The 56,030-nt window shown below is 66.7% G+C and carries 52 protein-coding genes and 2 tRNA genes (2 of these 54 running past the window's edge); 14 read left to right on the forward strand and 40 right to left on the reverse strand.

Annotation, left to right across the window (positions count from 1 at the left end; all coding sequences use genetic code 11):
* On the reverse strand, positions 1-371 hold the 5' portion of the coding sequence (locus tag AUL36_RS14475; protein WP_062221897.1) for a complex I NDUFA9 subunit family protein. Its footprint begins 655 nt before the window's first position; the window shows 371 of its 1,026 coding nt (coding positions 1-371); the start codon lies at positions 369-371; the stop codon falls past the left edge of the window.
* 224 nt (positions 372-595) lie between these two features.
* Here AUL36_RS14475 and AUL36_RS14480 point away from each other — a divergent pair.
* Together AUL36_RS14480 and AUL36_RS14485 are read left to right on the forward strand one after the other, a co-directional pair.
* Positions 596-680 (forward strand) — tRNA-Leu (locus AUL36_RS14480).
* A 201-nt stretch (positions 681-881) separates the two neighbouring features.
* A tRNA-Leu gene (locus AUL36_RS14485) sits at positions 882-966 on the forward strand.
* 184 nt (positions 967-1,150) lie between these two features.
* On the opposite strand, the gene AUL36_RS14490 is transcribed toward AUL36_RS14485, so the two are convergent.
* Both AUL36_RS14490 and AUL36_RS14495 read right to left on the reverse strand, forming a co-directional pair.
* Positions 1,151-1,522: a hypothetical protein gene (locus AUL36_RS14490; protein ID WP_062221898.1), complete on the reverse strand. Its 372-nt coding sequence runs from the start codon at positions 1,520-1,522 to the stop codon at positions 1,151-1,153.
* Between the two features lie 3 nt (positions 1,523-1,525).
* Entirely contained in the window at positions 1,526-4,762 is a 3,237-nt protein-coding gene (locus tag AUL36_RS14495; RefSeq protein ID WP_062221899.1) for a GAF domain-containing protein, read from the reverse strand.
* Between the two features lie 320 nt (positions 4,763-5,082).
* Between AUL36_RS14495 and AUL36_RS14500 the strand changes: the two genes are divergently transcribed.
* Complete coding sequence (locus AUL36_RS14500; protein ID WP_058602016.1) at positions 5,083-5,757, forward strand: HAD family hydrolase; 675 nt, start codon at positions 5,083-5,085, stop codon at positions 5,755-5,757.
* A gap of 151 nt (positions 5,758-5,908) precedes the next feature.
* Here AUL36_RS14500 and AUL36_RS14505 read toward each other — a convergent pair whose 3' ends face one another.
* The 7 genes from AUL36_RS14505 to rimP all read right to left on the reverse strand — a co-directional run bounded on the left by AUL36_RS14505 (position 5,909) and on the right by rimP (position 15,067).
* Entirely contained in the window at positions 5,909-6,841 is a 933-nt protein-coding gene (locus AUL36_RS14505; protein ID WP_062221900.1) for an alpha/beta hydrolase, read from the reverse strand.
* A 96-nt stretch (positions 6,842-6,937) separates the two neighbouring features.
* Complete coding sequence (gene truB / locus AUL36_RS14510) at positions 6,938-7,921, reverse strand: tRNA pseudouridine(55) synthase TruB (RefSeq protein ID WP_058633309.1); 984 nt, start codon at positions 7,919-7,921, stop codon at positions 6,938-6,940.
* Positions 7,921-8,349, reverse strand: coding sequence for a 30S ribosome-binding factor RbfA (rbfA, locus tag AUL36_RS14515; RefSeq protein ID WP_058633310.1), 429 nt, complete (start codon positions 8,347-8,349; stop codon positions 7,921-7,923). Before rbfA ends, truB begins: the two co-directional genes overlap by 1 nt.
* Positions 8,350-8,654: 305 nt before the next feature.
* Positions 8,655-11,951, reverse strand: coding sequence for a translation initiation factor IF-2 (gene infB, locus AUL36_RS14520; protein WP_062221903.1), 3,297 nt, complete (start codon positions 11,949-11,951; stop codon positions 8,655-8,657).
* Between the two features lie 99 nt (positions 11,952-12,050).
* On the reverse strand, positions 12,051-12,713 hold the full coding sequence (locus AUL36_RS14525; protein WP_082655857.1) for an RNA-binding protein: 663 nt from the start codon (positions 12,711-12,713) through the stop codon (positions 12,051-12,053).
* A gap of 40 nt (positions 12,714-12,753) precedes the next feature.
* Complete coding sequence (nusA, locus tag AUL36_RS14530) at positions 12,754-14,340, reverse strand: transcription termination factor NusA (RefSeq protein ID WP_062221904.1); 1,587 nt, start codon at positions 14,338-14,340, stop codon at positions 12,754-12,756.
* Between the two features lie 133 nt (positions 14,341-14,473).
* A complete protein-coding gene (gene rimP, locus AUL36_RS14535; protein ID WP_058602022.1) occupies positions 14,474-15,067 on the reverse strand; it encodes a ribosome maturation factor RimP in 594 nt (197 codons plus the stop codon).
* 303 nt (positions 15,068-15,370) lie between these two features.
* Between rimP and AUL36_RS14540 the strand changes: the two genes are divergently transcribed.
* On the forward strand, positions 15,371-15,721 hold the full coding sequence (locus tag AUL36_RS14540) for a DUF2147 domain-containing protein (RefSeq protein WP_082655858.1): 351 nt from the start codon (positions 15,371-15,373) through the stop codon (positions 15,719-15,721).
* A gap of 54 nt (positions 15,722-15,775) precedes the next feature.
* Here the strand turns inward: AUL36_RS14540 and trmB are convergent, their stop codons facing one another.
* The 12 genes from trmB to AUL36_RS14600 form a co-directional block, all read right to left on the reverse strand.
* Positions 15,776-16,489 (reverse strand): tRNA (guanine(46)-N(7))-methyltransferase TrmB, encoded by a 714-nt coding sequence (gene trmB, locus AUL36_RS14545; protein ID WP_374700776.1) that lies wholly within the window; start codon positions 16,487-16,489, stop codon positions 15,776-15,778.
* Positions 16,479-17,690, reverse strand: coding sequence for a methionine adenosyltransferase (metK, locus tag AUL36_RS14550; RefSeq protein WP_058602024.1), 1,212 nt, complete (start codon positions 17,688-17,690; stop codon positions 16,479-16,481). The genes trmB and metK overlap by 11 nt, the downstream gene beginning before the upstream one ends.
* Positions 17,691-17,843: 153 nt before the next feature.
* Positions 17,844-18,266: a helix-turn-helix domain-containing protein gene (locus tag AUL36_RS14555; RefSeq protein WP_062221908.1), complete on the reverse strand. Its 423-nt coding sequence runs from the start codon at positions 18,264-18,266 to the stop codon at positions 17,844-17,846.
* Positions 18,267-18,386: 120 nt separating this feature from the next.
* Positions 18,387-20,030: an apolipoprotein N-acyltransferase gene (lnt, locus tag AUL36_RS14560; protein ID WP_062221910.1), complete on the reverse strand. Its 1,644-nt coding sequence runs from the start codon at positions 20,028-20,030 to the stop codon at positions 18,387-18,389.
* Between the two features lie 229 nt (positions 20,031-20,259).
* Entirely contained in the window at positions 20,260-21,285 is a 1,026-nt protein-coding gene (locus AUL36_RS14565; protein WP_062221912.1) for a hemolysin family protein, read from the reverse strand.
* 21 nt (positions 21,286-21,306) lie between these two features.
* Positions 21,307-21,849, reverse strand: coding sequence for an rRNA maturation RNase YbeY (ybeY, locus tag AUL36_RS14570; RefSeq protein ID WP_082655859.1), 543 nt, complete (start codon positions 21,847-21,849; stop codon positions 21,307-21,309).
* Positions 21,846-22,886, reverse strand: coding sequence for a PhoH family protein (locus AUL36_RS14575; RefSeq protein WP_062221914.1), 1,041 nt, complete (start codon positions 22,884-22,886; stop codon positions 21,846-21,848). Before AUL36_RS14575 ends, ybeY begins: the two co-directional genes overlap by 4 nt.
* Positions 22,883-24,313 (reverse strand): tRNA (N6-isopentenyl adenosine(37)-C2)-methylthiotransferase MiaB, encoded by a 1,431-nt coding sequence (gene miaB / locus AUL36_RS14580; RefSeq protein ID WP_062221916.1) that lies wholly within the window; start codon positions 24,311-24,313, stop codon positions 22,883-22,885. The genes AUL36_RS14575 and miaB overlap by 4 nt, the downstream gene beginning before the upstream one ends.
* A gap of 283 nt (positions 24,314-24,596) precedes the next feature.
* A complete protein-coding gene (locus AUL36_RS14585; RefSeq protein ID WP_062221918.1) occupies positions 24,597-25,382 on the reverse strand; it encodes a lysophospholipid acyltransferase family protein in 786 nt (261 codons plus the stop codon).
* A 61-nt stretch (positions 25,383-25,443) separates the two neighbouring features.
* Positions 25,444-25,965, reverse strand: a complete 522-nt coding sequence (gene rimI / locus AUL36_RS14590; protein ID WP_062221920.1) for a ribosomal protein S18-alanine N-acetyltransferase — start codon at positions 25,963-25,965, stop codon at positions 25,444-25,446.
* Positions 25,966-26,123: 158 nt separating this feature from the next.
* Positions 26,124-26,816: a tRNA (adenosine(37)-N6)-threonylcarbamoyltransferase complex dimerization subunit type 1 TsaB gene (gene tsaB, locus AUL36_RS14595; protein ID WP_062221922.1), complete on the reverse strand. Its 693-nt coding sequence runs from the start codon at positions 26,814-26,816 to the stop codon at positions 26,124-26,126.
* A 14-nt stretch (positions 26,817-26,830) separates the two neighbouring features.
* Positions 26,831-27,409 carry a NifU family protein gene (locus AUL36_RS14600; RefSeq protein ID WP_058633318.1) on the reverse strand — a complete coding sequence of 193 codons (579 nt, stop codon included), beginning with the start codon at positions 27,407-27,409 and terminating at the stop codon, positions 26,831-26,833.
* Positions 27,410-27,609: 200 nt separating this feature from the next.
* Here AUL36_RS14600 and AUL36_RS14605 point away from each other — a divergent pair, with 200 nt between their 5' ends.
* Positions 27,610-28,578: a cation diffusion facilitator family transporter gene (locus AUL36_RS14605; RefSeq protein WP_062221924.1), complete on the forward strand. Its 969-nt coding sequence runs from the start codon at positions 27,610-27,612 to the stop codon at positions 28,576-28,578.
* Between the two features lie 45 nt (positions 28,579-28,623).
* Here the strand turns inward: AUL36_RS14605 and AUL36_RS14610 are convergent, their stop codons facing one another.
* Positions 28,624-29,115, reverse strand: coding sequence for a universal stress protein (locus AUL36_RS14610; protein WP_058602034.1), 492 nt, complete (start codon positions 29,113-29,115; stop codon positions 28,624-28,626).
* A gap of 244 nt (positions 29,116-29,359) precedes the next feature.
* The gene (gene trpS, locus AUL36_RS14615) at positions 29,360-30,424 is read right to left on the reverse strand and encodes a tryptophan--tRNA ligase (RefSeq protein ID WP_062221971.1); all 1,065 of its coding nucleotides are present in this window, start codon (positions 30,422-30,424) and stop codon (positions 29,360-29,362) included.
* A 195-nt stretch (positions 30,425-30,619) separates the two neighbouring features.
* Between trpS and AUL36_RS14620 the strand changes: the two genes are divergently transcribed.
* Entirely contained in the window at positions 30,620-31,111 is a 492-nt protein-coding gene (locus AUL36_RS14620; protein ID WP_062221926.1) for a DUF3597 domain-containing protein, read from the forward strand.
* Positions 31,112-31,132: 21 nt separating this feature from the next.
* On the opposite strand, the gene murJ is transcribed toward AUL36_RS14620, so the two are convergent.
* From murJ to mutS, 4 genes are all read right to left on the reverse strand, one after another.
* Entirely contained in the window at positions 31,133-32,746 is a 1,614-nt protein-coding gene (gene murJ, locus AUL36_RS14625) for a murein biosynthesis integral membrane protein MurJ (RefSeq protein WP_062221928.1), read from the reverse strand.
* Positions 32,743-35,628 (reverse strand): [protein-PII] uridylyltransferase, encoded by a 2,886-nt coding sequence (locus AUL36_RS14630; RefSeq protein ID WP_156418404.1) that lies wholly within the window; start codon positions 35,626-35,628, stop codon positions 32,743-32,745. Before AUL36_RS14630 ends, murJ begins: the two co-directional genes overlap by 4 nt.
* A gap of 96 nt (positions 35,629-35,724) precedes the next feature.
* Positions 35,725-36,570 (reverse strand): SDR family oxidoreductase, encoded by an 846-nt coding sequence (locus tag AUL36_RS14635; RefSeq protein ID WP_058635810.1) that lies wholly within the window; start codon positions 36,568-36,570, stop codon positions 35,725-35,727.
* A 305-nt stretch (positions 36,571-36,875) separates the two neighbouring features.
* Complete coding sequence (mutS, locus tag AUL36_RS14640) at positions 36,876-39,584, reverse strand: DNA mismatch repair protein MutS (protein ID WP_082655860.1); 2,709 nt, start codon at positions 39,582-39,584, stop codon at positions 36,876-36,878.
* Positions 39,585-40,081: 497 nt separating this feature from the next.
* Here mutS and AUL36_RS14645 point away from each other — a divergent pair, with 497 nt between their 5' ends.
* Positions 40,082-40,372, forward strand: coding sequence for a DUF1236 domain-containing protein (locus AUL36_RS14645; protein WP_193752868.1), 291 nt, complete (start codon positions 40,082-40,084; stop codon positions 40,370-40,372).
* Positions 40,373-40,632: 260 nt separating this feature from the next.
* On the opposite strand, the gene AUL36_RS14650 is transcribed toward AUL36_RS14645, so the two are convergent.
* From AUL36_RS14650 to AUL36_RS14675, 6 genes are all read right to left on the reverse strand, one after another.
* Positions 40,633-41,295 (reverse strand): outer membrane protein, encoded by a 663-nt coding sequence (locus AUL36_RS14650; protein WP_062221930.1) that lies wholly within the window; start codon positions 41,293-41,295, stop codon positions 40,633-40,635.
* A gap of 154 nt (positions 41,296-41,449) precedes the next feature.
* Complete coding sequence (locus tag AUL36_RS14655; RefSeq protein WP_062221932.1) at positions 41,450-42,349, reverse strand: GNAT family N-acetyltransferase; 900 nt, start codon at positions 42,347-42,349, stop codon at positions 41,450-41,452.
* A gap of 93 nt (positions 42,350-42,442) precedes the next feature.
* Positions 42,443-43,456 (reverse strand): acrylyl-CoA reductase (NADPH), encoded by a 1,014-nt coding sequence (gene acuI, locus AUL36_RS14660; RefSeq protein ID WP_062221937.1) that lies wholly within the window; start codon positions 43,454-43,456, stop codon positions 42,443-42,445.
* 23 nt (positions 43,457-43,479) lie between these two features.
* Positions 43,480-43,980: a signal peptidase II gene (gene lspA / locus AUL36_RS14665; protein WP_058602043.1), complete on the reverse strand. Its 501-nt coding sequence runs from the start codon at positions 43,978-43,980 to the stop codon at positions 43,480-43,482.
* A complete protein-coding gene (locus AUL36_RS14670) occupies positions 43,977-44,852 on the reverse strand; it encodes a TrmH family RNA methyltransferase (protein WP_062221976.1) in 876 nt (291 codons plus the stop codon). Before AUL36_RS14670 ends, lspA begins: the two co-directional genes overlap by 4 nt.
* Positions 44,849-46,027: a class I SAM-dependent methyltransferase gene (locus tag AUL36_RS14675; protein ID WP_244497134.1), complete on the reverse strand. Its 1,179-nt coding sequence runs from the start codon at positions 46,025-46,027 to the stop codon at positions 44,849-44,851. The genes AUL36_RS14670 and AUL36_RS14675 overlap by 4 nt, the downstream gene beginning before the upstream one ends.
* 151 nt (positions 46,028-46,178) lie before the next feature.
* Between AUL36_RS14675 and AUL36_RS14680 the strand changes: the two genes are divergently transcribed.
* Entirely contained in the window at positions 46,179-46,655 is a 477-nt protein-coding gene (locus tag AUL36_RS14680) for a CoxG family protein (protein WP_062221941.1), read from the forward strand.
* 71 nt (positions 46,656-46,726) lie between these two features.
* Here the strand turns inward: AUL36_RS14680 and AUL36_RS14685 are convergent, their stop codons facing one another.
* The 3 genes from AUL36_RS14685 to sppA form a co-directional block, all read right to left on the reverse strand.
* Positions 46,727-47,140: a LapA family protein gene (locus tag AUL36_RS14685; RefSeq protein ID WP_058602046.1), complete on the reverse strand. Its 414-nt coding sequence runs from the start codon at positions 47,138-47,140 to the stop codon at positions 46,727-46,729.
* Positions 47,141-47,408: 268 nt separating this feature from the next.
* Positions 47,409-47,690 (reverse strand): integration host factor subunit beta, encoded by a 282-nt coding sequence (locus AUL36_RS14690; protein ID WP_062221943.1) that lies wholly within the window; start codon positions 47,688-47,690, stop codon positions 47,409-47,411.
* A 110-nt stretch (positions 47,691-47,800) separates the two neighbouring features.
* On the reverse strand, positions 47,801-48,856 hold the full coding sequence (sppA, locus tag AUL36_RS14695; RefSeq protein WP_082655862.1) for a signal peptide peptidase SppA: 1,056 nt from the start codon (positions 48,854-48,856) through the stop codon (positions 47,801-47,803).
* 177 nt (positions 48,857-49,033) lie between these two features.
* On the opposite strand from sppA, the gene lptC reads away from it, so the two are divergent.
* The 6 genes from lptC to ptsN all read left to right on the forward strand — a co-directional run bounded on the left by lptC (position 49,034) and on the right by ptsN (position 54,619).
* Positions 49,034-49,759, forward strand: a complete 726-nt coding sequence (gene lptC, locus AUL36_RS14700) for an LPS export ABC transporter periplasmic protein LptC (protein WP_058635802.1) — start codon at positions 49,034-49,036, stop codon at positions 49,757-49,759.
* Positions 49,756-50,397: an LptA/OstA family protein gene (locus AUL36_RS14705; protein ID WP_058602049.1), complete on the forward strand. Its 642-nt coding sequence runs from the start codon at positions 49,756-49,758 to the stop codon at positions 50,395-50,397. The genes lptC and AUL36_RS14705 overlap by 4 nt, the downstream gene beginning before the upstream one ends.
* Positions 50,398-50,535: 138 nt before the next feature.
* Positions 50,536-51,309, forward strand: coding sequence for an LPS export ABC transporter ATP-binding protein (gene lptB, locus AUL36_RS14710; RefSeq protein ID WP_062221945.1), 774 nt, complete (start codon positions 50,536-50,538; stop codon positions 51,307-51,309).
* 353 nt (positions 51,310-51,662) lie between these two features.
* Entirely contained in the window at positions 51,663-53,162 is a 1,500-nt protein-coding gene (gene rpoN, locus AUL36_RS14715; RefSeq protein ID WP_062221947.1) for an RNA polymerase factor sigma-54, read from the forward strand.
* 287 nt (positions 53,163-53,449) lie between these two features.
* Complete coding sequence (gene hpf, locus AUL36_RS14720; RefSeq protein ID WP_058599512.1) at positions 53,450-54,025, forward strand: ribosome hibernation-promoting factor, HPF/YfiA family; 576 nt, start codon at positions 53,450-53,452, stop codon at positions 54,023-54,025.
* A 135-nt stretch (positions 54,026-54,160) separates the two neighbouring features.
* Complete coding sequence (gene ptsN / locus AUL36_RS14725; protein ID WP_058635799.1) at positions 54,161-54,619, forward strand: PTS IIA-like nitrogen regulatory protein PtsN; 459 nt, start codon at positions 54,161-54,163, stop codon at positions 54,617-54,619.
* Between the two features lie 96 nt (positions 54,620-54,715).
* Here ptsN and AUL36_RS14730 read toward each other — a convergent pair whose 3' ends face one another.
* From AUL36_RS14730 to msrB, 3 genes are all read right to left on the reverse strand, one after another.
* The gene (locus AUL36_RS14730; protein ID WP_244493382.1) at positions 54,716-54,973 is read right to left on the reverse strand and encodes a DUF1150 family protein; all 258 of its coding nucleotides are present in this window, start codon (positions 54,971-54,973) and stop codon (positions 54,716-54,718) included.
* A 44-nt stretch (positions 54,974-55,017) separates the two neighbouring features.
* Complete coding sequence (locus tag AUL36_RS14735) at positions 55,018-55,455, reverse strand: Hsp20 family protein (RefSeq protein ID WP_058599510.1); 438 nt, start codon at positions 55,453-55,455, stop codon at positions 55,018-55,020.
* A 175-nt stretch (positions 55,456-55,630) separates the two neighbouring features.
* Positions 55,631-56,030, reverse strand: the 3' portion of a protein-coding gene (gene msrB, locus AUL36_RS14740) for a peptide-methionine (R)-S-oxide reductase MsrB (RefSeq protein WP_058599509.1). 95 nt of this gene lie beyond the right edge of the window; 400 of the gene's 495 nt are visible here — the last part of the coding sequence; its start codon lies off the right edge, out of view; its stop codon occupies positions 55,631-55,633.

The following is a 56,030-nucleotide window of genomic DNA, read 5'->3' on the forward strand; positions in this document are numbered from 1 at the left end:
TCCGCGCCGATCGCCGACATCTGCACCATGCCGATGCCACGCTTGGCGGCGGCTTGCGCGATATGGCCCGCGCCTTCGGCCTGAAGCTGCGTGAAGTTCTGCTTGCCGACTTCCGCGAGAATGCCGACCAGATTCACCACATGGTCGGAGCCTTCAACCACACGGTCGATCGACCAGGGATAGCGCAGATTGGCCTGCACGGCCTGGATCTGGCCGAGACGTCCGGCGATCTGCAGATGATAGGCGAGATCGGGGCGGCGGCAGGCGACGCGGATGCGATGCCCGCGCTTGGCGAGCGCGTGGACGACATAGCGTCCGAGGAAGCCGGATCCCCCGAACACCGTGATCTGCTTCTTCGTATCGACTTCCATGACCGCATAGCCTCGCTTCAGGGGGAGCCGGAGCCTCGTCCGCGCCTCGCTCATCTGTCGCGAACTGCTTTAGCGGCAATGCGTGAATCGGAAAAGAAGACAGGACGCAAAACCCGCTGCCCTGCGGCATCACTGCCCGGCTCATCGCAAGCTGCACGTCCTTTCACTGATCTGTCGCAAAGACGATTGACAGCGCGAAGCCCGCCCCCTATTGGTCCGCCCGTGCCCAGGTGGCGGAATTGGTAGACGCGCACGGTTCAGGTCCGTGTGCCGCGAGGCGTGAAGGTTCGAGTCCTTTCCTGGGCACCAATCCTCTCAAGAGCTATAGGCCAGAGAGGTTTCCCACCAAAATTCGATATGATGCGAAGCCGGTTCGTCGGCGTTCGGCTGTTCATTGTCTGGCGGATACTCCGCCATTTCGAGCGCGAATGCTGGCGTCTTACATGGCCCTCTCCCACGCATCGAGACGGGATTGACAAGACGATCCGCGCCCCCTATTGGTCCGCCCGTGCCCAGGTGGCGGAATTGGTAGACGCGCACGGTTCAGGTCCGTGTGCCGCGAGGCGTGAAGGTTCGAGTCCTTTCCTGGGCACCAATTCACCGGACAAGTCCGGGAAGCCCGCTCTTCTCCATCTTCGAAATCGAACATCGGCGGATCAGTTTGATTTTCCGGCGGCGCTGCATTGGCCAGCGATCGTATGGCGCGAGCTGGCCTTGGCGGCTGGGATGCGTAGCCTGCGTCATAGGCGCGAGGCTGTCCGCCATTGAACGCCACCCTTTCAATCTGCGTCGGATAGCCCATCCTGCTCGTGCAGATAATCCGACAGGGCGGTGCGACGCCCCTCCCACGTATCGGTCATCAAGGCCTGGATTTGCCGGGCGCGCGTGGCCCAAACGGGAGAGCGGAAGCTTTCGGGCTCGCGCACGCAAACATCGTCCATCCAGTCGCGAAAGAAGTGGCATCCCAGGGCTTCGAGCCCCAGAACGAAATCCTCGACCGACAGATCGGAATGAACGGGATAGTTTCCGATATCGCTCTCGCGCACGGGATAGACCTGCCCACGCGCAACGATCGGAATGAAGCCCGGCGACGAGCGACAGATGCGCAGCACGACGGCTGCGGCCGGATCGGCAAGAAGACGCTGGCTCATGCCTCACATCTCCTGATCGGCGGCGAGTTCGGACAGGACAGTAGTGATCCGGCAGCAAAGCCCAGCCGGATCATAGTCGAGTTCGACTTGGCCCTGCCCGGCGCGCGACAGGCCGATGCCGACGAGCCGGGTGCCGAAGCCCTTGCGGGCGGGCGGGGTGACGGGTGGTCCCCCTCGCTCGCGCCAGAGCAGCTCGAAGCTCGGCTCGCGCGTTTCATCGCCCGCGATCCTGCGCCAGACGACGTCCACGCGGCCTTCGGGGACGGACAAGGCGCCGTATTTCACCGCGTTGGTCGCCAGTTCATGGGTGATCAGCGCCAGTGACAACGCGGCATTCGGACCCACGAAAAGGTCGGGCCCGGACAGCGCGATCTGGCCGGCCGCGTCGTGAATCTCCAGGGCGCTACGCAGAATCGCTTCCACCGAGCCGGCGTCGCGCTGGCCGATCAGCAGAATCTCATGCGCCTTCGATAGGGCCTGGATGCGCTGGGACAGGGTGCCGCGCGCGGTCTCGATGTCGGGCGCCGAACGCAGCGTCTGCGAGGCGATCGATTGCACCACGGCCAGTGTGTTCTTCAGACGGTGCGACAGCTCGCGCGCCAGAACCCGCTGCTGCGCTTCGGCGCGCTTGCGGTCTTCGATGTCGGTGGCGCAGAGAACCGCGCCGCGCAGCCGCCCCGTCGCATCATGGATGGCCTCGCCCAGGAACTCGATCCACACCCGGCTGCCGTCGGGGCGTTCCAGATGCGCTTCAAGCGTGGCGCGATCGGCCTCGCCGTTCAACATGCGCCAAAGCGGAAAGCGCTCGACGCCGATCTTCAGACCTTCGCCGTCGAAGGCAACGAAGCCAAGATCGGCCGCCGGCAGAATGCTGGCGACCGGCCGGCCCAGAATATCCTCCATGCGCCGGTTGCTGGCGATCAGCCGCCCGCTGCGCGCCTCGGCCAGAAGCACGCCGACCGGCATGGTCTGGACGAGGGTCAGAAGGCGCTTCTCGTTGTCGCGCAAGAGGCTTTCCACGCGCCGGCGTTCCAGCGCGGCGCGAATGCGCGTGGCCGCATCGCGCACGAAGGCGATTTCCTCTTCGCTCCAGCGGCGCGCGCTGATATCGCCGACATGCAGCACCGCCGTCAGCCGTCCGTCCTCCATCACCGGATGATCGATGGTGGAGCCGCCCTCACCTTCCTGGAAGACCAGCCCCTCCCCTCGACGGAGCCGTTCCAGCGCCTCCGGCTCGACCAGAGCGCCCTGGGGTTCGATGGCGCCCGCTTCCGCCTCCCGTCGCCATTGGCGCAGAATGAGCAGGGCCGTTCCATTGTCCGATGGATGGGCATAGGCGACGGCGGCGACATCCAGCGTGCGGCCGAGAAGCCCCGTCACACAGTCCAGCATCTCCGCTTCGTCCTCGACCAGAAGCAGGAGATCGCCGATCCGCGCAAGCGCGTCGCGATGCGCCTCGGCCTTGGCCCGGTGCGTGACCTCGGTCAGGAGAATGGCGAAACCGTCGCCTTCCGTGATCTGCATCACGCCGTCATAGGAGCGGCCGAGCGCTTCGATCGAGCGGGTGAACCGCGCGGCGTTGCCGGTTTCTTCGGCACGCACGAAATCCAGCATCCATTCGGCCGCTAACTGGGGAAAGATCTGGCGCAGCGTCCGGCCTGCCACCTCGCCCGGCCGGCGGCCGGCCATCTGGCACCAGGCGCGGTTCACCGCCTCGTAGCGCAGATCCAACATCCGGCCGCCCGCGTCGCGCACGATGCGCCCCACCGCGAAACCATCGTTCAACTCCTCGAACAGGCCGCGCCATTTGGCTTCGCTCGCACGCAGCTCGCGCTCGGCGTCGATGCGCTCGTGCACCACGGAGGCAAAGCGCGCGAGCGTTGCGAAGAAGACCAGCGTTTCGGCGTCGAACGGTGCGGCGTCCCGCCGGCTGAAGGAGATGACGCCGCGCACCCGCTTCTTGCTGATGATCGGAAAGCCGGCATAGGTGTCGAAGCCGACTTCGCGCGCGATCGCATGACGCGGCTCGCCATCGCCCAAGAGGCCCGACAGGATGAGCGGCTCTCCCGTCTCGGCCACGATCCCGCAGAGCGGGCGCTCTCGCGGCACATGGCTGAGGCTTTCGCGTAAGGAAGGGTCGAGGCCGATGCCCTGCGCCAGATGAAGATGGCACCCGTCTTCCGCCACCTCGAACAGGTAGCATTCGTCGAAGCCGATCGGGCCCGCGCCGGCGCCCAGAACCGAGGCCAGCGTCTCGCTCGGCTCCTGGCTGGACAGGAGCGCCGAGGAGGCTTCCGCCAGAAGCGTCAGCCGATCCTCACGCCGACGCTCCACCGTCCGCTCGCTGACGATGACGACCCAGCCTGTGCGCACCCCGCCATCGTCCAGAAGCGGGGTGATGCGGCTGGAAGCGAAGAAGCGGGTGCCGTCCGCGCGCTGACGCCAGCCTTCCGACAAGGCTCCCGTGCTGGCGCCATCCAGAACAACGGAGATCGGGGGCATGGGCAGCGACAGTCCGGCTTGGCGAAAGACGAAATCGGCCTCCCGGCCCAGGGCCTCGTCTTCACCCCAGCCCCAGAGCGCTTCCGCCCCCCGGCTCCAGGCCGTGATCCGGCCACCGAGATCGAGCGACAGGATCGCGTGGTCGAGCGCACTGTCCAGAATCTGCCGATGGCGAAGATCGCCCTGGCGCTTCTGGAGAAGCGCACGATCTCGCTCCTGGACAGCCCGCCGCAGTTCCATCTGGCTCATCACCTGCCGGGCCAGCGCTAGAAGCGCGCTCGCCTCGCCCTCGCGCAAGCCTTCGGGCCGTGGCGCATGGTCGATGACGCATAGCGAGCCGAGCACTTCGCCCGATGGCGTGATCAAGGGCGCGCCGGCATAGAAACGCAGGAACGGGTCTTCCGTGACAAGCGTGTTGGCCGACGTGCGCGCATCCTTCGTCAGATCGGGAATGACCAGCAGCCCTTCGCCGCCAAGCGCATGGATACAGACGGATTGGCTGAGCGGCGTCTGCTGCGGCTCGAACCCCGAGCGCGCCTTGAACCATTGGCGGTCCCGGTCCACGAGGCTGACCAACGCCACGGGCGCGCTGCACAGGCTGCGCGCCAGAAGAACGATGTCGTCGAACCCTTCTTCGGGCGGCGTGTCGAGAATGCCATAGGCGGCCAGCGCCGCAAGCCGAGCACGTTCGCGCTCGCTCGGCTCCAACAAGCCTCCGGGTGACACGTTCTTGACCATCGATGTCCCATCAGGCGCCGAGCGCGATCGCACGTTCCTAAATTCCTTTCCGCGCGATGAAAAGTCGGTCCCATCGACATCACGCGAAATGGCGTCTTCGAGCGGACCAGCAAGGGCGCGGGACTGCCATCGGAGCGTGGAGAAAAGCGCTCTCGTTCTCCAGCCTCTTCCTGCCGAAGAGAGGCCGTCCAACGTTTCCAGCTCAGCCAGACGCTTGACCCGCCCCGCTCCCGCACTTTCTTTGGACGAATGGAGCCAGGACTAGGCTCGCGCGCCTCACCTTGCCGCGAGGCTCCAGCCCCCGAGCGAAAGGCCCTGCCATGCGGATCGAGCCGACCTTCCTTTTCGATCTCGACGGAACGCTGGTGGACAGCGTCTATCATCATGTTCTCGCTTGGCAGGAGGCGCTGGACGCCGAGGGCATCGACCTGTCGGTCTGGCGCATCCATCGCAAGATCGGCATGAGCGGCGGGCTCTTCACCAACCAGCTCCTGCGCGAGACCAACACCGACATCAGCCCAGAGCTTCTGGAGCGCCTCCGCCATCGCCATGCCGACGCCTATGGCCGGCAGGCCCCGCGTATCCGCCCCTTGCCCGGCGCGCGCGCGTTGCTGCGCACGCTGACCGAGGCCGGCATCGCATGGGCCATCGCGACCAGCGGAAGGATGGAGACGGCGGCTCACAATCTCGCGGCGCTGGATGTCGATCCGAACGAGGTTCCCGTCATCACGCGCGATCTCGTCAAATACGCCAAGCCCGACCCCGACCTGTTTCTGGCCGCCGCCGAGCGCCTGAACCGCCCCATCGAAACGGCCATGGTGGTGGGCGATTCCATCTGGGACATGCTGGCCGCTCAGCGCTGCCGCGCCCTTGGCGTCGGCCTCCTGTGCGGCGGCTATGGCGCGGGCGAGCTGGAGCGCGCCGGCGCCTATCGCGTTTATGAAGACCCCGCCGATATGCTGGCCCATCTCGATGAGGTCGGTGGGCGTTTGTAGGGTCTATCGAAAGGCCTTGTCGGTCGGTTTGTCGTCCGCCCTCGGACTGGCGCGAGGGCTCGCCGATCCCCATTCAACGGCGCGGTTCTCCTACATAAGGACGGGCAGGCACCCGGCGCCCGTCCTCGAACCGCAGGTCTGTCGGACGCATTCAGCGCGGCTTCAGGAAGGCCGCGATATCGCCCAGGAGTTGACCGGCCCGATCGATCCGGCCGTTCATCTGAAGGAAGGCATGGATCATGCCGGCATAGCGACGGCGATCCAGCGGCACGCCCGCCGTCTCCAGCGCGTCGCCATAGGCGTCGCCCTCGTCGCGCAGCGGGTCCGCCTCGCAGATGGCCAAAAAGCAGGGCGGCAGACCGGCGAGATCGTCCGCCATGAGCGGCGAGACATGGGGCTTCAGCCGGTCGGCATGACGCGGCACGGATTGATCGGCTTCGTAATGGAGCGAGGCGCGCGTCATGATCCGCCCCTCGTTCTCCTCCAGTGACGCATGGGTGCGCGTGTCGCGAAGATCCGTGTTGGGGTAGAGCAGGATCTGCGCCTGCGGCAGCGGGCGAACGCCCTCCTCGCGCAGCGCATGGGCCGTGGCCGTCGCATAAAGACCGCCGATCGAATCTCCGCCGATTGCCCAGTTCTCAGTTGGCAAGCCGAGACCGCCCTCGGCGACATAACGCGCAGCGTCGAAACAGTCTTCGTGTTGAGCGGGGTAGCGCGCTTCGGGAGCCAGACGGTAGCCAACCGACACGACGATCCGCCCGGTGCGCTCGGCGAGCGCCATGAGCGGGGCCTCGTGCGTGTCGAGCGAGCCCGCGATCGCACCGCCGCCGTGAAACCACAGAAGCACGCGGGACGCGCCGGAAGGGCGATACAGGCGCAGCGGGATCGTATGTCCGCCCTGCCCTGGCGCTTCACCGTGCGCGACTTCGACGCCGGCAGGGGGCGCGGCTGAGAAGCGAACGAGCGAGGCCGTGTCGGCGCGCGCCTGCGCCAGCTTTTCGGCTGCGTTGCGCGGCATCGGCTGGCCTTTCGATCTGGCCGCGATCTCGTCCAGCACCGCCTGCGCCTGCGGGTCGATCCTCATGCCCAGTTCCCTCTTTCCAAAGCCCAGGCCACAAAAAACCCGGCCGCTTCTAAAGCGACCGGGCGGAGCATGGTTGCCTCCGTGGCGTGGCGGCGATCAGCCGCGCCCGCCGAAGACACGCTTGGGATGGAAGGCGCCCTGATCGATCGAGCCAAGTGCGACGAGCCGGCCATGGCCGGTCGCATAGGCTTCCTCGCAGAAGGCCGGCGCATCGCGCCCGCGCAGAAGCACGGGATTGCCCGACAAAACGCGGCCCGCCTGATCGTCGCTGAGCGCGACTTCGTAGAGGTCCGACAGCGCGGTCGCAGCATCCAAGACGAACTCGTCCAGCGCCTGGAAGCGCACGACGCGCGGGCGCGCACCCGAATCGATCGCTTCCTGGTCGAGCTCTTCCAGCCCGTCCTCGGCGGCGTCCATCAGGTCGTCCAACGTGATCAGATCGTCTTCGTCGAACGCGCCGACGCGGATGCGGCGCAGCTCCGTGACATGGCCGAAGCAGCCGAGGTCGCGGCCGAGGTCGCGCGCGATCGAGCGGACATAAGTCCCCTTGCCGCAATCGGCCTCGAACACGGTGGTCGTCTCGTCCATCGAGACGATGTCCAGCTTGTGGACCGTCACGGTGCGGGCTGCGATCTCCACGGCCTCGCCGGCGCGGGCCAGATCATAGGCCCGCTCGCCATCGATCTTGATAGCGGAGAAGGCCGGGGGAACCTGCGAAATCTCGCCGATATAGGCGGGCAGGCGAGCTTCCACCTCGGCTCGCGTCGGACGGCGGTCGGACGTGTTCGTCACCGGGCCTTCCGTGTCGTCGGTCGTGGTTTCCGCACCCCAGGTCACCGCGAAGCGATAGGTCTTGCGACCGTCCATCACGAAGGGAACGGTCTTGGTGGCGTCGCCCAGCGCGATCGGCAGCATGCCGGACGCCAGCGGATCGAGCGTTCCGGCGTGACCCGCCTTCTGCGCGAAATACAACCACTTGATCTTGGCGACCGCCTCGGTGGAGCCCATGCCCACCGGCTTGTCGAAGATCACCCAGCCCGAAATCGGGCGCCCCTTCGGCTTCTTGCCGCGCCGTGCCATCAGCGTTCTTCCTCGTTATCGTCCCGGCCGTCGGTTTCCTCCAGGTCTCGCATCACGTCGGGCGAGCGCAGAAGCGCGTCGATCCGGGCGTAATTGTCGAAACTGTCGTCCTCGCGGAAGCGAACCTCGGGCATGTACTTCATCTGCCGAAGGGCCGGCGAAAGCCGCCCCCTCAGATATTTCGCGTGGCCGTTCAGGGCGTCCACGAAGGGCTTCAGCTCGGCTTGGCCGAGAACCGTGATGTAGGCGGTCGCGAGCTTGAGGTCGGGCGACATGCGCACTTCCGACACGGTCACGACGGCGCGCTCCAGAAGCGGATCGCGCAGATCGCCGCGCTGAAGCGCCTCGGTCAGCGCGTGGCGAACCTTTTCGCCGACCGACAGCTGACGCTGCGACGGCCCCTTGGGGGTATTGGCATGCTTAGCCATGTTTGCCTCTTGCAACGCTGCGCCATCGGCCGCGCCCAAGGGGAGCGACCGCACCGGTTCGAACGGAGAGTTTCGAGCTCAGCGACGTCCTGGCCGTCTCGCTCGGAGACCGGCCGTTTCGATCCACACGAAGAGAACGGCCCGGCGTCGCCGCCGGGCCTCATCATCCTTCGCTGGAAACTATGGCCGCCCTTGGGCGCGCCGGTTTCCCTATCGATCCCGCCGATCGCACCATGCGCCACGCAGACGCCGAGCGGGTTCGCCGAGAAGCGGGACCGGCGAACCGGCCCCCGATCGCCCTTGCCTTACAGCGAGCGGGCGATGTGCTCCACGCGGAAGTTTTCGATGATATCGCCGACGCGGATATCGTCGTAGTTCTGGAAGGCCATGCCGCATTCCTGACCGCCCGGCACTTCGGCGACTTCGTCCTTGAAGCGCTTGAGCGTCTTGAGCGTGCCCTCGTGGATGACCACGCCGTCGCGGATAAGGCGCACGCCCGCACCACGCTCGACCTTGCCTTCCGTGACGCGGCAACCCGCGACCTTGCCGACCTTGGTGATCTGGAAGACCTCCAGGATCTCGGCATTGCCGAGGAACGTCTCGCGGCGCTCCGGCGAGAGAAGGCCCGACATCGCCTGCTTCACGTCATCCACCAGATCGTAGATGATGTTGTAGTAGCGGATCTCGATGCCCTCGCGCTCGGCGGCCTGACGGGCCTGCGCATTGGCGCGGACGTTGAAGCCGATGATCGCGGCCTTGGAGGTCGCGGCCAGCTGAACGTCGGACTCGGTGATGGCACCGGCACCCGAATGGACGATGCGAGCCTGCACTTCGTCGGTGCCGAGCTTTTCGAGCGCCACGTTGATGGCCTCGACCGAACCCTGCACGTCGCCCTTGATGAGCAGCGGGAAGGTCTTGAGACCCGAATCCTGCAGCGTCATCATCATCTGCTCGAGCGAGCCGCGCTGGCCGGCGGACTTGGCCACGGCCTTGTCGCGGGTCAGACGCTGGCGGTACTCGGTGATCTCGCGGGCCTGCGCCTCGTCCTTGACCACGGCGAAGCGGTCGCCCGCCAGCGGCGTGCCCTGCATACCGAGGATCTCGACCGGGGTCGAAGGACCGGCCGTCTTCAGCTGGCGACCCTTGTCGTCCACCAGGGCGCGCACGCGGCCCCACTGGTCGCCGGCCACCACGATATCGCCCTGCTTGAGCGTACCGGCCTGGACCAGCGCGGTCGCAACCGGGCCACGGCCACGATCGAGCTGCGCTTCGATGACGACGCCTTCGGCGGTGCGCTCGGGATCGGCCTTGAGATCAAGGATTTCGGCCTGAAGGAGAATGGCTTCGAGCAGCTTGTCGAGATTGGTGCCGGCCTTGGCCGAAACCTCGACGTCGAGCACTTCACCACCCATGGATTCCACGAACACCTCATGCTGGAGGAGGTTCGTGCGCACCTTCTGAGCGTCGGCGCCGGGCTTGTCGATCTTGTTGATCGCCACGATGATCGGCACACCGGCCGCCTTGGCATGGCTGATCGACTCGATCGTCTGCGGCATGACGCTGTCGTCGGCCGCCACCACGAGGATCGCGATGTCGGTCGCCTGAGCGCCGCGAGCACGCATGGCGGTGAACGCCTCGTGGCCCGGCGTGTCGATGAAGGAGATCAGGTGACCGTCCCGCTCCACCTGATAGGCGCCGATATGCTGCGTGATGCCGCCGGCTTCACCCGAAACGACGCTGGTCTTGCGGATCGCGTCGAGCAGCGAGGTCTTGCCGTGATCGACGTGGCCCATGATCGTGACGACCGGGGGACGCGAGACGAGCTTCTCGGGATTGCTGGCGACGTCGAAGATGCCGGTTTCGACGTCCGACTCCGCCACGCGGCGGGGCGTGTGGCCGAATTCGGTCGCGATGATTTCGGCCAGATCGGCGTCGATCACGTCGCCGGGCTTCATCATCTGGCCCTGCGCCATCAGATACTTGATGACGTCCACCGCCCGCTCGGACATGCGGTTGGCGAGTTCCTGGATGGTGATGGTCTCGGGGATGATCACTTCGCGGGAAATCTTCTCACGTTGCTGGTTCTGCTGCGAACGCTTGAACTTCTCCTGACGGCGACGCATCGAGGAAAGCGAGCGGCCGCGCGCGTCTTCGTCCGACAGGGCGCGCTCGACATTGACGCGGCCAGCGCCACGACGGTCGTCGCCGGTGCGCGAACGCGTCGGCTTGGGCGCCTCGACGACGGGCGTGCGGCCTGGAGGGCCACGGCGCGCGCCGGCGGGGCCGCGACGATCGTCCTCGTCGTCCGCACGGGTCTTCTTGGTGAGGTCGGTGCGGCCGGCCGGGCGCAGGCCCAGACCATCGTCCACCGGCGGCGGGCCGGGGATGACCTCGGCCGGCTTGGCGCGGCCCGTGGTCTGCGGCCGGGCGGCGGCGCGGCGAGCGGCGTCCTCTTCGGCCTTCTTGCGGGCAGCCGCTTCCATCTCGACGCGCGCGAGTTCCTCGGCCTGACGGCGCTCGGATTCCTCACGCTCGGCGCGGCGACGTTCGTCCTCGGCGACGCGGCGCGCTTCCTCGATCTGGAACAGGCGACGGTCTTCGACCTCGCGCTGCTGCGCGAGAATCAGCGCGCGGCGGCGGGCATCCATTTCCTTGGACGACAGGTCCGACAGGACCGCGCCGCGCGGCTGCTTCGCGCCGGGGGCCGCGTTCTGCGCCGGAGCGCCCGGACGGTTGCCCTGCGGCTGACCGGGACGTCCCGGCTGACCGGGGCGCTGCTGACCGGCCGGGCCCTGGGCGGGGCGTTGCTGGCCGTAAGCGCCGGACTGACCGGGACGCGCGCCCGCAGGCTGGCCGGGGCGCGCTGCGCCCTGCGAGCCGGCCGGACGATGGCCGTCGGTGCGGCCCGCGGGCTGACCGGGGCGCGCGGGGGCACCCGTAGCCGGGCGCGCGGCGCCGGTGGGGGCCGGAGCGGCAGGGGCCTGTGCGGCCTTGGTGGATTCGGGGGCGGTCGGCTTCAGGGTGTCGGCTCTTGGCGGTTCGGGCGGGGAAACGGGAGTGGGCGCAGGCGCAGCGGCGGCGGCAACCGGCTCGGACGGAGCCTCTGCCACCGGCGCGGCCGGAGCCACGGGTTCGGCTTGCGGAGCTGGAGCGACGGGCGCTTCGGCCTTGACGGGTTCAGGCGCAGGCGCGCTCGCAGCCGGGGCCGGCGCGGGGGCTTCTGCAACAGGGGTGGGCGCGGGCGCGGCGGCTTCCGCCACCGGAGCGGCCGGCTTGGCGGCGAGCGGCACATCCGGGGGAACGGGCGCCTGCGGGTTTTCAGCGGCACGAGCCAGCGCCGCCTGCTGGGCGGGCGTAAGCGCGGGGCGCGCGGTCGCACCGGCCGGCGCTGCGGCTCCAGCGGCGGGAGCAGCGGGCTTGGCCGCGTCCTCGGGCTTGGAGAACTTGCGCTTCTTCGTTTCGACGACGACGTTGTTCGTACGCCCATGCGAGAAACTCTGGCGTACGGTCGCCGGCGAGGCGTTGCCGCCGGGCTTGAGGCTCAAGGTCTTCTTCGGGGTGACGCTCAGCGTCTTGTCGTCGCCGGATTTCGTGTCGCTCATGTGTATTTCCGCTTCCTGCGCGGGATCGTGTCCTCGCGCCCATTATCCGTGCCTAGAGCATTTCGCAACCAAGCTTTGTTGTTGAACATTGATGCGGCCTCATGGATCGGCCGGGAGAAAAGTGTCCTGACCGGCCTCTTCGCCTCGATACGCGCAAAGCGCTTCGAGGCGCTGGACGAGCGCCACCCCGGCCATGCCGGGCAAGATGGCCGCGTGTACCACATTTTCGCCGCCCAAGGCCAAGCTCATTTCGTCTGCCGTGAATAAACGGAACGAAACCGTCGGGCTCGCCCGCCCGGAGACCTCCCCGGCATGGCGCGCGCCGTCCAGCTTGCGGATGCCGTCGGGCGCCGCGTCGCTGGCATGAAGCGTCGCGGCCGCCTTACCGGTGCGCAAGGCCGCGTCGACCTTGGCCGAGCCGGTGATGATCTGCCCCGCCTTGCGCGCCATGCCGAGCGAGCCGAGCGCGGCACGCAGGAGCAGCGAGTCGAGATCGTCCGCCAGCGTTTCGAGGCCGGAGACTTCGCGCTTCAGCGCGCGCGAGAAGAGCCGGCGCTTCACGGCCAGTTCCACTGTCTCGCGCCGCGCCTCGACATGCGCGCCCCGACCCGGCAGCCGGCGCTTGAGATCGGGAACGACCCGACCATCCGGCGCGGCAACGAAGCGCACGAGGGCGTCGGGCTCGAGAGAGCGGCGCGACACGATGCACATACGTCCGTTCATCACCGCCTCCTCCAGTCCGTCGTCCAACGCTTCGTCCATATCCGCCTTCGTCAATCCGTTATTCGTTCGTCAGTCCGCCTCACACGTCTTCGTCTTCGGCGACCTCAACCTCTTCGGGCTCTTCCTCGACCCAGCCGGCCTTCACGCGGGCCTGCATGATCATGGCCTCGGCATCGGTGCGGCTGACATCGAAGCCCGACAACGCGCCTTGGAACCGCTTGGTTTCGCCGTCCTTGCGCTCGCTCCAGCCGATCAGGTCGTCGGCCGCGCAGCCGGCGAAGTCTTCCATCGTCTTCACGCCGTCTTCGCCCAGAGCCACCAGCATCGGCGTCGTCAGGCCGTCGATCTCGCGAAGCTCGTCCGCGACGCCCAGCGCGCGGCGCTTGTCGTCCAGTTCGGCCTCGCGACGATCCAGATATTCCTTGGCGCGGTTCTGGATCTCGGCGGCCGTATCCTCGTCGAAGCCTTCGATCGCGGCCACGTCGTCCACATCGACATAGGCCACTTCCTCGACCGAGGCGAAGCCTTCCGACGCCAGCAACTGGCCGACCATTTCGTCGACATTGAGGGCGTCCATGAACAGGGCGGAGCGCTCGGCGAATTCCTTCTGGCGGCGCTCGGATTCTTCCTGCTCGGTCAGGATGTCGATGTCCCAGCCCGTCAGCTGCGAGGCAAGGCGCACGTTCTGGCCACGACGGCCGATCGCAAGAGACAATTGGTCATCGGGAACGACGACTTCAATACGCTCGGCGTCCTCATCCAGAACGACCTTGGCGACCTTGGCCGGCTGAAGCGCGTTGACGAGGAAGGAGGCCGCCTCCGGCGACCAGGGAATGATATCGATCTTTTCGCCCTGAAGCTCGGCGACGACGGCCTGAACGCGCGAGCCGCGCATACCGACGCAGGCGCCCACCGGATCCACCGAGGAATCGCGCGAGATGACGGCGATCTTGGCGCGGGAGCCGGGATCGCGCGCCACGGCCTTGATCTCGATGATGCCGTCGTAGATCTCAGGCACTTCCATGGTGAAGAGCTTCGCCATGAACTGCGGATGGGTGCGCGACAGGAAGATCTGCGGTCCGCGCGGCTCGCGGCGCACGTCGTAGACGAAGGCGCGCACGCGGTCGCCGTAGCGGAACAGCTCGCGCGGGATCTGCTCGTCGCGGCGGATGATGCCTTCGCCCTTGCCGAGATCGACAATGACGTTGCCGTATTCGACACGCTTCACCGTGCCGTTGATAATCTCGCCGACGCGGCCGATGAACTCTTCATACTGCTTGTCGCGCTCGGCCTCGCGCACCTTCTGCACGATGACCTGCTTGGCCGACTGCGCGGCGATGCGGCCGAACTCCATGGGCGGAAGCTGTTCGGCGATGAAGTCGCCCGGCTCTGCATCGGGGTTCTTGTCGCGCGCCAGTTCCAGATAGATCTGGGTCGCGGGGTCCTCGACCTGCTCCACCACTTCCAGCAAGCGCTGGAGCTTCATTTCGCCGGTCTTGGTGTTGATGTCGACGCGGATATTGGTTTCCTGGCCGTACCGCGAACGCGCCGCCTTCTGGATGGCGTCGGCCATGGCGGCGATGACGATCTCACGATCGATCGACTTTTCCCGCGCGACGGCATCCGCGATCTGCAGAAGCTCGAGTCTGTTCGCACTGACTGCCATGTTCGTCTCCTCGTCGTGAACCGGGGAAGGCCCGAAGGCTTTCCGCTCTCGGCTCGCGCCCGCACGGAGCGGGACTTCGTTTCATGGGCCGGGCGGCCCTTGGGTCGCTATCCGGCTGGGATGGGCTCGCCCGTCAGTTCAGGGCGGCGTCGCCGTCCTCGTCCTCGTCCACCGGCTGGCCCCGCGCGCGGCGGGCGTCCTTGTCGGCTTTCAGCGAAGCGGCCAGAAGATCGTCGGTCAGGATCAAGCGCGCCTCGGCCAGCGCGTCGAACGCGATTTCGACAACCGCCTCGCCGCCCTCCGAGGCAACGCCGTCGCGCTCCAGACGGATGCCCTCGGCACTCACCTCGGTGACGCGGCCGCGAAAGCGCTTGCGACCTGAAACGAGCCGGTTGGTCTCGAGTTTCAAAAGCTGACCCGTCCAGGTCTCGAAATCGCCCTTGCGCACCAGCGGACGGTCGATGCCGGGCGAGGAAACTTCCAGATGATAGGCGCGGTCCATCGGGTCTTCGACGTCCAGCACCGGCGACACGGCCCGACTGACGGCTTCGCAATCCTCGACCGTCATCGAACCGTCCGGCCGCTCGGCCATGATCTGCAGCGTCGCGCCGTTCATCGCCGAGACGCGCACCCGCACGAGCCGGTATCCGATCTGTTCGATCACGGGCTCCACGATCGCGGCGACACGCGCCTCGATGCCTTGTTCGATGATGATGCGATCCGTCACGAAGTCTCCGAATGGTTCACGAGGCGATCGGATCGGTGTCGTCCGATCCCTGCCCCGGTCGCGACGCCGACCCCTTGTAACAAAAAAGAGCGGGACCGGGTGGACCCACTCTCACGATCGCATCGCAGAGAATTTGAGTTTCCTATACGCTTCAACGCGCTTCCTGGCAAGCCTTGCGCCGCGCTGGCGAGCGCCCGCCGTCCCGGACTTTCGCCAAAGCTGTTGATCCAAGATCGCCGCCATTCGACAGACGTCGCGGAACAGGTCAACCTGCCCGTTCCACAGGCCGGGAGGACCAAGCGCATGAGACACCAGATGACACGCCTGATCGCCGCGAGCGGGCTGCTGATCGCGACCTTCGGTTCGGCGAGCGCGGCCGAACCCGTTGTCGGCAACTGGCGAACGGCATTGGGCGAGATTGCCAGCATCGCGCCCTGCGGCGACGCCTTCTGCATCAGCCTCACCACCGGCAAGTTCAAGGGACGCCAGATCGGGCGCATGAGCGGCTCGGCGGGAACCTATGAGGGCGAGATCACCGATCCGCAAGCGGAGCGCACCTATGCCGGCAAGGCCGAGGTGGCGGGCGCGTCGCTAAAGCTGACGGGCTGCGCCCTCAAGGTCTTCTGCAAGACGCAGAGCTGGACCAAGCGCTGAACGACGCTGCCCTCGCCCCACGCTATGTCGCGGGGCGGCGGGAGGGTCGCAAGCTCAGATCCGGCGGAAGGTGAGATAGGCGCCCTTGCGTCCCTCGCGATGCGCCTTGGCCTCGTAGCGCGTGCCGGGCCAGCCCTCATAGGGCGTGTGCCAGTCGGCCGGGGACTGCGCCAGCCATTCGAAGGCCTCGTGGTCGCGCAGATGCGTCAGCGTCCAGTCCACATAGGTCTCGATGTCCGAGGCGAAGCGGAACAAGGCACCGGGCTTCATCACGCGGGCGAAACGGCGCAGCGTGCGCTCGTTCACGAAGCGGCGCTTCCAGTGCTTCTTCTTGGGCCAGGGGTCGGGATAGAACAGATCGATGCCGCTCAAACATGCATCCGGCAGCCAATCCAGAAGCAGCGTCGCGTCGTCGCCGAACAGGCGCAGGTTGGGACGCGGCTCTTCTTCGAGCGCGACCAGCATCTTGGCCATGGAGTTGCGGAACGGCTCGACGCCGATGAAACCCGTGCCGGGATGACGGCCGGACTCCATGTGAAGATGCTCGCCCCCGCCGAACCCAATCTCCAGCCGGACGCCTGAGACCTCGGCCTCGAACAGCGACGTGAGATCCCCCGGCGCGGGCTGCGACAGGTCGAGGCCGAGCACGGGCAGCCGCTCGTCCAGGAGATCGGCCTGAAGCGGGCGCAGGGTCTTGCCGCGAGAACGGCCGAAGAAGTTCTCGCGGACTCGAGCCTTGAGGCCGTTGATGCGTCGTTCAGCGGCCAAGAGCAGACTTCAGCTTGGAGATGAGGTCGGTGCGCTCCCAGGAGAAGGAGCCGTCACGGCCGGGCTTGCGGCCGAAATGGCCATAGGCGGAGGTCTTAGCGTAGATCGGGCGCGTGAGCTGGAGATGCTCGCGAATGCCGCGCGGCGTCAGGTCCATGACCTCGCGCAGCGCCGTCTCGACGGCCGCCTCGTCCACCGTGCCGGTGCCGTGCAGATCGACATAGACCGACAGCGGCTCGGCAACGCCGATCGCGTAGGACAGCTGGATCGTGCAGCGATCGGCAAGCTTGGCGGCCACCACGTTCTTGGCGAGATAGCGCGCGGCATAGGCGGCCGAGCGGTCGACTTTGGTCGGGTCCTTGCCCGAGAACGCGCCGCCGCCATGAGGGGCCGCACCGCCATAGGTGTCCACGATGATCTTGCGGCCCGTCAGGCCCGCGTCGCCATCCGGCCCGCCGATCACGAACTTGCCGGTCGGGTTGACGTGCCAGACGCAATCGGCCGCGATGGGGAGTTCGGCGACGGCCTCGCGCACGAAGGGCTCGACGATGGCGCGCACGTCCTTGGAATTCAGCGACTCGTCCAGATGCTGGGTCGAGAGCACGATCGACACGATCTCGGACGGCTTGCCGTCCTTGTAACGAACCGTCACCTGCGTCTTGGCATCGGGGCCGAGCTTGCCGGCGTCGCCCTCGCTCGCCTTGCGGGCCGTCGCCAGACGCTCCAGAATCTTCTGCGCGTAGAAGATCGGGGCCGGCATCAGCTCCGCCGTTTCGCGGCAGGCATAGCCGAACATGATGCCCTGGTCGCCCGCGCCTTCGGTGTTCTTCTCACCGCCCACATCCACGCCCTGGGCGATGTCGGCGGACTGCTCGTGCAGGAGAACGTCGATCTTGGCGGTCTTCCAGTGGAAGCCGTCCTGCTCGTAGCCGATCGCCTTCACGGCCTTGCGCGCCGCCGAGCGGACCTTCGACTTCAGCCGGCCCGCCTCGACCGAGCAGCGCACTTCACCGGCGATGATGATGCGGTTCGTGGTCGCCAGCGTTTCGCAGGCGACGCGCAGAAGCGAGGCGTCCATGCCGCTCTTGCGCGCTTCCTTGTAGAGAAGATCCACGATCTCGTCGGAGATGCGGTCGCAAACCTTGTCGGGATGTCCTTCGGAAACGCTTTCCGAGGTGAAGAGGTAGTCGCTGCGCGCCATGTGCCTGGAACTCTCCCGTGCCGTCGGAGAGGGTCCGACTTGCCGCTTCAGCCCACTTCGGTCGCGGGCTCGCCGGGGTTAGGAAATGAGGGCTCTTCGCGCAAGCGAAATTTCCAGCGCGAAACCGCCGGATCGCGCCAAAATCGACCTGTTTCAGTCGCTTTCGCCCTCATCGTCCGCTGAGGACAAGGCTCGCACGAGGTCGAGCACGCGCCGGCGGACCTTGGGATCGGCAATGCGCTGGAAGGCGCGTGTCAGCTGGAGCATTTCGGCCGAGTGCGGTGCGTCATGCACGAAGTCGCTGGACGGCTCGTTCAGCTCCGTCAGCCCGGAGGACTGGGAGTCCAGCCCATCGAAGAAGAAGGACACTGGCGTCGAGAGCACGGCGGAGATGTTCTGCAACCGGCTCGCGCCGATGCGGTTGGTGCCCTTTTCGTACTTCTGGATCTGCTGGAAGGTGATGCCGAGATGCTCGCCGAGCTTCTCCTGGCTCATGCCTAGACTCGTGCGGCGCAGGCGAAGCCGCGAGCCCACATGAACATCCACAGGGTTCGGCGTCTTCTTCGCTTCCACCATCGCCGTGCCTTCCGCCCCCGCCGTCGCAGACCGCAGCGGCATGACGTCCGGTCGGCGGGCGCTACGATTGATCTGTAGGTATTCCTACAGAGGTTTCGTTAGGGAGTGCCCGTGCGCGCGTCAATCGGCGGAGCGGCGAAATCGGAGATAGCCGATAACAGCCGCAAGGCCGAACAGCGCCAGAAGCCCGTAGAAGACCTTTTCGCCCCATCGCGCATAGGGCGTCGGCGCGCCGGGCAGCGGCAGGTCGGCATCCACCGTCCCTCCTTGCCCAAGCGCCAAGCCGGCCACGGGCCGCCCGACCGAATCGGTGACGATCGAAATGCCCGTATTGGCGGCGCGCACGAGCGGCAGGCCGAAAGCCACCGCCGTCAGCTGAGCCTGGCGCAGATGCTGGTAGGGGCCGGGCGTGCGGCCGTACCAGGCATCGTTCGTCACGTTGAGGATGAAGTCAGGCCGCGTGGCCCGCGTGCCGATCTCGCCGGGAAAGATGATCTCGTAGCAGATGAGGGGCAGGAAGCGCGGGCCGCCCGGCCCCGCCTCCAGATCGCGGCGCGAGGCACCGGGCGAGAAGCCGCCGGGCAGATGCGTCAACTGATTGATGCCCCAGCTTTCGAGCAGCGCCTGAAACGGCAGATATTCGCCGAAGGGCACGAGATGCAGCTTGTCCTGCGCGTCGAGGATCGTCCCGTCCTCGCCGATCACATAGACCGAATTGAAGAAGCGGGCCTTGGCGCCCTCCCCTTCCATGCGCGTCGCCCCAGCGATCAGCGTGTCGCCTGGGCCCAGCGCCTCGGCAAGGCTCGCCACCGCGTCCGGCCGCTGGGTGAGAATGAAGGGAAAGGAGGATTCCGGCCAGACCACGAGGCGTCGGCCGGGCTCTGTGGAGGGTGTCTCGGCGCTCCCCTCGCCCTGAAGGATGGGCGCGGGCGGCATGGGCGCCTGGGTCAGTTCTAGCTGGCGCGAGAAGATGCGCTCGGCCTCGGCCGGATCCCATTTCTGGCCCTGCAGGATATTGGGCTGAACGAGGCGCAGGGTGACGCCGGCGACATGGCCGGCGGGCGCATTCGAAACATGCCACCAGCCATAGGCAACATGGGCGCCAACGAGCACAACGCCGAACACCGACGCCAGGGCGCGTCCGCGCGCCGGGGTGACTAGGAGCGCCGGCAGCGAAAACACGAAAACCGACAGCAGCGTCAGCCCGTTGAGACCAACCACCGAAACCGAGCCCATGAGCAGCGGCACGGGCGCGGCGATCGCGCCGACCGTGTTCCAGGTGAAGCCGGTGAGGAGCATTCCGCGCAGGCCCTCGAACAGCGCGATCGAGGCCGCGAAGGCGAACAGGCGCAGGACGCCATCGCTCCAGAACAGGCGAGCGAGTGCCGCCGCCAAACCCCAGTAGATCGCGAGCGCCATGGGCAGCGCGAACACGGCGAGCGGCAGCGCCCACCAGAACTCCGCCCCGTCCACCAGGATCGCCGCGCCCAGCCACCAGAGACCGGCCACGAAATATCCAAAGCCGAAGCACCAGCCGATGCGGAAGGCGGGGCAGGAGCGCCGGATCAGGCCCGCGCCCGGCTTTCCGCTCGCGCCATCCAGAAGCCAGACGAGCAGCGGAAAGGAGACGAAGCCGACGGCCGGCACGTTGAAGGGGGCAAGGCCGAGCACCAGCACGGCGCCGGCCAGGAAGGCGATCAGGGCGCGCGTCCAGCCGTCCGACAGAATGATGCGCCCCGCCAGACGCTGAAGTCCTGTTTGCAAACCGCTTCCCCTTCATGACCGGCCCGGTCCCTGCCGCGCCGATAAAGATGTCGGCGCGCCACGTCCAGAGGCAGTCATGAAGCGAGCACGAGCCTTGCGCCGTCTCCGCCGATCTGAAGCCAAGGTGCAAGCAGCGGACACAGGGTCGGCACTGAGGCCCGTCGGCGCGACGAGCCGCCACGAACGAAGCCCGTTGCGGCCGTGGGCAGTCAGACAGCCCTGCGCGGTCCTATGCCAGTTCCGGCGACGGGCCTTCGGGAAAGCGCACGATGCGCAGGCGCTTCACGCGGCGCGGATCGGCGTCCAGCACTTCGATCTCGAAGCCGGGCACGGCCTCGATCACCGTGCCGATCTCAGGCAGGCCGCCATGGGCTTGCACCACGAGACCGCCGATCGTGTCGGCTTCGTCCTCATGGGCGCTGACGTCGAAATCGGGGCCGACGAGCTTGCAGACGTCCTCCAGCTCGGCGCGCGCGTCCGCGTAGTAAACGCCGTCGCCGGCATGGGTGACGAGGATTTCCTCGTCGTCGTGCTCGTCTTCGATGTCGCCGACGACCATTTCGAGAATGTCTTCCAGCGAGACGAGACCGTCCGTGCCGCCATATTCGTCGATCACCAGCGCCATCTGGATATGGCTCGCCTGCATCCGCGCCATCAGCTCGGCCGCGTGCATGGACGGCGGCACGAAGAGAACCTGACGCAGGAGCCCGAGATCGGCGATGGTATGGTCGAGATCGACGCGGGCGAGATCGAGCGTGGAGCGAACCGGCGCGCCTTCCTGCTCCTTATCGTGGCCGAAGCAGAGCGCGGCGCGGGTGATGTGGCCGACCATGTCGCGAATATGGACCATGCCCAGCGGATCATCGAGCCCGTCGCCATAGACGGGCATCCGCGAGCGGCCGGTTTCCTCGAAACGGGCCATGAGTTCGGCGAGCGTCGCGGTGACCGGCACGGCGTCGATCTCGGTGCGCGACACCATGACGTCTTCCACGCGCATGTCGTGGAGTTCCAGAATATTGGTGAGCATGAGCCGCTCACCGGGAGAGAAGCCGGTCGCTTCCGTTCCCTCGCCCATCAGGGCGTCCACCAGTTCCTCGCGCAACGAGGGCGGAACGCGGGGCCTCAGGAAGGTGACGAGCTGCTCGAAGAAACCGGGCTCGTCTTCCCGCGGCCGCCGCCGACTTCGGACATCGGGCGCTTCGGAGGCATGGCGCTCGCCCGAAGCCGTCTCGTCCTGGTGATGGGTCATGCTCATAAAGCGTGTCTTTCGTTTCCGTCAGTCTCGGTCGTTGCCGTCGGTCGCGACCGATAGCTCGGATTCCGCATAGGGGTCGGCGATCCCGAGCCCCGCCAGAATGCGGATCTCGGTGCTTTCCATGTCCTCCGCGTCCTCGTCCGTCTCGTGGTCGAAGCCCAGAAGATGCAACATGCCATGCACAATCAGATGACGCACATGATCGGAGGGCGTCTTTCCCTCCTCGGCCGCTTCGCGCCCGCAGGTTTCGGCCGCCAGAACGAGGTCGCCCAGAAGCGGGCCGGGCGCATCACCCGGCTCCAACTCGGCCATGGGAAAGGACAGGACATTGGTCGGCTTGTCCTTGCCGCGCCATTCCTTGTTGACCTCCCGAACCTCGGCGTCGTCCGTCAGCGTGACGGAGACTTCGGTGTCGAGATCGACGGCAAAGCCTTGATCCTCCGCTACGGCGAAAATCGCCTCGCGCACCAGAGGTTCCGGGTCGCCCTTCAGAAGCTCGCGCCAGAGATCGCTGTCCTCCGAGAGGAGGATGCGTGGCGCGGAGCGTTGTCGCCCGTCCGTCACGTGCGCTTGGCCTGCTGCGCGCGCTTCTCGCTCGCGTCGCCCTCGTAGGCTTCGACGATCGACTGCACGAGGCGATGGCGCACCACGTCCTTGGATTCGAAGCGCACGGAGACGATGTTGGACACGCCGTCGAGAATGCGCAACGCCTCCACGAGACCGGAGGTCTGACCGGGCGGAAGATCGATCTGCGAGGGATCGCCCGTCACCACCATGCGGGCGTTTTCGCCCAGGCGCGTCAGGAACATCTTCATCTGCATCGAGGTCGTGTTCTGCGCCTCGTCCAGGATGACCGCCGCATTGGCGAGCGTGCGTCCGCGCATGAAGGCAAGCGGCGCGATCTCGATGGCGCCGGCGGCGAGCGCCCGCTCCACCTTCTCGGCCGGAATCATGTCGTAGAGCGCGTCGTAGAGCGGACGCAGATAGGGATCGACCTTGTCCTTCATGTCGCCCGGCAGAAAGCCGAGGCGCTCGCCCGCTTCCACGGCGGGGCGCGACAGGATGATGCGCTCGACCTGACCGCGCTCCAGAAGCTGGGCGGCGTGCGCCACGGCGAGATAGGTTTTGCCCGTGCCGGCGGGGCCGACACCGAAGACGAGCTCCGCCCGGTCCATCGCGCGCATATAGGCATCCTGCGTCGGCGTGCGGGCGTGGATGGTCTTCTTGCGGGTGGAAATCTGGGCAAGCGAGATGCGGCCCTTCTTTTCCAGGGTCGGCAGGACGAGCTGGTCGTCGGCCGCGACCGCCATGCGAATGGCGCCCTCGACATCGGACGCGCCGATCTCGGCCCCGCCCTGCAGCCGGCCATAGAGGAAGTCCAGCGCCCGGCGGGCCTGTTCGCTGGCGGTGGGGTCGCCGCGAAGCTCCACCTTGTTGCCGCGCGCGCGCGCATCGACATGCAGCTTCTGCTCGATCAGGGCCAGATGCTCGTCGAACTGCCCGAACAGGGCACCGGCCAGCCGGTTGTCGTCGAAGGTCAGAACGAGATGGGCCATGTCGGAAGCGCCGGAAGCCGGTGACATGCCGCGTGCTGCCTTCATGCGATCTTCCTTGCGAGAAGCTCCTGCGCCCGGAGGGTCGCGTGGGGAGCGTCAGCCGGCTCGGCGCCGGCGGCCATGAGAGAATTGGCAAGGCTCGCGGTGACGCGAACCGAAACGATATCGCCGACCGCCCCCGCCGAGGCGGGAACCACGACCGGCAGAAGGAAAGGCGAGCGACCGATCATCTGGCCGGGATGGCGGCCGGGCTTCTCGATCAGGACATCCGTATCCTGGCCGACGAAGCTTTCCTGAAAAGCCACCTGTTGTTCGCGGATCAGCGCCTGGAGCCGCTCCAACCGTTCGGTCTTCACGTCCTCGGGCACATGGCCGTCCATCGTCGCGCCCGGCGTGCCGGGGCGGGGCGAATATTTGAACGTGTAGGCGGCGGCGTAGCGGACCTCGCGCACCAGCGCGAGCGTCGCCTCGAAATCCTCGTCGCTCTCGCCGGGAAAGCCGACGATGAAATCGCCCGAGAGGGCGATATCGGGCCGGGCCTGCCGGATGCGCTCCAGAAGCTGGAGATAGTCGGCGGCCTTGTGACGCCGGTTCATCGCCTTCAGGATGCGGTCGGAGCCCGACTGAACCGGCAGATGCAGATAGGGCATCAGCGCCCGCAAATCGCGATGCGCCTCGATCAAGGCCTCGTCCATGTCGCGCGGGTGCGAGGTCGTGTAGCGCAGGCGGGCGATGCCCGGAATCTCGGCGAGATCGCGCAGGAGCGAGGCAAGCCCCCCTTCGCCCGGCCCCCAGGCATTGACGTTCTGCCCGAGCAGCGTCAGCTCGCGCACGCCGGCCCCGGCCAGACGCCGCGCTTCTTCCAAAATGGCCGCGCGCGGGCGCGAGACCTCCGCGCCGCGCGTATAGGGCACGACGCAGAAGGTGCAGAACTTGTCGCAGCCTTCCTGCACGGTGAGAAAGGCGGCGACGCCGCGCTGGCGAATTTCCTGATTGGACGGGTTCGGCAGATGCTCGAACTTGTCCTCCACCGCATAGTCGGTCTCGACCACGCGCTCGCCCTTGGCGACGCGGGCCAGCATGTCCGGCAGGCGGTGATAGGTCTGCGGGCCGACCACGAGATCGACCACGGGCGCGCGGGCGATGATCTCCGGCCCTTCGGCCTGCGCCACGCAACCGGTGACGCCGATGCGCATCTCCTGCCCCAGCGCGGCGCGCTCGGCCTTCAGGACGCGCAGACGCCCGAGTTCGGAATAGATCTTCTCGGCAGCCCGCTCGCGAATATGGCAAGTGTTGAGGAGCACGAGGTCGGCCTCCTCGACGCTGTCGGTCGGCCGATAGCCGTCCTTGGCGAGGGCATCGCCCATGCGCTGGCTGTCATAGACGTTCATCTGGCAACCATAGGTCTTGATAAAGACCTTGCGCCGGTTGTCGCCCTGCTCGTCGCCTCGTTCGTCGATCGTCTCGCTCATGCGTCCTTCATAGCGTCTTTTTCGGCTTCTGCCGGAAAAGACTTCCATCGCGGCCCCGCCGATCCCTCAAGCCCGCAGGTTGCGTCCGGCGAGATCATGTCCGGCAGGGTCGATCCGGCGCCCGCGAAAGCCACGCGTCCCTTTCGAGAAACGCCACGGCCATCGTTGCTCCTGGCCTATCTATATCAGGCGGTTGGGGGGAACGCGCAAGCGGGCATTCCCGCGAAACGGCCCGAGACTTTGGGGTAGAGCGAAAGAACGCCTCAACCGAGCGCTGCCGACGTCAGGCGGCGCGGTCGTCATCCCCGCGCAGGCTGCGCGCCATCAGGGCAGCGACGACGCTTTCGCAGCGCCGCGCCACGGCCTTGCGGTCACTTGCCGCATCGAAGCGAATGGGTTCGCCGAAGCGGATTTCGGCATCCACCGCGCCTTCACGCAGGAAGGCCAGAAGATGGGGCATCAGTTCGACATCGCCCGGCCAGGCGGCGAGCGGGCGGCCGTAATGGCCCATCGGCATTCCATTGACCTTGGTATAGGCGACGCAAACGGGCTGAACCCAGACCGCCTCGGCCTGCGAGCGGCGAAGCGACGCCTGCGCCGCGCCGAACAGCGCCGTCTTGAAGGGCAGGACGCGGTTCCCGTCCGAGGTCGTGCCTTCGGCAAAGAGCACCATGGCGTCGCCCGCGTTCAGCCGCTCGCCGATCGCGTCCGCCTGCTGCCCCGTGCGCCCGCGCGCCTCGCGCTCCACGAAGGTGGTGCGCTGGAGCTTGGCGAGCAGGCCGAAGATCGGCCAGCCGGCGACCTCGCTCTTGGCGATGAAGGACAGCGGCATGACCGCGCCGAGCGCCACGATATCGGCCCAGGACTGATGATTGGCGACGAGAAGCAGCGGCCGCTCCGTGACGGGCCGGCCCTTCAGATGCAGGCGAAGACCGATGAGCCGCGCGGCGACGCTGTGCCACACGAACGGCAGGCGACGCGCGAGCGGCCAGCGCAAGCGGATCGCAAGCAGCTGAAGCGGCATCAGCACGACCGTCATCAGCGCCAGCGCCAGCCCGATGCCGAGCATCCGCGCCGTGCCCAGAGGGTCGCGGCGACGCGAAGCGTCCGTGCCGGCGGGTAGGCTCGCTTCAGTCACGCAGGTTCCGCTTCAGGATCAGGGCGCTTTTGCGCGTGCCGTCCGCGCCCGCGTAATAGGCCGGGCGGCGACCGACTTCCTCGAAGCGCAGCTTGCGATAGAGCGCGAGCGCGGGCGAGTTGGTTTCCTCGACCTCCAGAAACAGCGAGGCCGCGCGCTCGGCGTGGAGATATTGCAGGACATTGTCCATCAGGAGACGCCCGATCCCCTTGCCGCGCACACTCTTGTCGACGGCGATGGTCAGGATTTCCGCCTCGTCCACGGTCAGGCGCGCGAGCACGACGCCCACGGCCTTGTGCCCGCTCTCGGCGCGCACGATGAAGCCGAACGTGCCGCCCTGGCCGAGCAGCGAGGCGAACTCGTCTCCCGACCAGGCCTGCGTGAAGGCCTCGGAGTGGATTTCGGCCGCTTCGTCGAGATCGTCGAGGCCGAGCGGCACCGCGACATAGCCCGAGGGGCCTAGGAGGCCGTCCCAGAACGAAAGGGTCCAAGCAAGGGGGAGATACCAGTACATGCTTCTCTCCGCGAAGGGTTCAGGCGCCCATTCTGCGCGCTGCCCCTTTCCGCATCATTATGACGCCGGCTCAGGCATTTGGGCTAGAGCCTTTCCGTGAACGCTCTGAGCCCAGTCCGCCGGATCGATGTTGGCGGGAGGGCTCTAGAAAATGTTGATCACAGGGGCGCGGCCCGTAGTCCGAGCGGCACTTGCGCCTTGGCGTCCGCCCCGCGCAAGTAAAGCGGCAGCGGCGGCCCGTCCGGCACGCGCTCCGCGCCCAGCCGCGCCAGAGCCGCGATCGAGGCGAAGCGCCGCTCGGCTGAAAACAGCGCCGCGCCCTCGCCCAATACGCCCGCCGCGATTGCCACGCCCGTCCCGACGACGCGCAATCCCGCGCCCGCTGATGCGACAAAGGCGGGCAGGGCGTCCGGCGCAAGCGCTTCCGGCTCGCGCAACGTCTCGCCGCCTTGCGCGAAGAGCGCGGCATAGACCTCGCCGCGCTTGGCGTCGTGAACCGCCAGAACCGGGCCTTCGCCCCATTCCGGCTCGGCCAAGGCTTCCAGCGTGGAAATGCCGACCGAGGGCACGCCCAGCGAAATCTCCAGGCCTCGCGCGGCGGCAACGCCCACGCGAATGCCCGTGAAGGAACCCGGCCCGACGCAGACCGCGAGCTTGGCCACCTCGCTCCAGTCCGCGCCGGCGTCCTCCAGCACGGATTGCAGCAGGTCCATCAGCCGCTCGGCATGGCCGCGCCCGATCTCGTCCTCGCGCAGGGCCGCGAGGCTGCGGTCGGACAGGCGCAGGAGCGCCGCCGAGCAGCGCTCGTTCGCCGTGTCGATCGCCAGCAGCAGGTCCTTGTTGTCAGGCACGAAAGCGGCTCCGATCAGGCCGCTTCCATCGCCTCGACGGCTTCGACCTCGGGCACGAAATGGCGCAGGAGGTTTTCGATGCCGTGCTTCAGCGTTGCGGTGGACGACGGGCAGCCGGCGCAGGAGCCGCGCATGTTGAGGAAGACCACGCCGTCGCGGAAGCCGCGGAAGGTGATATCGCCGCCATCCTGCGCCACCGCCGGGCGAACGCGGGTGTCGAGCAGTTCCTTGATCGTGGAGACGATGCCCTCGTCCGACTCGTCGAAGAATTCCTCGCCGGAATCCGACGCCGCCATGCCGCTGGCGCTCGGCGCCATGACCGGCTCGCCCGACAGGAAATGCTCCATGATGGAGGCGAGGATCGCGGGCTTCAAATGCGCCCAGTCGGTCGCGTCCTTGGACACGGTGATGAAGTCGTAGCCGAAGAAGACGCCCGTCACGCCCTGGATCGCCATGAGCTTACCGGCAAGGCGCGAGCGCGCGCCCGCCTCGGCGGCTTCCAGAAACTCGGCCGTGCCGTTTTCCAGAACCACCCGGCCGGGCAGGAACTTGAGGGTCTGCGGATTGGGAGTGGATTCGGTCTGGATGAACATGGGCTGCGTCCGCCAAGAGGATTTGACGCTTTGTCCTCCGGGACAAGGCTTTCCCCCGAGATAAGCCCCTGCGCCCGCGCCCGCAAGCACAAGAGCCGTGTCCGCTCCGTCCACAGTTCCGCAGAAGAGAGACCGGCCGGACGCAACGATGCGGCCCTCTCGCCATTTCCGCCCTGCCGACAGTATCGAGGGGACAGGTCATGGCATCACATTCGGGGGCGCAGTCCGGCGGCTCGCAAAAGGTCATCTATGCCGCGCTCGCCGGAAATCTTCTGATCGCCATCACCAAATTCGTGGCGGCGGCCTATTCCGGCTCATCGGCGATGGTCAGCGAGGGCGTGCATTCGCTGGTGGATACCGGCAACGAGGTTCTGCTTCTTTACGGCACGCGCCGCGCGGCCCGCCCGGCGGATCGCACCCATCCGCTCGGCCACGGGCGCGAGCTCTATTTCTGGACCTTCATCGTCGCGCTTCTGGTTTTCGCGCTGGGGGCCGGCGTCTCGATCTACGAGGGCATCTCGCACATGCTGGCCCCCGAGCCGATCGAGGACCCGACCATCACCTATGTCGTGCTCGGCCTGTCCTTCCTGTTCGAAGGCTTTTCCTGGGTCGTGGCGCTCAAGGAGTTTCGCGTCACCAAGGGTCGGCTCGGCTATATCGAGGCGGTGAAGCGCTCCAAGGACCCGACGACCTTCACCGTCCTGTTCGAGGACAGCGCGGCCTTGATCGGCCTCGCCATCGCCTTCGTCGGCATCTTTCTGGCGCAGGCGCTGGATATGCCGGAACTCGACGGCGCGGCCTCGATCGGCATCGGCCTCGTTCTCGCGGCCACGGCCATTTTCCTAGCCCGCGAAAGCAAGGGGCTCCTCATAGGCGAGGCCGCCGCGCCCACCACGCAGGCTGCGATCCTGGCGATCGCGGAGAGTGATCCGGGCGTGCAGAGCGCCAATGGCGTCATTACCGTGCATCTCGGCCCGACGCAGATCGTCGCGGCCCTCAGCGCCGAGTTCGAGGACGCCATGACCGCGCCCGAGATCGAGGCGAGCGTTCACCGCATCGAAGCGGCCATCCGCGCCGCGCATCCCGAGATCACGACTCTCTTCGTCAAGCCGCAGACGCACCGCACCTTCGCCGAGCGCGCCCGGCGCATTGAGGAACATAGCGAGTAAGTCAGCTCCCGAGGGGCCGAAGCGGTCGCACTCCGGCTCGGCTCCTCAGCAGAGGCTTTCGATTTCCTCGTCGCTCAAGGTCGCCGGCACGATCGTCACCGGAATCGGGAAGGCCGAGCCGGAGCCCGCCACGGCCGAGACCAGGGGCCCCGGTCCGTCCGAGGCGTCGCTCGCCGCCAGGACGAGAATCGCGATCTCGCGGTCGGCCTCGATCAGGGTGCGGATTTCGTCCGCCGTCTTGCCCTCGCGCAGGATCGTCTCGGCCTCGATGCCGACCGCCGTGCGGATGTCCTCCGCCAAGCGCGACAGTCGCGTCTGCGCCTCTTCCTCGGCCTCGGCGCGCATGATGTCGCCGACGCCGAGCCATTGCGTGAAATCCGCCGCGTCGATCACATAGAGAAACACGACCGCGCCGCCGCTCGCCTTGGCGCGCCGCGCCGCATAGGCCGCCGCCCGCCCGCATTCGGGCGTCTCATCGACCACCGCCAGAAATTTGCGCCGCCCACCGGCGTCGCGCCCGAGTCGCTTGGATACCATCGCCGGACCATGCCAGCCTGCTTGGGCTCCGGCAAGCGGGCGGGGTGACGGCGGGGCTACTGCCCCGAACCCCGTCCGGGAAAGACTTCCCGGACCCTTCCCTTCTTTTGGGACTTTTCCGAGATTGGGGAGGGCCGGCGGCCCTCCCCAATCTCGGACACATGCCAAGCGAATGAGGGGTTCAGGGGAAATCATTTCCCCTGACGGGGGTGCGGGGGCAGCGCCCCCGCGTCGTCCTACCAGCTCAGCCCAAGAGGCCGAGGATGGACTTGACGTCGGCGAGCGTCCGGTCCGCGAGGGCGCGGGCGCGTTCGGCGCCGTCCTTAAGGGTGCGGTCGATTTCGGCGGGGTCGGAAAGGACGCGGCGCATTTCGCCGGCGATGGGCGCGAGCTTTTCGACGGCGAGATCGGCCAGCGCCGGCTTGAACTCGGAGAAGGGCCGACCGCCGAATTCGGTGAGGATGTCGGCCTTCGAGCGACCGGACAGCGCGGCATAGATGCCGACGAGATTGTCGGCCTCGGGCCGCCCGGCGAGGCCGGCGGGTTCGGAGGGCAGCGCGTCCGGGTCGGTCTTGGCCTTGCGGATCTTCTTGGCGATGGTCTCGTCGTCGTCGGTGAGGTTGATGCGCGAGAGGTCGGACGGGTCCGACTTCGACATTTTCTTGGAGCCGTCCTTGAGGCTCATGACGCGCGTCGCCGGCCCTTCGATCAGGGGCTCGGCCAGCGGGAAATAGCCGTTGACGGTTTCGTCGCCCATCGCCATGGGCACGCCGAGCCCCTTGGCCTCGATGCGGGCGGAGAAGTCGTGGTTGAACTTGGTCGCGATGTCGCGGGTGAGTTCGAGATGCTGCTTCTGGTCGTCGCCGACGGGCACATGCGTCGCGCGGTAGAGAAGGATGTCGGCGGCCATGAGGCTGGGATAGGCGAGAAGACCCAGCGAAGCGTTTTCGCGATCCTTACCGGCCTTGTCCTTGAACTGGGTCATGCGCGTCATCCAGCCGATGCGCGCGACGCAGTTGAAGATCCAGGCGAGTTCGGAATGGCCGGGCACGGCCGCCTGATTGAAGACGATATGGCGCTTGGGGTCGATGCCGGCCGCGAGATAGGCGGCGGCGATCTCGCGCGTCTGCTGGGCGAGGTCGTCCTGCACGAGTTGCGCGGTGAGGGCATGAAGGTCCACGACGCAGAAGATGCAGTCCTGCGTGTCCTGCAAGGCGACGAACTTCTGGATGGCGCCGAGATAGTTCCCGAGATGGAGATTGCCGGTCGGCTGGATGCCGGAAAAGACGAGGGGCTTGAAATCGGCCATGGGGAAACTCCGAAAGCGGCGGCCCGGAGACGAACGCCGGTTGGCGCGCTTATGGCGAAGCGAAGCCCGCGCCGCAAGCGGGCTGAGCGGGAAGCCGGCCCCCACGTCCGGCGGAACCAAGCGCAGCGGATCGTCGTCTTCCCTTACGAAGCATCAAGGGCCGTTTCAGAGCCCTCATTGCCAAGGAGAGACGATATGGGCTTTTTCGACCGCATCCGAGACAAGATTTTCGGCAGCGCCGAGGCGGCCGAACCGGCGCAGCAGCCAACTGCGGCGCCCACGCCCGCCCCATCGCCAGCCCCGACTCCCGCTCCTGCCTCCGCTGGCGGTGCGCCGGCTTCCACGCCCGCCGCGCCTCAGCCGCAGACGCCCGCTCCTGCCTCGCCCGCTGCGCCGGCCGGCACGCCTTCCACCAGCGCCCCCAGCCAGCCGGTGGATGTCGCCGCGATTCTGGAAGCGAAAGCCAAGGCGGCCGGCCAGCCGCTCGACTGGCGCCGCTCGATTGTCGATCTCCTGAAGCTGCTCGATCTCGACTCGAGCCTGTCGGCCCGCAAGGAACTGGCTCAGGAGCTTCACTATACCGGCGACATGAGCGACTCCGCGACCATGAACACCTGGCTGCACAAGGCGGTCATGACGAAGCTTGCCGAGAATGGCGGGCAGGTTCCCGCCGACCTTCGCGACTGATGAAAGGCGCCGGTGCTCGGCTCAGACTCGCTTCGAGCGCCGGCCCTTCAGGAGATTGCGCACCATGGCGCGGTCGGCCGCGCCGGTGGCCAGCGCGAGACCGAAATAAACCGCCATGGCGACGGCCACGATGGCGAGGATCGCGAGTCCTTGCGTCAGCGCGCCGACACCGGTTGCGAGATAAGGCGCGAGGCGCTCCAACAGAAACCAGACCACGCCGCCCATCGCCCCGGCGGACATGATCACCAGCACTGATCGCTTCACCAGCGCCATGTCCACATGCCAAAGGCCCTGACGGCGCAGACCCTCGAACAGGAGCCACGCGTTGAGCCAGCCGGCCAGCGTGGTGGCGAGCGCGATGCCCTGCTCGGCATAGAACCAGAAGAGCACGAAGGAGAGGACGGTGTTGGCGGCGGCCGATAGGCCCGTCACGATCATCGGAACCCGCGTGTTCTCGCGCGCGAAATAGCCGGGCGAGAAGACCTTGATCAGCACGAAGGCCGGCAGGCCGAGGGCGTAGAGGCCGAGCACGGCGGCGACCTGGTGCGTCGTCTCCGGCAGGAAGGCTCCGCGCTCGTAGATCAGGCGGATGATCGGCTCCGGCATGACATACAGCGCGATCGCAGCCGGGACGGTGAGGAACAGCGCGAATTCCAGCGAGCGGTTCTGCGTGTGCTGGGCTTCCTCGGCGCGGCCAGCCTTCAAGGCGCGCGCGAGTTCGGGCAGGAGCACGACCCCGATGGCGACGCCCACCATGCCGAGCGGCAGTTGATAGGGTCGGTCGGCATATTGCAGGATCGACACCGCGCCCGGCTTGTAGGAGGCGATGGCCTGTCCCACGAAGAGGTTGATCTGCGTGATGCCGCCGATGAGGGCGGCCGGGCCGGCCAGGATCAGAAGCCGCTTGAGCGCGGGCGTCCAGCGCGGGCGCTTGAGCGCCACGGAAAAGCCGGCCATGCGCATGGCGATCGTCACCATCAGAAGCTGCGCGACGCCGGCAAACAAGACGCCCCAGCTCATCAGGAAGCCGATCGTCTGCTGGTCGGACCCGTTCCACCAGCACCAGGCGAGAACGCCGATCAGCGCGAAGTTCAGGATGGTGGGCGCGGCGGCGGCGGCGAAGAAGCGGCGGAAGGCGTTCAGAATGCCCGACACCATCGCCATCAGCGACATGCAGGCGAGATAGGGGAACATGATGCGCGAGAAAGCGATGGTGATCGCGTAGCGGTCCTCGCAGGAAATCTGCTGGCCGAGCGTCTGCGGATCGTCGATGCAGGCGGCAAGACCCGGCGCGATGATCGTCTTCACCAGTGCCGGCATGAAGACCATAGCGGCGACGGTGACAACCAGAAGCACGGTGAAGAGCGTCGAGAAGATCTCGGTCGCAAAGCGCTTGGCCCCCTCCTCGCCCTCTTCTTCCAGCGAGCGAGCGAAAAGCGGAATGAAGGCGGCGTTGAACGCCCCTTCCGCGAAGAGGCGGCGGAACAGGTTGGGAAAGCGGAAGGCGAGGTTGAACGCGTCCGCGACCGGCCCGACGCCGAGCGCCGAGGCCATCATCATTTCGCGGGTGAAACCGAAGACGCGGGAAATCAGCGTCGCGCCACCAACCGTGGCGAACTTCTTCAAAAGGCTCAAGAGACGATTCCGAAGGCGACCGGAGAGGGTTTGGCGGTGGCGGAGGAGAGTTCGCCCTCCGGGCTGTCGAACACGGCGAGAAGCCGGCGGCGGATGCGCTCGGCCCGGCCCTCGCCGATGATCTTGAGGCCCAGAAGGTCGGTGACGTAGAAGACGTCCACCACCTTTTCGCCGAATGTGGTGATGTGGGCGGAGCGGATGTCGAGCGAGAGATCGGAGATCGCGCCCGTGAGATCGGCCAGAAGCCCCGGCCGGTCCAGCCCCTCGACCTCCACCACCGTCAGACGGTTCGACAGATCGTTGCGCACCTCGACGCGCGGCGCGACCGCGAAGGACTGGGTGGAGCGCGTCGGGCGGCGGCGCGCCAGAAGCGCGGGGATGGCCTCGCGCCCGCCCAGCAGCGCCTCCACCGTCTTGGCGATGCGATCGGCGCGGCGCAGCTCGTCGGCATCCTCGGCGAAGTCGCGCGTGATGGTGACGATGTCGAGCGCGCGCCCGTCGGTCATGGTGAAGATCTGCGCGTCGGCGATGTTGGCGCCGGCCGCAGCGCACGAGCCCGCGATCAGCGAGAGAAGGCGCGGATGGTCGGGCGCCAGAACCGTGATCTCGGTCACGCCCCGGAACTTGTCGGTGCGCGCGACGGTGGCGAGACTCTGGCCCTTTTCGTCGGCGTCGTCGATGAACTCGGCATGGCGCACCTGATCGTCCAGCGGCACGGTCAGCATGTAATTGTCGTAATGCTGCTCGACGCGCGCCGCGCGGCGCTCCTCCGGCCAGTCCTTCAGCCGCTCGGCCAATTCGCGCCGGGCAAAATCGGCGCGCTGGCGGCGCGAGGATTCGGAATAGCCGCCCGTCAGAAGCAGCTCGGTTTCCGCATAGAGCGTGCGGATGAGCTGGCCCTTCCAGTTGTTCCACACGCCGGGGCCGACCGCGCGAATGTCGCAGACGGTCAGGATCGTCAGAAGCTTCAGCCGGTCCAGCGTCTGCACCCGCTCGGCGAAGTCGCGGATCGTCTTGCGGTCGGTCAGGTCGCGCTGCTGCGCGGTCATCGAGAGAACGAGATGCTCCTGCACCAGCCAGGCGACGAGTTCGGTCTCGCGCTCGTCCAGCCCGAGGCGCGGGCAAAGCTCCTCGGCGATGGCCGCGCCGGCCACCGAGTGATCCTCCGGCCGGCCCTTGGCGATGTCGTGCAGGAGAAGCGCGACATAAAGGGGTACGCGGTCGCGGATCGTCTCCACAAAGCCGCTCGTCATGGGCAGTTCGCTGGCGAGTTCCCCATGTTCGAGGCGCGACATGCCGGCGACGGTGCGCAAGAGATGCTCGTCCACCGTGTAGGAATGATACATGTTGAACTGCATCATCGACACGATCTTGCCGAACTCGGGTATGAAGCGGCCGAGCACGCCCGCCTCGTTCATCCGCCGCAGATGCAGTTCGGGATTGTTGCGATCCGTCAGCACGTCCAGAAACAGGCTGTTGGCTTCCGGGTTGGCGCGCAGCGCGCCGTCCACCAGGCGCAGCGAGCGGCGCACGAGCTTCAGCGCGTCGGGGTGATATTCGAGATCGTGCGCGGCGGCGAGCTTGAACAGGCGCAGGAGATTGACCGGATCGTCCGTGAAGACGTTGCGGTTGGCCACCGTGATGCGGTTGTTGTCGATCAGAAAGGCGAGCGTGCCGGGAATCTGCCGGGTGCGGCGGCGGAAGGAGCGCACGAAACCGCGGAAGCCCGGCGCGTCCTTGGCATTTTCCTCTTCCAGCGCGGCGCAGAAAATGCCGGTGAGATCGCCCACATCCTTGGCGATCAGGAAGTAGTGCTTCATGAAGCGCTCGACATCCGTCAGCCCAGGATGGGTGTTGTAGCCGAGCCGCGAGGCGATCTCGCGCTGGAGGTCGAAGGAGAGGCGCTCTTCCGGCTTGCCGGTCAGGAAGTGCATGTGGCAGCGCACGGCCCAGAGGAAATCCTCGGCCTTCTCGAACAAGCGCGCCTCGCGCCGCGAGAAGATGCCGGCCGCCACCAGTTCCTCGCGCGTATCGACGCGGTAATGATCCTTGGCGATCCAGAAGAGCGTGTGAAGATCGCGCAGCCCGCCCTTGCCCTCCTTCACATTGGGCTCGACCAGATAGCGCGTGTCGCCCGTCTTGCGATGGCGCACGTCGCGCTCGGCGAGCTTGGCGGCGATGAAGGCGCGGCCGGTGCCGGCCGTTACCTCCGCGTCGAACCGGCGGCCGAGATCGGTGAAGAGAGCCTCCTCGCCGCAGATCAGCCGGCGCTCCAAAAGCGCGGTGCGGATGGTGAAATCCTCGGCCGACAGACGCACGCATTCCTCGACCGAGCGCGTGGCATGGCCGACCTTCAGGCCGAGATCCCAGAGGAGATAGAGGAGATATTCGGCGACCTGCTCGCCCAAGGCCGTCTGCTTGTAAGGCAGAAGGAACAGAAGATCGATGTCGGAGCCCGGTGCCAGCGTCCCGCGCCCATAGCCGCCGACGGCGCAGATCGCCATGCGCTCGCCGCTGGAGAGATTGGGCGAGCCGAACACGTGATGCAGCGCAAAATCATGGACCGCGCGGATCAGCTCGTCCTGAAGATGCGAGATGCGTGCCGCGCAGAGAAGTCCGCCGCCATCCTCGAAGAGAAGACGCTCGGCGGCCTTTCGCCCCTCGCTGTTGACGCGCTTAAGCAGCGCCAGCAGCCCGTTGCGCGTTTGCGAGCCGGAGGCATCGCCCTCGGCTGGAATCAGCGCGGCCATGGCATCGCGCAGCGCCTTGCCATCCACGATCTCGCCCAGCCGTAGATCGGCCTGCGACGCGACGACCTGCCGGGCTTGCGCCGGCTGGCCGCCGGACCGTTCGCGGCGGGACAGGGTCGTTTGGGCGGTCATGGCACTGCCTTCTGATCGGGTGGTTGCCGCTATAGTGCATTTCCCGATCTGTCAAAAGCTTAACCGCCCAAGGTACCCCGTCCGGCGCCGGCGTCTTCAGGCGCCGACGATGGTGCCCCCGTTCGGGTGCATGACCTGGCCCGTGAAATAGGAGCCATCCTCCGAAGCCAAGAACAGAAGCGCGGAGGCGACCTCGTTGGGCTGGCCGGCGCGCTTCATCGGCACCTGGGAGCCGAAGCTCGCGACCTTTTCCTCGTCCATCGACATGGGGATGAAGGGTGTCCAGATCGGGCCGGGTGCGACGCCGTTCACGCGGATGCCCTTTTCCACGAGGTTGGAGGCCATGGAGCGCGTGAAGGCCGTGATCGCGCCCTTGGTCGAGGAATAGTCGATCAGCGTCGTGTTGCCCTTGTAGGAGTTCACCGACGTGACGTTTACAATCGCCGAACCAGACTTTAGATGGTCGAGCGCGGCCTGTGTCATGTAGAAGTAGCCGTAGATATTGGTCTCGAAGGTCTTGGCGAGTTGCTCTTCGGAAATATCGCGGACGTCTTCGGCTTCTTCCTGATGGGCGGCATTGTTGACGAGAATGTCCAGCTTGCCGAACTCCGCCGCCGCTTTGTCCACGGCCTGTTTGCAGAAGCTCTTGGAGCGGACATCGCCCCGGATCAGCAGGGCCTTTTGCCCTTCGCGCTCGATCAGCGCCTTGGTTTCCTCGGCATCGCGATCCTCTTCGAGATAGACGATCGCGACATCTGCGCCCTCGCGCGCGAAGAGAACGGCGGTGGCGCGGCCGATGCCGGAATCGCCGCCCGTGATGATCGCGCTCTTGCCCTTCAACCGGCCCGATCCGGGAAAGCGCGGCTCATAGTCCGGGCGCGGATTCATCTCGTGCTCGCGGCCGGGTTCCCGATCTTGATGCTGGGCGGGGAAATTCGACATGGAGGCTGGTCCCTTCTCACATGCCGGCCAACGCCGGCTCATGAAAGGGGAAGAGACGCGGAAGCCCATGCGTTCCCGCATGGCGGCCGCCCGAGCCCTCGCTTCGGTGAGCCGGCTACAGGTCTGCGGTGGAAGCGCCGCCGCTAAGAACCGGGGACAGAACCATTCGGCGGAGGGCGAGCGAGGGATTGTTTCTGTCGGCGAGGCGCCGGGCGCAGGCCATGCAGCGCATGGACGAGCACCGGCAACGATGCCCGGCGGGAACAAGACCCGGTCGATCGACCCGAAGGGTTCTGTCCCCGGTTCTAAGCCTTGGGCGAGCGCGGCAGCAGGGCTTTCAGCCGATACAGCGCCTCCAGCGCCTCGCGGGGGCTCATCGCGTCCGGGTCCACTTCGCTGAGCGCCTTCAAGGCCGAGGGCACTTCGGGCTCGGCTGGCTTGCGGTTCAGCGCGGCGAAAAGCGGGAGATCATCGATAAAGGCCGTGCGCTTTTCGCCCTGCTCGCTCTTTTCCAACTGGGTCAGAACCTGCCGCGCGCGCTCCAGAACGGCCGGGGGCAAGCCGGCGAGCCGCGCCACCTGAATGCCATAGGAGCGGTCGGCGACGCCGGCCGTCACCTCATGCAGGAAGATGACCTCGCCTTCCCATTCCTTGACGCGCACGGTGACGTTGGCAAGGCGTTTGAGCCGCGCGGCGAGCGCCGTCATTTCGTGGAAATGCGTGGCGAAGAGCGCGCGGCAGCGGTTCACCTCATGCAGATGCTCCACCGCCGCGAAGGCGATGGACAGCCCGTCATAGGTCGCCGTACCCCGCCCGATCTCGTCCAGCACCACGAGCGTCCTTTCGCTCGCCTGATTGAGGATCGCGGCGGTTTCCACCATCTCGACCATGAAGGTCGAGCGCCCCTCCGCCAGATCGTCGGACGCGCCGACGCGGCTGAACAGGCGGTCCACCACGCCGATATGCGCCTCAGTCGCCGGCACGAAGGAGCCGATCTGGGCGAGCACGGCGATCAGCGCGTTCTGGCGCAGGAAGGTCGACTTGCCGCCCATGTTCGGCCCGGTGATCAGCCAGATCGCCCCGGCCTCGCGCTTGGGCCCCGTGCCGGCCGGCGGCGAGAGATCGCAATCGTTCGCCACGAACTGACCGCCGCCAGACGCCTTCAGCGCCGCTTCCACCACGGGATGACGCCCGCATTCGACCCGGAAGGCGAGGCTGGAATCCACCAGCGGGCGCACCCAGTTTCCCGACAGCGCGAGTTCGGCGAGTGCCGCCGTCACGTCGATCAGCGCGAGCGCAGCGGAGGCTGCGCGAAGCGCATCCGTTGCGGCCAGAACCTCGGCGCGCATTCGATCGAACAGGGTGAGTTCGATGCGCAGCGCCTCCGCCGCGCTCTGGGCGATGCGCGTTTCCAGATCGCACAGCTCCACCGTGGTGAAGCGCATGGCGGAGGCGAGCGTCTGGCGATGGGAAAAGCCGCTGCCCTGCTCCAAGAGCGCAGCGCCATGGGCTTCGGGCACTTCCACGAAATAGCCGAGCACATTGTTGTGCCGGATCTTCAGGGAGCGCACGCCCGTTTCCGAGCAATAGCGCCCCTGGAGATCGGCCACGACCTGCCGCGAATGATCGCGCAGCGCCAAGGCCTCGTCCAGCGCCGCATCGGCCCCTTCGCGCACGAAGCCGCCGTCCCGCCTCTGCAGGGGCAGTTCGTCGCGCAAGGTGGCGCGTAAGGCGAAGCGCAGATCCTGCGGCAGCGCGGATATGGCGCGGCCGGCCTCCATCAGCTCCCAACTGAATTCGCCTTCTTGGAGAAGCTCGCCGATCAGGCTCGCGCGCTCCAGACCTTCGGACACCGCGCCGAGATCACGCGGCCCGCCCCGGTCGAGCGCGAGGCGCGACAGGGCGCGCTCGGTGTCGGGCATTCCCTTCAAGGCGGCACGCAGCTCGCCGCGAAGCTCCGGGTCGTCCAGAAGCGCGGCGACGCTGTCCTGTCGGCGCGCGATGGCCTGCGGGTCGGTCAAGGGCCAGGCGAGGCGGCTCGCCAGCAGCCGCGAGCCCGCGCCCGTCACGCAGCGGTCGATCGTGGCGAGAAGCGAGCCCTGCCGCTTACCGGAGACGGTGCGGGAGAGTTCGAGGCTCGCGCGCGTCGCGGGGTCGATCACCATGAAGGAGCCGGCTTCGACCCGCTCCGGCCGCTCCAAAGGCGGGCGGGCTTTCAGCTGCGTGCGTTCCAGATAGGAGAGAAGCGCCGCGCCCGCTGAGAGTTCGGCCCGGCCGAACGCGCCGAACCCGTCCAGCGTCGAAACCTCGAAGAAGCTTTGCAGGCGCTCGGCGGCGGTCGCCGCATCGAAGAGGCTGGCCGGCTCGAAACGCACGCGCCGGCCGAGGCGGCGCAGAAGCGGCTGCAAGGCTTCGTCCTCGCGCAGGGCGTCGGCTACCACGAGTTCGGCCGGCTCCAGCGCCACGACATCGGCAAAGATGCGATCGGCGGCCGAGGGCGCGATGCGGAACTGCCCGGTGGACAGGTCGGTCCAGCCGAGCGCGAAGGACCCGCCCTCCCCGCCGAGACGCGCGAGCGCTGCGAGGAAGTTCGGCCGGCCGGGCTCCAGCAGCGTTTCCTCGGTTATCGTGCCGGGCGTCACGAGGCGCACGACCTCGCGCTTGACGACCGATTTCGCGCCGCGCTTCTTGGCCTCGGCCGGGTCTTCCACCTGCTCGCAGACGGCGACGCGGTAGCCTTGCGCGATCAGCTTCTCCAGATAATCGTCCGAGGAGACGACCGGCACGCCGGCCATCGGAATATCGGCGCCCTCGTGCTTGCCGCGTCGGGTCAGCGTGATGCCGAGCGCGCGCGAGGCCTCCACCGCGTCGTCGAAGAAGAGTTCGTAGAAATCGCCCATGCGGTAGAACAGGAGGCAGTCGGCATGGCGCGACTTGATCTCCAGAAACTGCGCCATCATCGGCGTCGGCGCGCCGCCATCGGCTTTCCCCTCTGCCCCGCGCATCTCGGGCATAGGATCACCCTCCGCCTTCGAGGCGGCAGCAGGGACGGCGAGGGCAGGTCGGATCATGTCCAGCATCCGCTGATCGTATCGGTTTTCATGAGGGGGAGGAAAGTCACGCGGCCACCATGGCGGCGCTTGCACCCGGTATCCACAAGCCGCGCGCGGACGCCGACCTCATGTCAGGAACGAATCATCGGCGGCTGCACGAGACGCGCCCCTCTCCAAAACCTATACCGCACCGCAAGGGGGGCAATGACGAAAGAAGCGCCAGCCATGCCATGGAACTGCGCGCCGGCACCCAGCCTCCGCTCCTTTCCGGCATGAGATCGGCCCTCCGACAGGAACACAGGCCATTCAGCGCCCGTTCAGCGCCGAACCCTTATTTTCATTCAAGCGATCGACCCACCCTCTTGGCGCGTTGGCATCTGGGGCGGTGAGGCCTATGATGCACCGCAAGGTAGCGCGGACGATGCGCTACGCGAACAGTTTTGGAAACGGGAATGACCATGACACGGAACGGAGCCCGCCTTGCGGGAATGCTGGTGGCCCTTGGCCTTGCCGCCGCTCCGCTGACCGCCCTTGCGCAAGACAAGATGCCGGTGAACGCCCATCAATATGCCGTCGACCATCCCGTGCCCGACGTGACGCTGCGCCTCGCGCCGACGCTGGGCGCTTCGGTGCCCGCGCAGGTGCAACTCGCCGCGATCGAGGGCACGAAGGATTTCGGCTATTTCTACTATGACGGCCGCCCGGTGCTGGTCGACATGGCGACCCGCTCCATCGTGCGGATCGACTGAACGCTTCGGGTTTCGCAGGGGTCGGCCTCTTCAGGGCCGGCTTCTCGAAGCCTTGCCGCGGCGCGGCGCGCTCGGTGCCGCGCCCTTCGCTTCTTTACGACCAAATGTCATCGCGTTCGCCCCCACCGTGCGTAGCGAACGGGTGACTTGCGTTCCTGTCACAGCGGCCGTTCAGGACGCGCCCGCTCCTTTTTGAGACGGCACACCTCCACCGCCATACCGTTTCACATGCTGCCGGATCGCCCTGCCCTATGCAGCGTCTACTGCGCCCCGAAACGGACGCTCGCGCCGAGCACGAACTGGTTGGTCACGATGTCGGTTTTCAGCGAGCCGCCGCCCGTCAGGTCGGCGTCGTGGTGGCTGTAAGCCAGCTTGACTTCGCCGAAGACGGACAAAAAATCCGTGAGCGCGACATCCGCGCCGGCCAGCGCCTGAACCGCCGGCCCGGTCACCTGATATTCGAAGGTGCGCGGGCCGCCCACTTCCTGATACTCGACATGCGGAATGGCGATGCCGGCTCCGATGCCCGCATAGGGCGTGACGCGGCCCATGAGCGGATCGGCGCGATAGAGCGCGTTCACCGTCAACAGGTTGAGCCCGTCGGTGAATTCCAGAACCTTCACGCCCTGCGGCAGCGGATCGGCCGCGACCTTGGCATGGGCATAATCCAGAGCGACGCCCCAATGCGGCTGGCCGAGATCGTTCAGCCAGGCCGTGCCGCGCACGCCGTAATAGGGCGCGCCGCTTTCGAAGGTGCGCCCATCCCATTCGACATCGAGCGACCGGGTGGACGGCCCGCGTTCGACATCCACCGTACTGTCGAACGAGGAATTATAGCCGCCATAGGCCGAGATGACATATTCCGCCCGCGCCCCGCCGATCGCGGCCATGGATATCAGGCAAGCCAGGAGGCAGCGGCGCATCGGCAATGTCCTTCCCCGAGGATCAACGCGGCAGAAGCCGCGTTTGCTGGAAAAGGAGCTACCGGAGCCCGGTGACAGGCGTGTTACAGACCGGCTCGAGAGATTGGCGACGGCGTACTTTCAGGCACGCGCTTTAGAGTACGCGTCCAGAAGGTCAGGCAGCGGAGCGCGTTCCCTCGGTGTCGAAATGCTGGACGTAGCGCGCCTTAATGTTTTTGACGGGCATGATCACGAGCACGTCCGTCGTGCCGAACTGGTGATCCACCACCGCGTCCAGGCCGACATAGCCGCCGATGCGCAGATAACCCTTCAGGAGCGGCGGCAGGCTGGCCAGCGCGCGCTTGGGATCGAGGCAGGCAACGGAGCCCGCAACGCGCGCGCGGCGTCCGGCCACGGCCGACACGCGCCAGTCTTCCGGCGGCGGCGCGTTCTCACGCAGAAAGGCGAGCGGCGCTTCGAGGGCGGTGAGGTCGGTACCGCTCAAGGAAGCGCAGCCGAAGAGAACGTCGATCCGATGCTGCTTCACATAGGCCCAGATACCCTGCCAGAGCAGTTCCACCGTGCGCTTGCCGCGATAGCTCTTGAGAACGCAGGAACGGCCGAGTTCCAAGAAGCGGGCGCCCGGATGCCGGCTAATCAGGCCGTCGATCTCGAATTCGCCGGCTGTGTAGAAACCGCCGGCCAGAGCCGCCTTGTCCTGCTGAAGAAGACGATAGGTGCCGACGATCCGCGAGCCGGCCGGGCGCGTCGTGTCGATGACGAGGAGATGGTCGCAGAACTTGTCGAAGACGTCGCGGTCGCGCCGCGTCATCCGCTGGAAGGCGGAAGGCTTGGCGTTCATCTCTTCGTAGAACACGTGATAGCGGAGCTGCTGCGCTTCGCGCAGCTCGGCGCGCGAGCGCGCCAGCCGCACCTCCAGCTCGCACAGGCGGCCGAGAACCGGCACCAGCGGATCGAAGGGCGCGGGTCGCCCGAGCTTGATGCGAACGCCGATCGGCTGCTTGAGCCTGATAGGCTGGGCCTGCGTCATGTCGATACGCTTGAAAGCACCCATATGATCGACCTCCGGGCCTTGCTTCTGCCAAGAATTGACATAAGCCGTACTCGCGACCCTTTCATGACGTAAACCATAAACCAAAGCAAACGGTCATATGACAGTGGCCGCCGCCACATCCGACACCACGACGCGCCCGCGCACTTGGCCTGCCAGCAGACGCTGCGCGGTGGGCACGATGTCGGCAAAGCCGATGGGGCTGGTGAGGCTCGACAGCGCGGCCGGGTCGAGGTCTTCGGCCAGACGCGCCCAAGCGCGGCGGCGCTCCGCCTGCGGCGCATAGACGGAATCGACACCCAGGAGCGCGACGCCGCGCAGGATGAAGGGCGCGACGCTAGCCGGCAAATCCATGCCGCCCGCCAGACCGCAGGCGGCCACCGCTCCATCCCGCATCGTCTGCGAGAGGACGTTGGCAAGCGTGTTGGAACCAACGCAATCGACGCCCGCTGCCCAGCGTTCTTTGCCGAGCGGCTTGCCGGGGGCGGAGAGTTCGGCCCGCTCCAGAACGTCGGACGCGCCCAGCCCGCGCAGCCAATCCGCCTCACTCGGCCGGCCCGTCACCGCCACGACATGCCAGCCACGCTTCGCCAGAAGCGCCACCGCGATCGAGCCGACACCACCGGCCGCGCCCGTGACCACCGCCGGCCCGCGCTCGGGCGAGAGGCCGAAGCGCTCCAATGCGAGCACGCAGAGCGCCGCCGTATAGCCGGCTGTTCCGATAGCCATCGCCTCGCCGGAAGAGAAGCGATCGGGGAGCGGCACCAGCCATTCGGCCTTGACGCGGGCAACGCCCGCATAGGCGCCCCAATGGGTTTCGCCGAGCCCATAGCCGTTAAGAAGAACCTGATCGCCCTCGCGCCAGAGCGGCGAGCGCGAGGCGCGAACCGTGCCGGCCAGATCGATGCCCGGCACCATGGGCCAGCGGCGCACCACGGGCGAGCGCCCCGTGAGCGCCAGCGCGTCCTTGTAGTTGATGGTGGTGGCCTCGACGGCGACATCGACATCGCCGTCCATCAGGTCGGAAGCCGAGAGAGTCACGTTCTCGACCAGGGTTTGCCCGCCCTCGCCTTGGGTCAGACGGATCGCCCGAAACCTGTCATTCCCCATGCGCTTTCCCTCCCGAATGTGCGTCAGCCCTTGTCCTGAGCCGGCATCTCGCCCGACGTCTTGGGTCGGCGGCCGACCAGAAACTCGTCGATCAGGATCAGCGCCGCGCCGATCGTGATGAAACTGTCGGCGAGGTTGAAGACCGCGAAGCTCCAGACCGGCGTGTGGAAATAGATATAGTCCACGACATAGCCAAGGCTCACCCGGTCGATCAGATTGCCGACGGCACCGCCCGCAATCAGCGCGAAGCCCCAATGGGTGAGCCGGCGCGAAGCCGGCGTATTCCACCAGAGCCAGACCACGAAGCCGAGCACCAGGGCCGAGATGACAGCGAGCCCGAGATCGTGGAATCCGTCCAACATCGAGAAGGCGATGCCCTCGTTGCGCGCATGCAGCAGCGCCAGAAAGGGCAGGATTTCGATGGCCTCTCCCAGCCCCATGGTGCGCACGACGAGGAGCTTCACGATCTGGTCGATCGCGGCAAACGACACGACCAGCGCCGCGCTACTCAGAAGCCGCGTCACAGCTTGAGGCTCCCGCGCCGCGCCTCGAAGATCATGAGGCCCGTGGCGACCGCGAGATTGAGACTGTCAGCCCGGCCGACCTGGGGAATGCGCACCAGCGTCTCGCAGGCCCCGGCCATCGTCTCCGACAGGCCGCTCTGCTCGTTGCCCATCAGAAGCAGGGTCGGGCGCTTGCCATAGGGCGGCTCGCGATAATCCACCGCGCCCTTCATATGGGTGCCGACCACCAGACCCTTGAACGTGCCGCGCCAGCGCAGAAACTCCGCTTCGCTGAGGCGCACGATCGGCACGGCGAAGATCGAGCCCATCGTGGCGCGCACGGCTTCCAGCGAGAAGGGATCGACACTTTCGCCCACCAGGATCACGCCCTTGGCCCCGGCCGCATCCGCCGTGCGCAGGATCGTGCCGAGATTACCGGGATCGCGCACCCGGTCGAGCGCCACCAGAAGCCCGTCCTTGCCCGCGTCGAGTTCGTCCGTGCGATAGAGGCGCTGGCGGAAGATGCCGATGGCGCTTTGCGGATTGTCGCGCCGGGCAATCGCCGCCAGAACCTTGTCGCTCGCCTCCAGAACGTCGGCCCCGAGCGAAACGGTGCGCGCGGCGGCCTTTTGCAGGAGTTCGGAGTGAAGCTGCGTCTTGGCGGCCACCAGCGTTTCGATGCGCCAGCCCGCGTCCAGCGCGTCGAGAACGAGCTTCAGCCCCTCGGCCAGAAAGAGACCCGTTTCCTCGCGATGCTTCTTCAGCGCGAGATTGCGGATGTCCTTCACGATCGGGTTGGAAACGCTCGTAACCTCCTTGACCCGGCCGGGCGCGACCGTGTCGGGCCGGCGCGCGGACGGGGCGGAAGAATTGGCGTCGCGGTCACGGCTCAAGCGGATACCCATCTGGAAAAAAGCGAGGTGGAAAGAAGACGGGCATCCTCGCCCGCCTCGCGAATCACGAGTTCGCCCGATTCGATCGCGCCGCCAAGGCCCCGGCATTGTTCGCCCATGAGAGCCGACAGCGAATAGAAGGACGAACGAATGGAATAGGCTGTCAGCACCAGCGCCAGGGGGTTCGCCGACAGGAGCTTGCGCATCAGCATCAGGAGATAGGGCAGATCCTCGAAAATCTGCCAGACTTCGCCCTTCGGCCCCCGGCCGAATTTCGGCGGGTCGAGAAGGATGATGTCATAGGTCGCGCCGCGCTTCACCTCGCGCTCGGCATAGCGCACGGCATCCTCGCAGATCCAGCGGATCGGCTTGTCGGCGACGCCAGCGATCTCGGCATTCTCGCGCGCCCAGCCGATGGCGCGCTTGGAGGCGTCGACATGCGTGACATCAGCCCCCGCGCGCGCCGCCAGCAGCGAAGCAAGGCCCGTATAGCCGAAGAGGTTCAGGACGCGCACCGGCCGCCCCGCCCCTTCGATCAGGTCGGTCATGAAGCGCCAGTGGACGGCCTGTTCGGGAAAGACGCCGACATGACGGAAGGAGGTGAAGCGACCGAGATAGGCGAGCCCATCCTGCCGCATGGGCCAAGTCTCGCCCAGCGCCTCGCGCGGGAAACGCCAGCGGCCGGTGCCCTCTTCGTCCGTGTCGCCGGTGAAGATCGCGTCGGCCCCGTCCCAATCGGCCGCGTCGGTGCGGCGGGGCCAGATCGCCTGATTCTCCGGCCGGCGGATGGTCAGCGGCCCGTAACGCTCCAGCTTCTCGCCGTCGCCCGAATCCAGAAGCGCGTAGTCCGCGCCGGGCTCGACCGTGAGGATAACAGGCGCGCGAAAGGCCGGACGGGCGCCCTCGGGCCATTCCACGGCCGGGCGGTCGCGCCGCCCTTCGCGGCCGAGTTCGTCGGTGGAAAGGCGTGGGCGCTCGGCCTCCTCGGGCGCGGCGCGCACGCGCTCGGCCGGCTCGGGCCGCTTGGGAGCGGCGCGATGCTCGGCGCGCTCGGCCTCGGCTCCGTCGCGGCGGCTGGGCCGGCGCGGCTCGCGATGGCCGGGGCCACTGTCGGGGCTCGCGGGCCGGCCGGGCCGCTTGGGCGCGCCGGGCCGGGATGTCCTGTTCTTCGTCATCGGCGGCTCATAGCGCATGGAGGCGTTTTGGAGCAAACGTCCCGAACGGTGAAACGCGTCTCGCCGCTTGGCAAGCACCGAGACCGGCGTATTCTTTCTGAATTGCCGCAGCCTTCGCATCCGACAAGGCGCGGCCCATGGGAGGACGAGGATGGATCTGAAGGGTGAATACCGACTGGCCGCGCGGCGCGAGAAGGTCTGGGCCTTGCTGAACGACCCCGAGACTCTCAAAAGCTGCATTCCCGGCTGCCAGAGCCTGGAAATGACCGGCGAGAACGAGATGTCGGCCACCGTGGTGGCCAAGGTCGGCCCGGTGAAGGCGACCTTCAACGGCGTGGTGCGGCTCGAGAATATCGATGCGCCGCGCAGCTATTCCATTGTGGGCGAAGGCAAGGGCGGCATCGCAGGCTTCGCTTCGGGCGGGGCCGATGTGTCGCTGGAGGAGGACGGCGAGGACACGGTCCTGCACTACGAGGTCGACGCCAAGGTCGGCGGCAAGATCGCCCAGCTTGGCGGGCGGCTGGTGGATTCCACCGCCAAGAAATTCGCCCATCAGTTCTTCGACTGTTTCGCCGCGCGCGTCGCCGGCGACACGGCGGCGGAAGTCTCCGAACCGGCCGGGGCCTGAGCGCCCCCTCGATCGGGCAAAAAAAAGAGGCGGATCGCTCCGCCTCTTTTTCGAAGAAGGATGAGAAAGTCTCAGGCGGCGACCGACGGGCCGGCCAGCGCGCGAGCGCCATGACCCTGCGTCGGGGCGGCAAGAGCGGGGCCTTGCGCGGCGGCCAGCTCCCGGTCGCGCTCTTCGCGCAAGCGGCGCATCCGCTCGTTCGAAAGCTCCAGCTCGTGACGCAGATTCTCGATCTCGCGGCGGCGGTTGGCCGCCTTGGTGCGGTGATGGCCCTGCGACATCCAGGTGCCGAAACCGCCGAGCAGGAGGCCGACGATCAGCGAGCACAGGAGCAGAACGAAGAGAGGCGCCTGAAAGGCGAATTGCGGCATGGTGCCGATCGGGTCGAACGACACGTCGATCGCCTCGCGATTGGCGACGCAGAACACCACGAGCAGGACCGCCAGCGGCGCGAGGATGAGGAAAGAAATTATCTTCAGGATCATCGAATGGCCACTTCGAACCTTGGAATACGCCCAGAGAGAATGGTGCGCCGCACCGAACCGGCAAGCTGTCCCATCGGAATGAGGCATACGAGGGAAGAGGTCAATCCGCCTCGCGACAGGTCTTGAATCTTCCGCCACGATCCGAGGCCGGCATCCACGCGGGAAGCGTGACAACGCTCCCCGCCGACGCCTGCCGCCGATCAAACCTGTTGGCCATCATGACGGCATAGGTCGTGGGAACGAGCCAAGCCCGTTGCGCCCGGCGCGATCAGTCGACGTTCAGCCGCTCGCGCAGTTCCTTGCCGGTCTTGAAGAAGGGCACCCACTTCTCCTCGACCTCCACCGACTCGCCGGTGCGCGGGTTGCGGCCGGCGCGCGGCGGGCGATTCTTGATCGAGAACGCGCCGAAGCCGCGCAGTTCCACGCGGTTGCCTTCGCAGAGCGCCTGCGTGATCTCGTCGAAGATCGCGTTCACGATGGTCTCGACGTCCCGCTGGTAGAGATGCGGGTTGCGGCTGGCGATGATCTGGACGAGTTCGGATTTGATCAACGCGATATCCTCGGGCGACGGGTCGGGCGTGAGTCTTGGATAAAGACACGGAGGCCGCCCTTCAAGCCCTTGTTTTTGAATTGCAAAGCGGCATCACTCGCGGCCCGGCGTCAAGGCGTCGAAGGTTGCCAAAGCGACACCATGCCGTCAAGGTGCCCGCTCGCCTTGCCGAGCGCGCCGATGAGATCGGCCGGGGCGGCATTGAAGCCGAGAAGCCCCCAGAAGGCCGAGCGCGCCGCGCCGAACAGGCCCCAGCCGTCCTTTTCGGGCTCGCGATCCTCGATCTTCAGCCCGGCCGGCACGCCGCGCTCGCTCTCGAACCAGCGACGGATTTCGCGCTCGCCGCCGAGCGCATCCACCAGCTTGTTCTGGAGGCCCTGCTCGCCGGTGAAGACGGAGCCGTCGGCCAGCCGCCGCGCTTCCTCTTCGGGCAGGGCGCGGCGCTCCGCGACGAGCCCGACGAACCAGTCATAGGAATTGTTGACGAGCCTTGCGATCATCTCACGCGCGCCGGGGGCGGCCGGCGCGAAGGGCGAAGGCTCGGCTTTCAGCGGCGAGGATTTCACCGCGTTCACCTCGACGCCGATCCGCCCGAGCAGGACGGAGGCATCCACATATTGGAAGATCACGCCGATCGAGCCGACGATGGAGGAATGATGCGCGACGACCCGGTCCGTCGCCATGGCCACCATGTAGCCGGCGGAGGCGGCCAGCGTGCCGACCTCGGCCGCCACCGGCTTGACGGCGGCGAGATCCCGGATGGCGTGATAGAGCGTTTCGCCGCCCACCGTGGTGCCGCCGGGCGAGTTCACGCGGATGATGACGGCCCGAACGTTCGGATCGGTCTTCAACTTTTCGAGAAGTTCCAACCTGTCGCGATCCTCGGTGATGAGGCCGGCGACCTCCACGCGGGCGATCTCGGGCGCGGCGGTGGCGACGGTCGCGCCCGGCCGCCAGCCGCCGGCAATTGTCAGCGCGAGCACGGCCAGGATCGCCGCCAGCACGGCCAGAATCCGCCAGAAACCCAGCTTGCGACGCAGGCGCCGCCGATCGATCAGGCTATCCGCATTCATGATCCGCCAGTGCTCCTTGCCGGGCGGATCGAGGCCCGCCATATCGGGCAAGCGATAGAACGCGGCGCGGGCGCTGCCAAGCGGGCGGCCCATTCGGGGAAGCGGAGGCGCCATCGTCCCGGGCGCATCGACACAGCCCGGCCTTCGCTTAACCACGCAAAAACCCCATATCACTTATAGATACGACACGATACGTTGATTGACCGCAGAAGGCATCCGACCGATCCGGGTTCGGAGGCTCTTCCGCGACAGGCGAGGAATCGAATTCCATTGCAGGCTCGCATCGATTCGACACAGTTCGCGCAGGATCCGCGCCATGCCGCGCTCGCCAGTTCCACGAACCCGAAGGGAGACGAGCGGCGCGAGCGTGAGTTCCGGCGCGCCCGACGCCATTCGCGCTGGGTGCGCTGGCTGAAGATCGGCCTTCCCACGGTCGCAACCGTGATCGTGCTGGCGGGCCTCGGCGTGACCTGGCTGGCGCGTGTCGTGCCGGGCGATCTGGCCTTTGCGTCCACCTCGATCCAGGACGGGCGCCTCGTCATGTCCGACCCGCGCATGTCGGGCGTCGACGGGCGCGACCGTCCCTATTCCATGTTGGCCAACCGGGCCATTCAGACCTTGGGCGGCTCGGGCGTCGATCTGGAAGGCGTGCGCGCCGACCTAACGGTGGACGACAATACCAAAGCCCAGCTTCAAGCCGCCAAGGGCCATTACGACACGCGCACGCAGATGCTCCGGCTTTACGACGACATCACCGTGGAAACGACGAGCGGCATCCGCATCAAGCTGGCGAGCGCCGACGTTTCGCTTCAGGATGGGCAACTGACCGGCAAGGGACCCGTGAACATCGCGACCCCGAATCAGACCCTCGAAGCGGGCAGCGTCGTGATCGTCCAGCGCGGCCACGAGGTTTCGTTTCGGGACCGCGTGAAACTGACCCTCCTGCCCACCGCCAACAACGGGGCGACGCCCCCATCCAGCGAGCCCAGACCATGATCCCGACCCATCGCTCCCGCGCCATGCTTCTGGCTTTGGCCGGCTCGCTCGCACTCTCAGGCGCGGCGCTGGCCCAGAGCCAGTCGCAAGGCTTCGGCAATTCGTTCGGTGGGCTTCAGGTCCAGGGCGACCAGCCGGTCGCGATCGAATCCAACCAGCTCGACGTCGATGACGGCAAGTCGGTCGCGACCTTTTCGGGCGATGTCAGCGTCCAGCAGGGCGCGACCTCGATGACCGCCGAGAAGCTGGTGGTTCATTACGTGCGCAAGCAGGACGGGGCGAACGGCAAGGCAGCCAAAGCCGAGCCGGCCGCCGCGCGCTCCAACATGCCGGGCGGCTCGGACGATATTTCCAAGCTGGAAGCGCTCGGCAAGGTCACGATCAAATCCGCCGATCAGGTCGCCACGGCCGACCGGGCCGATTTCGACATGGCGACGCAGGTCGCGGTCCTCCGAGGCAATGTGGTGCTCAGCCAAGGCAAGAACGTCGCCACGGGCTGCATTCTGAACATCAAGATGGATACGGGCGTCGCCCGCCTTCAGAGCCGCGATTGTGGCGGCGCGCCGGGCGCCGCCACGGGTCGCGTGCGCATGCTCCTGTCGCCGGGTGCGGGACAGCAGCCGGGTGCGAGCCGCTAAGGCGCGCGACAGCCGCCCGGCCGGCCCGCGATCGGCTGTCGCGTCGCGCGGCACCGCTCGCCGTCAAATCGCCGCTCGCGGGCCGAACAGTGCTTCGGCCCGCGAGCGCCCTCCCTGCCTTGATCTGGACGCCCCTCCTTGCTCGATCCCAACGCCCCCTCCTCACAGCCCCCCTTGCGTCACCCTTCGGAGGGAACGCTGGTGGCGCGCGGCATCACCAAGACCTATCGCGGCCGGCGCGTCGTGGATTCGGTGGATGTGGCGGTGCGGCGCGGCGAGGCGGTGGGTCTTCTCGGCCCCAACGGCGCGGGCAAGACGACCTGCTTCTACATGATCACCGGGCTCGTGCCGGTGGATGGCGGGCGCATCGAGCTGGACGGGCACGACATCACGCAAACGCCCATGTATCGCCGCGCGCGTCTCGGCATCGGCTACCTTCCGCAGGAAGCCTCGATCTTTCGCGGCCTATCGGTGGAGGACAACGTCCGCGCCGTTCTGGAGATGGTGGAGCCCGACAAGGCGGAGCGCGAGCGCCAGCTCACCGCGCTTCTGGAAGAGTTCCGCATCGCGCACCTGCGCAAACAGCCTTCCACGGCGCTGTCGGGCGGCGAGCGTCGGCGCTGCGAAATCGCCCGCGCGCTGGCCTCGCGCCCGACCTTCATGCTTCTGGACGAGCCCTTCGCGGGCGTCGATCCGATTGCCGTGGCCGACATTCAGGAGCTCGTTCGGCATCTGACGCGCCGGGGGATCGGGGTTCTCGTGACCGACCACAATGTGCGCGAAACGCTGGGCCTGATCGACCGCGCCTATATCATGCATGCCGGCGCGGTGCTGACCCATGGCGCGCCGCAGGAGATCGTCGAGGACGCCGACGTGCGCCGCATCTATCTCGGCGAGCAGTTTACCTACTGAGAGCCTGTTTGGAAGCTCGCTCGGGTCGGCGCGACGGGTCTTTTCCGTCCCCGTTTCGTTGCCGAGGGCGAGCCACTCGTCTCGCCCGTTCGCATGAACCCTCGCCGATGCCGACCTGGCATCGACTGCGTTTGGCGCCTCACGGGACCTAAAAATCCCTCGCCGCCCTCCGCCGCCGAGTTTCCAAACAGGCTCCGAGCGTGTGATCGCCTCCCGCCCTTGACAAGCAAGTTGCGGACCAGTTTCCTGACGCGAGCATGAGGGGCCGCCCGCTGGTCGATCCAGACAGGTCGGACCACCCCATCGCCGGCCTGCCGCGCCGGCCGTTTCGGTATCCAAGGAGGGCTGGAGGCATGAATCTGTCTGTGAACCTCCAGATGCGTCAAAGCCAGTCCCTGGTGATGACGCCCCAGCTTCTCCAGTCGATCCGGCTTCTCCAGTTTCAACATGCCGAGCTTCAGGCCTTTCTGGAGCGGGAGGCCGAGGCCAATCCGCTGATCGAGGTCGAGGCCGGAACGGCGCAAAGCGCCACGGAGGGCGGCGACACCCCCGACGACCTCGCTCCCCTGTTGCCGGGAGCCGATCTGGCGCCGCTGACCGGCACACGCGACGATGGCGAGGTTTTCGCGGACGCGGCCGAGCGCATCGGCGACAATGCCGATGCCGCGCGGGACGATCTCGCCTTTTCGGGCGAAGGGCTGGTCTTGTCCGGCTTCGCGGCCGAAGACGACGGTATCGAGCGCATCGGCGAAGGGGTTCGGTCCCTGCGCGACCATGCGCTGGGCGAAATACACGATACGTTCGGCAACGCCACTGAGCGCGCGCTGGCAGAAACGCTCTTCGCCGAGTTGACGGAGGCCGGCTATCTCGCGGCCGACCCGACCGAGCGGGCCGCCGAGCTGGGCGTAGCGCTCGAGGCGGCCGAGGCTCTTCTCGCGCGGCTTCAGGCTTCCGCCGAACCGGCCGGGCTGTTTGCGCGCGATCTGGCCGAGTGCCTCGCCATTCAGCTTCGTCGGCGCGGGCGCTTCGACCCGGTGATCGCCTGCGTGCTCGCGCATCTGCCGCTTCTGGCCCGGCGCGACTTCGCCGCGCTCGCTCGGCTGACGGGCGAAAGCGAAGCCGATGTCGCCGAGATGCTGAGCGAAATCCGTACGCTCGATCCGCGCCCCGGCGCGGGGCTCGGCGAGCCCGAAGCCACGCCCGTCACGCCCGATATCGTGGTGCGCGAGGACGCAGAGACCGGCCTTTGGCAGGCCGAGCTGAACGCCGCCGCCTTTCCGCGCCTCGTTCTGCGCGCGCCCGACAGCATCGCGCCCGCTGGCGCATTCCGCGCCGGTGAGCGCGGCTTCCTGACCCAATGCCAGCAATCGGCCAGCTGGCTGCAGCGCTCGCTGGAGCAGCGCGCCCGCACCATCCAGAAAGTCGCGGGCGAAATCCTGCGCCGTCAGGACGGGTTCATGGCCGAGGGCGTCGCGGGTCTGCGCCCCATGACGCTGATGGACATTGCCGAGGCGCTGGGCCTGCACGAATCGACGGTCAGCCGCGTCACCTCCGGCAAGTTCATGGCGACACCGCGCGGCACGTTCGAAATGAAATTTTTCTTTACCGTCGCGATCGCCGCATCGGGCGGGGGCGACGCGCATTCGGCCGAGAGCGTGAAGCTGCGAATCGGCCGCATGATCGCCTCCGAAACCGTCGATCATGTCCTGTCGGACGATGACATCGCCGCCCAGTTGCGGGAGGACGGCATCGAACTCGCCCGCCGCACCGTCGCCAAATATCGCGAAGCCCTCGGCCTTCCGTCGTCGGTTCAGCGCCGACGCGAACTCAACGCCAGACGCCTCGCGGGCTGACCGCGATCCCCCCGCCGAGCGAGGGCATGATCGGCGCATGGCGGGCCAGAACCGCAGGGTTTCCCTGTACGGTTCGACAGGTCCTCAAGCGTCATATCGGGGGAATTTGGAGCGAAGTCTGATCCTGTTTCCGGCGCAGATCAAGTCTTTCGCTCCGCTCCGTTTTGCGCTGGAATGTGACGGTTCCGAGTGGCCGGAACCAAAGGCATCGCAACGTCTTGGAAGAGGGCGGCGAGCCGATGGTTCAGAGAAGGAACGGGCCGCCGGACGTTAGGAAGGAGAAACGAATGGCAATTCGTGTATCGGGCCGTCACATGGATGTCGGCGAGGCCTTTCGCACTCGGATCGACGAGAGGCTGAACGATCAGGTCGCCAAATATTTCGACGGCAATTTCAACGGCTCCGTCGTCATCTCCAAGGAATCCGCCCGCTATTGCGCGGACGTCACGCTTCATCTCGACAGCGGCGTGTATTTCCAGGCCACGGCCGAGTCGCATGATCCCGAGTCCTCGTACATCGAGGCGATGGAGAAGATCGAAAAGCGTCTGCGTCGCTACAAGCGTCGCCTGAAGGATCACAAGGCCAACGCCAACACCTCGCGCGAGATCGCCTATACCGTCATGAGCGCGGTGCCGGACGAGGAAGAGGAGGTCGCAGAAGACTTCGCGCCCGCCGTGATCGCCGAGACCTCCATGATGCTCGGCACGATGAGCGTCGCCAATGCCGTGATGGAACTCGACCGGCGAGACGGGCCCGTCGTGGTCTTCCGCAACGGCGCGAGCGACACCGTGAACATCGTCTATCGGCGCGCCGACGGCAATGTCGGCTGGATCGACCCCTCGACAGTGCGACCCCAAGCCTGATAACGGAGCGCAACTCCAGAGCGCGGGAGAGGCCGGCAGCGGCTCCTCTCGCGACGATCTCTCCGACCTGACCGGGCTTCGGCCCGATCGGGTCTTCCGGCGCTTGGGCGCCGGGCGACGTGGAAGGCCTCAAACGTGGTTCTAGCCGATCTGATCGCCGAGGACGCCATTCTGCCTGCCCTTCGCTCTCATTCCAAAAAGCAGGTTCTGCAGGACCTTTCGGAAAAAGCGGCCGAACTTACCGGACTTTCGGCCCGTACCATCTTCGAGACCGTGCTCCAGCGCGAGCGTCTGGGCTCCACGGGCATCGGCAACGGCATCGCCATTCCCCATGGCAAGCTCAACGACCTTCCGCGCATTCACGGCGTCTTCGGGCGGCTGAACAAGCCCGTCGATTTCGAAGCGGTCGACGATCAGCCGGTGGATCTCGTGTTCCTTCTGATTGCGCCCGAAACGGCGGGCTCGGACCATTTGAAGGCGCTGTCGAAGATCGCGCGCCTCCTGCGCAATCCGCGCGCCGTCAGCGAGTTGCGCGCCGGCCGCGACGCGGCAACGCTGCATCATCTGATGACACAGGTCGAATTCCAGTCTTGAACGCGTTCGCCCACGAAAAAGCCGGCCCGGAGGATCATCCTCGGCCGGCTGCGTTTTCGCGAGGCTGTCCTTGCCTCTGAAGCGGTCAGTGCCTCTTCAATGCAGGCTCACCGTCATCAGCTCGTTTTCCGTGGCGCTCGCCAGGATGGAGCCCCGATCATCCGACACGGCCAGAGGCGTGCCGTCGGCGGAAAACAGCGCCCAGAGCTTGAGGCCGGGCCGAATGGCCTGGGCGGACGGAAAGCGGGCGCGAATATCGTCGGACGACATGCGACGGAGATAGGCCAGATGGCCTTCGCCGAGCGCGGCGAGATCGGACTGGGACACCCTGCTCGAATGGTACGTGATGGTCATGATCATCTCCTTCGAAAACAAACGGGCGATCGGGTCGGCGGGTTTCATTCATCCACGGCGATCGCGATCTTCCTCACCACTCGCTCTGGTTCAGGCTTGACCAGATCGACCATCAGAAGACCGTTCTTCAGCTGCGCGCCCAGGATGCGCATGCCATCGGCGAAGAGAAAGCTCTTCTGGAACTGGCGCGACGCAATGCCCCGGTGCAGGAATTCACGGTCCGTCCGGTCGCTCTGTGCGCCCCGGATGGTCAACTGGTTCTCTTCTGTCGTGATCTCCAGGTCTTCGGGCTGAAAGCCCGCCACGGCCAGGGTGATGCGAATGGCGTCTCCGCCTGCATTCCCGTCCGCAGCCTCCGTCCGAATCCGCTCGATGTTGAAGGGCGGGTAGCCATCGCTCCCCTTCCCCAGACGTTCGAGCGTACGTTCCACTCCATCGAAGCCGAGCAGCAACGGACTGGAAAACGGCGTGAACCTGTTCATCTCTCGGCAAGCCCTTGTTTCAAGCGACTTATCGGCTGCAACCCCATTCAAGCGGCGATCGCGGCCGATCCGTTTCGAATATGGTTGCTGGACCGGCCCGCTTCAATGCGCCACCGATCCAACCCCTATGAAGAACCCGAAAGCTTGACGGAGCGCTAATGCCGAAGACGCGTGGTCAGGACTGGGACTTGCCGGCTTCGAACTGAAGCGCCACGCCGTTGATGCAATGGCGCTTGCCGGTCGGCGGTGGGCCGTCGTCGAAGATGTGGCCGAGATGACCGCCGCATTGCGCGCAGTGAACCTCGGTGCGGGGATAGACCAGCACATAGTCCGTCCTGGTGCCGATGCTGCCGTCCACCGCGTCCCAGAAGCTCGGCCAGCCCGTGCCCGAATCGAACTTCGTGTCGGTGGAATAAAGCGCGTTGTCGCAGCCCGCGCAGTTGAAGAGGCCGCTCTCGTGAACGTTCAGGAGCGGGCTGGTGAAGGGGCGCTCGGTCGCCTCCTGCCGCAGGACGGCAAAGGCGTCCGGGCTCAAACGCGCGCGCCATTCGCGCTCGCTATAGGTCACGGAAAAG

Source organism: Aureimonas sp. D3 (assembly GCF_001463805.1).
In the GTDB taxonomy this organism is placed as follows: Bacteria; Pseudomonadota; Alphaproteobacteria; order Rhizobiales; family Rhizobiaceae; genus Aureimonas; species Aureimonas ureilytica_A.

Excerpts from the sequence above, each read along its gene's own strand:
- AUL36_RS14490 (WP_062221898.1), bottom strand. The coding sequence starts at position 1,522 with ATGAGCCAGCGTCTTCTTGCCGATCCGGCCGCAGCCGTCGTGCTGCGC.
- AUL36_RS14495 (WP_062221899.1), bottom strand. The coding sequence starts at position 4,762 with ATGGTCAAGAACGTGTCACCCGGAGGCTTGTTGGAGCCGAGCGAGCGC.
- AUL36_RS14500 (WP_058602016.1), top strand. The coding sequence starts at position 5,083 with ATGCGGATCGAGCCGACCTTCCTTTTCGATCTCGACGGAACGCTGGTG.
- AUL36_RS14505 (WP_062221900.1), bottom strand. The coding sequence starts at position 6,841 with ATGAGGATCGACCCGCAGGCGCAGGCGGTGCTGGACGAGATCGCGGCC.
- truB (WP_058633309.1), bottom strand. The coding sequence starts at position 7,921 with ATGGCACGGCGCGGCAAGAAGCCGAAGGGGCGCCCGATTTCGGGCTGG.
- rbfA (WP_058633310.1), bottom strand. The coding sequence starts at position 8,349 with ATGGCTAAGCATGCCAATACCCCCAAGGGGCCGTCGCAGCGTCAGCTG.
- infB (WP_062221903.1), bottom strand. The coding sequence starts at position 11,951 with ATGAGCGACACGAAATCCGGCGACGACAAGACGCTGAGCGTCACCCCG.
- AUL36_RS14525 (WP_082655857.1), bottom strand. The coding sequence starts at position 12,713 with ATGGACGAAGCGTTGGACGACGGACTGGAGGAGGCGGTGATGAACGGA.
- nusA (WP_062221904.1), bottom strand. The coding sequence starts at position 14,340 with ATGGCAGTCAGTGCGAACAGACTCGAGCTTCTGCAGATCGCGGATGCC.
- AUL36_RS14540 (WP_082655858.1), top strand. The coding sequence starts at position 15,371 with ATGAGACACCAGATGACACGCCTGATCGCCGCGAGCGGGCTGCTGATC.
- metK (WP_058602024.1), bottom strand. The coding sequence starts at position 17,690 with ATGGCGCGCAGCGACTACCTCTTCACCTCGGAAAGCGTTTCCGAAGGA.
- AUL36_RS14555 (WP_062221908.1), bottom strand. The coding sequence starts at position 18,266 with ATGGTGGAAGCGAAGAAGACGCCGAACCCTGTGGATGTTCATGTGGGC.
- AUL36_RS14565 (WP_062221912.1), bottom strand. The coding sequence starts at position 21,285 with ATGAGCATGACCCATCACCAGGACGAGACGGCTTCGGGCGAGCGCCAT.
- AUL36_RS14575 (WP_062221914.1), bottom strand. The coding sequence starts at position 22,886 with ATGAAGGCAGCACGCGGCATGTCACCGGCTTCCGGCGCTTCCGACATG.
- miaB (WP_062221916.1), bottom strand. The coding sequence starts at position 24,313 with ATGAGCGAGACGATCGACGAACGAGGCGACGAGCAGGGCGACAACCGG.
- AUL36_RS14585 (WP_062221918.1), bottom strand. The coding sequence starts at position 25,382 with ATGCTCGGCATCGGGCTGGCGCTGGCGCTGATGACGGTCGTGCTGATG.
- rimI (WP_062221920.1), bottom strand. The coding sequence starts at position 25,965 with ATGTACTGGTATCTCCCCCTTGCTTGGACCCTTTCGTTCTGGGACGGC.
- AUL36_RS14600 (WP_058633318.1), bottom strand. The coding sequence starts at position 27,409 with ATGTTCATCCAGACCGAATCCACTCCCAATCCGCAGACCCTCAAGTTC.
- AUL36_RS14605 (WP_062221924.1), top strand. The coding sequence starts at position 27,610 with ATGGCATCACATTCGGGGGCGCAGTCCGGCGGCTCGCAAAAGGTCATC.
- AUL36_RS14610 (WP_058602034.1), bottom strand. The coding sequence starts at position 29,115 with ATGGTATCCAAGCGACTCGGGCGCGACGCCGGTGGGCGGCGCAAATTT.
- trpS (WP_062221971.1), bottom strand. The coding sequence starts at position 30,424 with ATGGCCGATTTCAAGCCCCTCGTCTTTTCCGGCATCCAGCCGACCGGC.
- AUL36_RS14620 (WP_062221926.1), top strand. The coding sequence starts at position 30,620 with ATGGGCTTTTTCGACCGCATCCGAGACAAGATTTTCGGCAGCGCCGAG.
- AUL36_RS14630 (WP_156418404.1), bottom strand. The coding sequence starts at position 35,628 with ATGACCGCCCAAACGACCCTGTCCCGCCGCGAACGGTCCGGCGGCCAG.
- AUL36_RS14635 (WP_058635810.1), bottom strand. The coding sequence starts at position 36,570 with ATGTCGAATTTCCCCGCCCAGCATCAAGATCGGGAACCCGGCCGCGAG.
- mutS (WP_082655860.1), bottom strand. The coding sequence starts at position 39,584 with ATGCCCGAGATGCGCGGGGCAGAGGGGAAAGCCGATGGCGGCGCGCCG.
- AUL36_RS14645 (WP_193752868.1), top strand. The coding sequence starts at position 40,082 with ATGACACGGAACGGAGCCCGCCTTGCGGGAATGCTGGTGGCCCTTGGC.
- AUL36_RS14650 (WP_062221930.1), bottom strand. The coding sequence starts at position 41,295 with ATGCGCCGCTGCCTCCTGGCTTGCCTGATATCCATGGCCGCGATCGGC.
- AUL36_RS14655 (WP_062221932.1), bottom strand. The coding sequence starts at position 42,349 with ATGGGTGCTTTCAAGCGTATCGACATGACGCAGGCCCAGCCTATCAGG.
- acuI (WP_062221937.1), bottom strand. The coding sequence starts at position 43,456 with ATGGGGAATGACAGGTTTCGGGCGATCCGTCTGACCCAAGGCGAGGGC.
- AUL36_RS14675 (WP_244497134.1), bottom strand. The coding sequence starts at position 46,027 with ATGACGAAGAACAGGACATCCCGGCCCGGCGCGCCCAAGCGGCCCGGC.
- AUL36_RS14680 (WP_062221941.1), top strand. The coding sequence starts at position 46,179 with ATGGATCTGAAGGGTGAATACCGACTGGCCGCGCGGCGCGAGAAGGTC.
- AUL36_RS14685 (WP_058602046.1), bottom strand. The coding sequence starts at position 47,140 with ATGATCCTGAAGATAATTTCTTTCCTCATCCTCGCGCCGCTGGCGGTC.
- sppA (WP_082655862.1), bottom strand. The coding sequence starts at position 48,856 with ATGGGCCGCCCGCTTGGCAGCGCCCGCGCCGCGTTCTATCGCTTGCCC.
- AUL36_RS14705 (WP_058602049.1), top strand. The coding sequence starts at position 49,756 with ATGATCCCGACCCATCGCTCCCGCGCCATGCTTCTGGCTTTGGCCGGC.
- rpoN (WP_062221947.1), top strand. The coding sequence starts at position 51,663 with ATGAATCTGTCTGTGAACCTCCAGATGCGTCAAAGCCAGTCCCTGGTG.
- hpf (WP_058599512.1), top strand. The coding sequence starts at position 53,450 with ATGGCAATTCGTGTATCGGGCCGTCACATGGATGTCGGCGAGGCCTTT.
- AUL36_RS14730 (WP_244493382.1), bottom strand. The coding sequence starts at position 54,973 with ATGACCATCACGTACCATTCGAGCAGGGTGTCCCAGTCCGATCTCGCC.
- AUL36_RS14735 (WP_058599510.1), bottom strand. The coding sequence starts at position 55,455 with ATGAACAGGTTCACGCCGTTTTCCAGTCCGTTGCTGCTCGGCTTCGAT.